Source organism: Janthinobacterium sp. SUN118 (assembly GCF_030397695.1).
GTDB lineage: Bacteria > Pseudomonadota > Gammaproteobacteria > Burkholderiales > Burkholderiaceae_D > Janthinobacterium.
On the sequence record NZ_JAPUBV010000005.1, the window covers coordinates 115344 to 172601 of the forward strand.

Genomic DNA, 57258 nt, shown 5'->3' on the forward strand with positions numbered 1-57258 from the left:
CGAACTGCGTCACGACCTGGCCGACGGCGTCGCTGCAGGCGGCGAAATCGGTGACGTCGACGGGCAGCGCCTGGAAATGATAGTGCTGCGCATGCTGCCCCGCCAGCCAGTCCTTCACGCGCGGGTTGTCCGGCGTATGCGCGGCCACGACGGCAAAACCCGCATCATGCAGGCGCCGGCACAGGGCCGTGCCCAGGCCACCCATGCCCCCCGTGACCAGCGCTACCTTTTGTTCCTTCATTGCTGTCTCTCCCCGCTTGTTATGGTTGTTCTGCGTGGGGTCAAGTGTAGGTGGCCCTTTTGAAAGCGGCATTGCGCCAGATCAAAGGCTCAGCCTGCATATTGCAGCGTTCGTCTGCGCTGTCTCCATACGCAGGAAATTGCCAAAATCATACTACACCGTGAGGTGATGGCACCTCGACAGGCGGGTCTTGCAGACCTTGCTTGACGGCAGGAATCACAGGGAGAACACGATGGAAATCCAGGACGACACTGAAGCATTGAGGGACTTGTTCAACGACATCAATCCCGGCATGAGCGACGTGGAATCGGTGCATCAGGCAGAACTCGATCCGCAGCATGCGCTGGCCCTGATGGCCAACCCCAAGGCGGCGCTGAAGGCCATGGGCATCCCCGTCAGCGATGCCTCGCAAGTGCAGGTGACCATGAAGAACCGCGCCAGCCGCGCCATGCTCGAGGTGGCGCAAAAAGCGGCGCAACTGCGGCGCATCATCGTCATCGTGATTCATTACCGCAACTGCGATGCCGACATCATCATCATCGCCATGAGCTGAGCGCCACCGGCCGGCCGCAGTCGTGCGCGGCCGGTGCCCCGGACTGTGCCAGAATGGGTATCACTCCACAGCGAGAGGCTACGTCATGACCTACAAAACCGTGCTGCTGCACATCGACGACAGTGCCGGGCGCGGCGCCCGCATCGAAGCGGCCGCCAGCATTGCCCAGGCTTGCGGCGGCCACCTGACGGGCGTGGCCCTGACGGGCGTGTCGCGCCTGCTGTACCAGAACCAGCCCGACCTCGACGCCGACCCGAACCTGGCGCTGCACTTGAATTTCCTGCGCGAACGGGCCACGCGCGCCCTCGATGGTTTCGAGCAACAGGTGCGCACGGCCGGCGTCGCCTCGTTCGAACAGCGCGTGGTCGACGACGAGGCGGCAGGCGGCATCAGCCTGCTGGCCCGCTATGCGGACCTGGTGGTGATCAGCCAATACAATGCCAAGGATAAATCGCCATCCGTGATGCGCGACTTTCCCGCCTACGTGCTGCTGCACTCGGGGCGGCCCGTGCTGATCGTGCCGTACGCGCCGCCGCTGCCCCTGCTGGCGCCGCCGGCGGCCGCGCGCAATGTGCTCATTTCCTGGAATGCCAGCAAAGAAGCGAGCCGTGCCGTGAGCGCCGCCCTGCCCCTGCTGCAGCGCGCCGGCCAGGTCCACGTGGCCATCTTCGACGCCCAGGTGCATGCGGCCGAGCACGGCGAACGGCCGGGTGCGGAACTGACGCAGTACCTGGCGCGCCATGGCGTGGAAGCGCGCGTGCACCTGCTCGACGGCGGCGGCGTGCGGCGCGGCGATATCGGCGAAGCCCTGCTGTCGCAGGCGGCCGACCTGTCGGCCGATTTGCTGGTGATGGGGGCGTACGGGCATTCGCGCCTGCGCGAAACCATCCTGGGCGGCGTCACGCGCACGATATTGCACAGCATGACCATCCCCGTGCTGATGGCGCACTAGGGTCCGTTGCGAGGCAGGCGGCTAGCCGCCTTGCCAGGGCAGGCTGCGGATCTTCGCCACCTGGCGCTGCGCCAGCCACTGCCACAGCTGCAGCGCGTCGCCCTGCGGCAGGGCCGACATGTGGCGCGGACTGGCCAGGGCGATTTCGCAGTCGCGGTCCGACCATTCCTCGAAAGTGACTTCTCCTCCGCTAGCGACCTCGACTTGATACATCAAGCCATCATCGTAGCCAAAGCGCAACAAGACGGCGGCCGGGCTGCCGTCCGGCGTGGCGGCGCCGCCACGGTAGACCTCGGCCAGCGCATCGGCCAGCTGTGCCGGCGAGGGCGCGCAGATGTCGCGCCCATCGGCCCGTGTCAGAATGAACCATGCCTGTGTCATGACGCGCCCTCCTATCCATACTCGTTAGCATGCGAGGCAAGTATTACGGGCAGTCACCCTGGTCCACGCCACGTCAGGCGCACGGAAACTATCCCTGTCGGCATTGATTACCAATACTAACAAGAATAATACCTAAAATTCGTGCAGCGCGGCATTTATGCATTTTCCGCGGCAGACACGCCGATTCACGCCACCAGCACGGGAATGCTGAGTGGATCGAAGTCGTGCCAGTCGCCATTCGCGATCGTGCCTTCGGCCTCCTCGATATGCTCGGCGCCGAGCCGGTGCAGCGCCTCGAGCGCCCGCTCGCGTTCGTCCAGGCCGCCCAGCGCCACGGCGATCAGCATGCCCGGATGCCGGGGCTGGCGGCCATTCTCGCCATTGCCTTCCGGCTCGCCCGCCTCTTTCATCTTGTTAAAACTGTACAGCGAACCCACGTGGGCGCCCACCAGCGCGCCCACTACCGGACCCAGCGGTCCCGTCGCCAGCGTGGTGGCGGCGCCGATGCCGGCGCCCACGGCGGCCCCCACGGCCACGCCTTCCACCACGCCTGCGGGCGTCTCCCTGGCGCCCGGCGAGATGTCGCGGTCGCCGCCGAGCGCATGCAGATCATGCTGGCCCGGCTGGTTGACAAAGAAGGCGCTGATGCGGCTGTCGGAAAAGCCCGCCTGGTTCAGGGCGGCGCGCGCGGCGTCGATCTGCTCCTGCAACTGAAAATGACCTGCGATGATGCGTGACATGATACGGCCCTCCTGGTCGGCTGCGGGCGCACCACGCGCCACCTGCCTAGCGTGCGCCTGCCGGCCGCGCAATACCGTTCGCTTACGCACACAGCCGCTCAATCATCCCGACACGCCAAACGGCGTGCAGATATCGGACAGGAATTGCCGCGTACGCGCATGCTGCGGACGCGCAAAGAACTCCCCGGGCGCGCCCCGCTCCAGCACTTGCCCGTGATCCATGAACCAGACCCGGTCCGCCACGTCGCGCGCAAAACCCATCTCGTGCGTGACGCAGACCATGGTCATGCCATCGCGCGCCAGGTCGCGCATCACTTGCAGCACTTCGCCCACCATTTCCGGGTCCAGCGCGCTGGTCGGCTCGTCGAACAGCATCAGCGGCGGCTGCATGGCCAGCGCGCGGGCGATCGCCACCCGCTGCTGCTGGCCACCGGACAGGGCGGCCGGCATGGCCTGCGCCTTGTGCGCCAGGCCCACCCTGTCGAGCAGGCCCAGCGCCCGCTCCTCCGCGTCCTTGCGCGTCAGGCCACGCAGGCGCTGCGGCGCCAGCGCGCAGTTGTCCAGCACGGACAAGTGGGGGAACAGGTTGAATTGCTGGAAGACAAAACCGATCTGCGCCCGCAAGGCATTCACGTCCAGGCCAGGCGCATGGATATCCTGGCCGGCCAGCGTGATGCGACCCGAGGCGATGGCTTCGAGCCGGTTGATGGTGCGGATCAGCGTCGACTTGCCCGAGCCGGACGGGCCGCACACGACCAGCACCTCGCCCTTCGCCACGTGCTCGCTGATGCCGTTCAGAGCGTGATAACTGCCATAGTATTTGTTGACGTTGTCAAAGGTAATCATGCAGCCGCTTTCAAGACACGGGCCTGGCGCCGCTCGAGCCAGAAGGCGGCGCGCGACAGGCTGAAACACAAAACAAAGTACGTCATGCCCAGCAGGAAATACACTTGCACGGGCTTCGTCAGCACCAGGCCATTGACTTGCTAGGCGATGAACGACACCTCGGCCAGGCCGATGATGTAGCCGAGCGAGGTTTCCTTGATGGTCGAGACGAACTGGTTCACCAGCGACGGCAGCATGTGGCGCAGCGCCTGCGGCAGCACCACCGTGCGCATGCTGTCGACGTAGCCCAGGCCCAGCGAGCGCGCCGCTTCCACCTGGCCCGCGGGCACGGCTTGCACGCCGGCGCGCACGATTTCGGCCAGGTAGATGCCGTCGAAGATGACGAGGGCGGCCAGCATGGTGCCGAATTGCCCGCTTTCATGCCCCGTGATGCTGGGCAGGAAAAAGTACGCCCAGAAGATGACGAGCAGCAAGGGAATGCCGCGCACCACATGGATCAGCGCGGCCACGGGCCAGTGCAGCGCCCGCCACGGGCTGATGCGGGCCAGGCCCAGCAGCAAGCCCACGGGCAGGCTGAGCACCAGCGCCAGGCTGGCCAGCAGCACCGTCAGCGCCAGGCCGCCCAGCGGCCCCTCCGGATAGCGTCCGACGAGAAAATACAGCCAGTAATCATGCAGCAATTCCAGCATCAGGCCACCTTTTTCTGCAGCAGGGCCGCCACGCCGGCGAGCAGCAGCGAGACGGCCAGGTAGGCCGCGCTGGCAAAGACAAACGCTTCCACGCTGCGGAACGAGGCCGCTTCCACGCGCTGCGTCTGGTACATCAGTTCGGCCACCCCGATGACGGTGGCGATGCTGGTGTTTTGCCACAGGTTCAGGGTTTGCGACAGCAGCGGCGGCGCGGCCAGGCGCAGCGCCTGCGGCAGGATGCACAGGCGCATGGCGGCAAGGAAACTGAAACCCAGCGCCCGGCCCGCCTCGAATTGCTGGACGGGGATGGCGCGCAAGCCGCTGCGCAAGTCTTCCGCCATGTAGGCGGCCGTGTACAGGGTCAGCGCCGTGATGGCGCTGACGGCTTCGATGTTGCCGGCATACAAGCGTTCCTTCCATGCCTCGGGCAACAGCTCGGGCGCGCCGAAATACCAGAACAGCAGGTGTGCGAGCAGCGGCACATTACGCATCAGCTCGACATACGCGGCGCCCACGGCGTTCAGCAGCCGCGACGGCGCCAGCCGCAGCACGGCCACGCCGCAGGCCAGCGGCAGGGCCAGCAGCAAGGTAATGCCCATCAGTTGCAAGGACAGCAGCAAGCCGGACACCAGCCAGTCGCGGTAGTCGCCGGACAGCAAAAAATTCAGATCAAATTGGAGCATGAGGGTGAAATATCATTGATGCCTGAGAAAACCGTAGCGAGCGGCAGTGATTGGTGGCCGGGAAGCGCCACCGTGCCGCGGCACGGGGCACGGCGCGCCGCATGGCGAGTGTGCTCAGGCGTCGATCTTGTCCGAGTCAATCTTGAATGTGCGTTTCTGGAACTTCACATTGCTCGTCGGCCCATACCATTTGAAAAACAGCTGCTCCGCCTCGCCCGACTTTTCCAGTCCGCGCAGCACCTTGTCGACGGCCGTCTTCAGGCCTGCCTCGCCCTTGCGTATGCCGAAGGCAAACACTTCCTGGCTGATGTTTTGCGGCAGCACCAGGTAATCCTTTTGCGCGGCGCCCAGCTTGGCGTAGTTGTTGAGCAGGGATACTTCATCGTCGACATAGCCGACGCCCTTGCCCTGCTGCAAACCCAGGTAAGCCTGGCCCGCCGTCTCGAACGTCACCATGTCCACGCCGGGTACGGCCTTGCGCAGATTCGGTTCCTGCGTGCCGCCCTTGACGGTCAGCACTTTCTTGCCGGCCAGGCCCGCGATGGTCGTGATATTGCTGCTCTTTTTCACCAGCACGCGCTGGCCCGTGTAAAACGTCGACAGCGAAAAATCGATCAGCGCCTCGCGCTCCTTGTTGTGCGTCAACGATGCCGTCAGGATATCGATGCGGCCCTGCTGCAGTTCGGGGATGCGGGCGGCCACGGCCAGTTGCTTGATCACCGGCTTGACGCCCAGGCTCTTGGCGATGGCGCGGCACAGATCCACTTCATAGCCGACCAGCTGGCGCGACTTGGCGTCGATGAAGCTGTTCGGCTCGTCCGTGCCCAGGGTGCCGCAGACCAGCTCGCCCTTCGCCTTGATGGTGGCCAGCTGGTCCGCTTGCGCCACCTGCGTAAAGGCGATGCTGGTGAATAACAGGGCGGCGAAGTGAAGACGGGTCTGCATGGAATTCCTCTGGTGGCGTAATGAATGCCGCCATTAGACCGCAGCGCCCTTATTTCCAAAAAGGAATCTTTTCACCCTTGCTTATGAGCAAATCATCTAAGCGCCATCCATCAGGGCGCGGCCGCGGGCGGCGCTTCCAGGCGGGCGATGGCGGCCGTGGCGCCGACGGCGCCCGGATAACGGGGATCGAGCCGCAATGCCTGGCGGTATGCGTGCAGCGCCTGCGCGCGCAGGCCTTGCTCGACATAAAACTCGCCCAGGCTGTCCTGCAGATTCGCGTCGCGCGGATGCAAGGTCGTCGCCGCCTGCAGCACGGCCATGCCCTGCGTGACGGCACCGCCGCTCTTCAGGCGGTAGGCTTCCAGGTTCAGCGCTGCGGGGCCGGCCGCGCCCAGCGGATCGCGGGCCAGCGCCTCGCGCAGCGCGGCAAGGGCCGGTTCCGTGTTGCCGCTACGCAGCAAGGTCAAGCCCAGCAGCGCGTGCGCGCGGTCGCTGAGCGGATACAGGGCCACGGCCAGGCGGCTGGCCGCCAGCGCCGCCTGCGCTTCGCCGCGCGCGGCCGATGTTTGCGCCAGGTCAAGCAGCTCGGGCACGAAGTCGGGATAGGCGCGCTGGCCGCGGAAGGCTGTCTGCAGCTTGCCGTCCAGTTCGGCGATGGAAGCGGGTGCTGCCGGCCAGGCAATGGCGGCAGTGCGGTCCCAGCTGCCGGCCAGGCTGGCGATGGATTGCTCGAAGGCGGGCGCGAAGCGGGGCATGGCGCCGGCAGGCGCGCCCTGCGACAGCACGATGTAGTCGCGGACAAACGCCAGCGCGCCGCCGTGGGCGTATTTGTCCAGGTCGGCACCGGACTGCCGCAACGCTTCAGCCATGGCGGCGCCGGCCGCCAGGAACACGCGTCCCCCAGCGGGATGGCGGGCCGCGTCGATGAAGGCGCGCGCCGCCTGGGCGTCCGGCGCCAGGGCCTGGCCGTTGATTTGCATGAATGCCTCGCGCGTGGCGGCCGCATCCGCGTAAGGCTGGCGCGTGCGCTCGGCATACGCCCGTCCCTCCTCGAACAGGCCCTGCGCCACCTGGTAATCGCGCTGCGCGCCGGCCTCGGCGATATACGTCTTCAGCTGCCACGGCTCGCCCGTGACCACCTCGAACAGGCGCTGCACGAACGCTTCCGGATTGATGCGCTCGAGATTGGCGGCGACGGCGATGGTCAGCTGGCGCGAAGGAAAGCTGAACAGGTAGGTGACGGTTTCCGGCTGCTGGCCGCCGTGCGCGATGGCGTAACGGCCGCCCGTGGGGAGCATTTCCCAGCCCATGCCATAGTGCGTCAAGCGGCCCGCGCGCGTGGCCATCGGCTGCAGCATGGTGGCCACGCTGGCCGCCGACAGGATCCTGCCTTCATGGATGCCCTTGCCGAAGGCCAGCATATCGGGCACGCTGGCGCGCGTGCCGCCGGCCGAAAAGCGGCTGCTGATGTCGACGAATTCCGAATTTTTCCACTCCTTGCCGGCCAGCCGGTAGCCGCGCACGCGGTGCGCGATCACGGCGTCGGGGTCGTCCATCACGGTGGCGTCCATGCCCAGCGGCCCCCACACGTGGCGCCGCATGTAGCCGCCATAGCTTTCGCCCGAGGCGCCCTCGATGACGGCGCCCAGCAGGTTGTAGCCATAGCTGGTGTAGCGGAAGCGCGTGCCCGGTTCGGCGATCAGGTCGAACTGTTCGAAGACGGCGATGGACTGGCGCGTATTCTTGTGCTCCTTGAAATGCTGCTCTACCCGGCTGTCGCGGTAGGCATCGATGCCGCCCAGGTGGCCCAGCAACTGGCGCACCGTCACGGGAAATGGCTTCACGGGGAAATACGGCACATAGGTTTGCACGGGCGCATCGAGGTCGACCTTGCCCTGTTCCACCAGCTGCAGGATGGCCACCGCCGTCATCGGCTTGGTGACGGACGCCAGGCGATAGCTGGACTGGGCCGTCGCCGGCACCCGGTTTTCCAGGTCGGCATAGCCATAGCCCTTCACCCATTCCACCTGGCCCTGGGTAAAACCGACGGTCACGCCGGGGATGCGCTCCACGTCCATGCGCTGGGCCACCCAGCCATCGAAGGCGGCCAGGCGCGCGGCCAGCGCGGGGGCGGGAGCGGGAGCGGGAGCGGGAGCGGGAGCGGAGGCGGCCTGGGCCACGCCGCACACCAGCGCCAGCGCGCCGGCGACACAGCTATATTTTTTGTTTTGCATAGTCATGCTTCCATGGTGAGGGCCGCGTCCATAGCGCGGCGCTGCTTCATGGTAAGTGCCTTTACGCACCGTTCACCCAGCTTTTGTCGGGCCGCGCACGAAATGCACGTGGCCCGCATGAACGGCACCGGATTATCAAAAAACGTCGCGAAATAGTTGCAAATAAGCAGCTACAATGCCCGCCATGCTCCCTTTCCTACACGCCCTGCTGCGCTGCTGCCTCGCCTGCTGTCTGGCCCTGCCCTCCTGTGCCCTGGCCACGGAGCTGCTATCGCTCGACGGGGGCTGGCGCGCCTGCGGCACCAGTCCGGCGGCGCCCGCCGCCTCGCTGCAGCAGCTGGTCAAGCCGGGGCTGCTGCTGTGCGCGGAACGCGAGCTGGTTCTGGCCGCCACGCCGCCAGCGACGCAGCTGCTGGTGCTGTCGGCGCTGGCCGCCAGCGAGCTCTGGCTCGATGATATCCGGATCGGCCGCAATGGCCAGCCCGCGCGGCAAGCCGCCGGGGAAAGCGCGGGCGACATCGATTTCGCCATTCCCCTGAGACCACAGCAGCTGGCCGTGGGCAAGCACCATCTGCGCCTGCTGCTGTCGACGCAACACGTGCCGGCGCGCCTGACGTCGCCCTTCTACGGGCTGTACCTGGTGGACCGGCAGGATTACCGCGCGGCCCAGACATGGTACAGGCTGCCGCCGCTGCTGCTGGCCGGCGCGCTGGGCGCCGCCGCCCTGCTCTTCCTCGCCTTGAGCGTGCTGTACCAGCAGCACCGGCACTGGGCCATGTTTGCCGCGCTGTGCCTGGTGGCGGCGCTGCTGCTGCTGGCGGAAATCTGGCGCAGCTTTGCCGGCTACGCCTATCCCCTGCACCTGCCGCGCCTGTATGCCGTCACCGGGCTGACCTGGCTGTTTTCCACCCTGCTGCCGCTGTATTTTCATGCGGCCTACCGCCTGCCGCACTGGCCGCTGGCCGCCGCCCTGCTGCTGGCGTGCGTCGCGCTGGCCGGCGCGCTGCCCGCCCATTTCGACAGCCGCTGCTGGCTGATGTTCCTCGTCGGCCTGGTCGCCAGCCTGGGATGTAACTTGGCCGCCCTGTGGCGCCGCCTGCCGGGCAGCCGCGGCGGCACGCTCATCGCGCTGGCCTCGTGCGGCCTGTTCGCCCTGACCGGCAGCCAATTCGCCGAAGGCGGCTTTGCCCTCGTCGTCTGCTTCCTGCTGCTTTCCCTGTGCGCCCAATTGCTGGCGCAGCTGCTGCGCGAACGCGACGCGGCCGCGCGCGCGCAGCAGCTGGAAAACCAGCTCTTGCGCAAGAGCATGCAGCCGCACTTCCTGATGAATTCCCTGAGCCTGATCAGCGAACTCAACGCGCAATCGCCGCAGGCGGCGGAAGCGTTCATCGAGGCGCTCGGTGCCGAGTTGCGCATGCTCAACGAGTACGCGCAACAGCCCAGCATCGCCCTGACGCAGGAACTGGCCCTGTGCCACAATTACCTGAACATCATGAGTACCCGCCTGCAGCAGCCGTGCAGCCTGCAGCTGGCAGGCGATCCGACTTCGATCACCGTGCCGCCCGCCACCTTGCTGACGGCGCTGGAAAATGCGTTCAGCCACAACCGCTACCGCCACGGCGCCATCTTCGTGCTGCACCTGGAAAACCGGGCGAAAGCGCACATCCTCACGCTGACCTTGCCTGCGGGCGAACCGCGCCAGCATGCGGGCGGCGGCATGGGTGAACAGTACATCCGCACCAGCCTGCATGCCGTGTTTGGCGACAGCGCCCGCTATGCCAGCGAACGGCAGCAACAGGGCTGGCGCCTCACGTTCACCGTGCCGGCGGCGCCATGAAGGTCTTGATACTGGAAGATGAACCGCTGATCGCGCAAGGCCTGGCGCGCGAGGTGCGCGCGCATTTCGGCACCCGCCTGGCGGCGCTGGCGCTGCATGACACGGTGGAGCAGGCGCTGGCCGCCCTGCGGCACGGCGATTATGAATTGCTCCTGCTGGACTTGCACCTGCACGGCGCCGACGGCTATGACTTGCTGCGCCTGGCCGGCAACGCCGCGTTCCAGACCATCGTCGTCTCGGCCCACGCGGAACGCTCGATCACGGCGTTCGACTTTGGCGTGCTCGACTTCGTCGCCAAGCCCTTCAGCCGCGAGCGCCTGCACAAGGCCTTGCAGCGCTACACGGAGCGCGCCGATCCGGCGGCGGCGCGCCCCGCCTCGCTGGCGGTCAAGAAACGGGGGGCGCTGGAGTGGATCGCCGTGGCCGAGATCGACCATGTGCAGGCCGATGGCCACTACAGCAACATCGTGCTGCGCAGCGGCGAACAGTGCTTCCACGATTTGGCTATCGACAAGCTGATGGCCCTGCTGCCGCCCCACTTCCTGCGCGTGCACCGCTCCTACATCGTCAACAGCCTGGGCTTCAAACGGCTGCACATCGGAGCCGGTGGCAAATATGCGCTCGACACGCAAACGAGCACGGGCATTCCCGTCTCGCGCAGCAGCTATCCCCTGCTGAAGCAGCGGCTGCTGGGCTGACGCTCCGCGTCGCCCCTACCAGTGCGGCGCGTAGTTGGGAAATGGCGAGGCCATGTGCTCGGGTTCCACCGGCGGCGCCATCCAGTCGCGCGGGTCGACCTTGTAGTACTGGAGAAATTGCGCGTACAGCTCTTCATGGTGCTCGGCCATCTGGTATGGCTTTTCAAAGAAGGTTTCCGTGGCCACGGCAAAGAATTCGGCCGGATTCGTGGCGCCGTAATGGTCCATCACGCTTTGCTGCTGGTACATGGCGTCGTGGCGCAGGTTGTCGAAGTCGCGCGACAGCACCGTGGCCCAGCTGCGGTAACTCGACACATTCGGCAGGTAGGGCGCGCCATTCGCGGCGCCCGATTCGCTGTCGAGCTGATGCGCAAACTCATGCAGCACGACATTATGGCCATCGGTCCAGTCGGCCGCGCCGCGCTGCACGTGATCCCAGGCCAGCACCACGCGGCCATCGCCCCACGATTCGCCCAGTAAACCATTGGCCGATGGCGTGACGACGCCACCCGGCCCCACCTCATTGCGCGTGACGATGAATTCGTTGGGATAGACGAGGATGGTGTCGAGTTCGGGGTAGACCTGGGTCTGGCGATTGAGCAGCAACAAGCAGGCCTGGCCGGCGATGGTGTAGCGCATCTCGTCCGTGATATCCAGGCCGCCGCAGCCGACGAATTTCTTCTGGTACAGGAACTGCACGACGAGACGGCGCAACTGCTCCTGCAGCGGCGCCGGCATGCGCGTATAGACGGGAATATTCTGTTCCAGCACGGCCAGGCCTTCCGGCGGCAAGGGCTTCGCCAGCGCCCGCTTCAAGCGCCAGCGGGGAAACCACAGCGAAAAGACAATGGCGGCCGTGACGAGGGTGATCCACAGCAGCGGGTTCATGCGGCGGCCCGTTGCAAGGGAAGGGGACAGGAAGACAGGGCGTAGGCAGACAAGGACAAGCTCCTTCGAATGAACCCCGCATCGGGACGGGCGGGCAGTCCAGCCCACATGGGGTTGAATAACATCTTTTCAATCCGCCAAGATCAACGGGCCGGCTCCAACGCCAAAAGCCGGGTTGCAACCCGGCTTTCATTCTTTCATTACAACGTTCCAACGCCTGACAAAACCGTAGCGAGCGGCGATGATTTGTGGCCAAGAAGCGCAACCGTACTCTAGTACGGTGAGCATCGCAGGCCGCAAAGCGCGCCGCGCAGTAGGTTTGGTCAGGCCTTATTCTGCAGCTTTCTGCTGCGGCGCACCAAACAGGGCCGCCACCAGCGGATCGCGCGTCACGGGACCACGGTTGACGCGGATCGCGTAATGCGTGTCATCGGCCAGGATGTGGAAGTGACGGCCGCTGCCTGCCATGCTTTGCTCGCGCAGGCCGGGACGGTCCTTGCGCGGTGGCGCGCCTTCGCGTTTTGGCTGGACGATGGCGGCCAGGAAGGCGCGCACGCGCTCAGGGTCCGGCGTCAACTGGTACACTGCCTTGCCCAGATAGGTGGCCGTGCCTTCGATGTAGCGTGCCAGCTCGATCACGCCCGCTTCGCGCAGGTCGCGGATGTATTTGCGGGCGCCCGATGGCGAAAACTTGAGGAACCAGGCGATTTCGTCAGCCAGCATCTCGTGCAGCGACAGTTCGCCGATCAGCTTTTGCATGTTTTCGATACGGCGCAGGGTGGCCGACGTCGAACGCACGCGCTCGATCGGTGCCATGGAAATGGGATTCATGCGCTCCGGGGGGATAGGGGCCGCGCGTTCGACCATTTGCGAGCCTTTTTCGGGGCTACGAAGTTCCTGGTGCGCTGCCTTTAATTCGCTCTTCACGTGAGACTGAGTCATTGCATGCATTTGAATACTCCTTTTAAACGATTGCCGGTAGCCCGGATTGTTAAATTCTTGGCAATTTTTATGCCAGAAAGCCACAAATCCTGGGCGTCTGACCACAGAATGCCAGCCTGATCTCCCTCGGTCTGTGCGTTAACGAACATTAGAAGCAAGAAAGTGAAAAATATTTCCTCAGTGAATTATTTCTCTTGCGCATCTTCAATCCCGCGCTCTCACCCGCCGCACCTGAATTCGGCGCAAAGGTGCGCTGAAGGTGAAGTGGCGAACAGAAGCGTCGGCACTCTTGCAATAAATTCAAGGCTCACGCATGGCGTCGCCATCTGGCTTGCCGCCTGCATCGCGATACTCTTGATACTTGCAAAGGAAACCATCATGAAAATAGCTGCTCTGCTGGCCGCCGCCGCCCTGCTCTCCCTGTCCGCCTGCAAGAAACCCGCCGAGGCGCCGCTGCCTGAAACGGCGCCCATGCCCAGTTCCGCGCCACAAGTGCTGCCGGCCCCGCTTCCTGCCACGCCGGAAGCGGGTCCTGGCAACGTCACGCCGCCCGCGCCCCTGACCGACCCCGCCACCGCACCGGCGTTGCCGCCAGCCACGGCGCCGAAATAAGGGCGCTGGCGCCAGGGCGCCGGCACGGCTAGCCGCCGACAGGCTGCCCGTGCCGCGCCCCCCCTACTCCACGGGGGAGTTACGCGTTGCCAGCTGGTTCTGCAACGCGTTTTTTTACGATTGGAGTCGGCCGCGCCATTTAGGTTCACCCGCATTTGCCCGCGTTTATCCCCTGCTTGCCGCCCCCCGTCCTCGCCCAGGCGCCCCGTCCCGCCCCGCCAGCCATGCGGAAATCCGCACGCCATTTCCCGCCACCGTGCGGAAAAGCGGAATCTGGATATTTCCTCATTTCAATAGATCCAAATTAAGCCTTTATAAACAATCACTTGCAATAAACGCCAAAATGCGCTCCACTGGCACGGAAGATGCTTCTATATTTTCATAACCGCCGCCAGAGCGGCAGCCTCATCGAATATAAAAACCATCTACCTTTTTTGGAGACAACAGCATGGCAAGCACCTTCCGCATCTCATCCTTCCTGAACACCAAGGCCCTGGCCGTCGCCGTCGCGCTGGCCGCGCAATTCCCGCTGGCCGTCCACGCGGCCGACGTCGTACGCCTGGGCAACCTGAAATTCGCCCATTACGGCGCCGTCGCCTATATGAAGGAAATCGCGCCGAAATACGACCTGAAAATCGAAGAGCGCATCTTCGCCAAGGGTCTCGATATCGTTCCCGCCATGATCGCCGGCGAAGTCGACGTCTCGGCCAGCGCGCTGGAAGCGGCCATCACGGGCCGCGCCACGGGCTTGCCCGTCTACCTGGTCGGCGGTTTCGCCAAGGGCGGCGTGCAGATCGTCGGCCGTCCCGACCTGAACATCAAGGGCATCGCCGACTTGAAAGGCAAGAAAGTCGGCGTCACGCGCGGCGGCCCGCAGGAAATCCTGCTGTTTGCCGAATTGTCGAAAGCCAAGCTGACCTGGTCCGACAAGCCGGGCAAGGACGTGCAGATCCTGTACATGGGCTATCCCGACCTGAACCAGGCCCTGCTGACCAAGGATATCGACGCCATGAGCCAGTCCGAGCCGTACTCGACGCAGGCCATCCACAAGAAATACGGTTCGGCCATCATGAAGCCGTATGACACCCCGCTGGGCGAGCCCGTGCGCGCCCTCGTGATGACGGAAAAAATGTACAAGGAAAAACCGGCCGTGGCGCAACGCTTCATGGATTGTTTCGTCGCCGCCACCCGTGCCTTCCTGGCCGACCCGAAACTGGCGGAAAAATACGTGCGCGAATCGATGTTCAAGAACCAGATCACGACCGAGGATTACCGCGACGCCATCGACAACGCCATCTTCACGGAAGACATCACGCAGAGCCACGTGCAGCTGACCACCGATTACATGGTGAAATTCGGCGTGGGCCGCATGGCCAAACCGCCTGCCGCCAAGGATTGGGTCAAGCTGGACCTGCTGGAAAAAGCCAAGAAATCCTACGCCCCACGCTGATCGGAAAGTCTCACCATGAATATGCAAATGATGAAACGCTTCGCGCACGGCGCCATCGTGCCCGTGGCCGTGCTGCTGCTGTGGCAGGCGCTGTCCACGTTCGGCTGGATCAATCCGCAAATCCTGCCCTCGCCCGTGGCCGTGCTCGTGAAGTGGTATGAATACCTGATCCCGATGGAAGCGTACACGCCGGAAGCGGGCAATTACCTGGTGTGGATGTTCTCCGGCGAACTGCCGCACGACGCCTGGGCCAGCCTGTCGCGCGTGCTGGGCGGCTTCGCCATCGGCGCCGGCCTGGCCTTGCCGCTGGGCTTGCTGATGGGCACCAACAAGACCATCTATAAACTGTTCGACCCGCTGGTGCAGGTGCTGCGCCCGATTCCGCCGATCGCCTACATCCCGCTGGCCATCCTGTGGTTCGGCCTGGGCAATCCGCCAGCGTTCTTCCTGATCAGCATTGGTTCCTTCTTCCCCGTGCTGATGAATACCATCGCCGGCGTGCGCCAGGTCGACGGCATCTACATCCGCGCCGCGCGCAACCTGGGCGCCAGCCAGATGACCATGTTCCGCCGCGTCATCCTGCCGGCCGCCACGCCCTACATCCTGGCCGGCGCGCGCATCGGCATGGGCACGGCCTTCATCGTCGTGATCGTGGCAGAAATGATCGCCGTCAACAGCGGCCTCGGTTTCCGCATCCTCGAAGCGCGCGAGTATTTCTGGTCTGACAAGATTATCGCCGGCATGTTTACCATCGGCCTGTTCGGCCTGGCCATCGATATCGCCATGAATGCCCTGAATAATCATTTGCTGCAGTGGCACCGCGGCCTGGAACACTGAGAGGAACGGCCATGACCACGATCAATATCAATGCAGTCAACAAGATCTTCACCACGGGCGGCAGCGACGTCATCGCGCTGAAAGACATCAATCTGGAAATCGCCAGCGGCGAGTTCATCTGCCTGCTGGGACCGTCCGGCTGCGGCAAGTCGACCCTGCTCAACGCCATCGCCGGCTTTTCGCAGCCGACCTGGGGCCAGATCCTGGCCGGCGGCAAGCTGATCACCGAGCCCGGCCCCGACCGCGGCATGGTATTCCAGGAATACGCGCTGTTCCCCTGGATGACCATCGAGAGCAATATCGCCTTCGGCCTGGAAATCGCCGGCAAGACGCCAGCCGAGATCAAGGAGCGGGTCGACATGCTGCTGAGCATGCTGGGATTGACGGAATTCCGTGCCCGCTATCCGAAAGACTTGTCGGGCGGCATGCGCCAGCGCGTGGCGATTGCCCGCGTGCTGGCCCTCGATTCGCCCATCATGCTGATGGATGAACCGTTTGGCGCGCTGGACGCCTTGACGCGGCGCAACCTGCAAGATGAATTGCTGAAAATCTGGAAAGTCTTCGGCACCACCATCGTGTTTGTCACGCACTCGATCGAGGAATCGATCTACCTGGCCGACCGCACCATCGTCATGACCTACCGTCCCGGCACCATCAAGCGCGACGTGGCCATCGAACTGCCGCGCCCGCGCGATCCGAGCGACCCGGAGTTCAACCGCCTGAAGCGCATGCTGGGCGAGATGGTGATGGAAGAGCAGCAGCGCCATCACAATGCGGAAACCATGGCCAGCACCGCCGATTAGTGGCTGCTTGCGTCTGATCAAACCTGCGGCGCACCGGTCCAGGCGGCCTGCGATGCTCACCGTACTTGATTGGTACGGTTGCGCTTCTCGGCCACCTCGCCCTTCCGCCCGCTACGGTTTGGTCGGACGCCGCAAGTTTGCATGTCGGTCATGCATCGGGATGCATCCATTCGGGCGAATCCCGCCGTACACTACAATACCGCCTTAGCCGCACCCCGCGCTTAACCCGACACACGGAGCACCATGGCATTCGGCAAATGGACCCTGAGACCAGCGCTCGGCCCCCTGCTGGCCGCAGGCTCGCTGGCCGTGCTGACGTGGGCGTCGTATGCCTGGGTCAAGCAGCGCCAGCTCGATGAATTGCACCGCACCCTCGATTCGCGCGCGGAACTGTATGCGGCGTCCATTGGCGGCGCCCTCAACAAATACGAATTCCTGCCCCTGGCCGTGGCGCAAAGCGATGCCGTGGGGCAACTGCTGGAGCAGCCCGACGCCGCCAGGGTGGCGCAGATCAATGCCTACCTGATCGACATGAACCGCCGCGCGGGTGCCTTTGCCGTCTACGTGCTCGACGACAAGGGTACGACCCTGGCATCGAGCAACTGGCAGGAAGCCAGCTCGTATGTGGGCGTCAACTACGGCTTCCGTCCCTATTTCAAGAACGCCATCGCCGGCGGCATCGGCCGCTTCTACGGCATCGGCGCCTCCACCTTCGAGGCCGGCTACTTCATTTCGCAGCCCGTGCAGCGCAACGGACGCATCCTCGGCATCGTCGCCGCCAAGGTCAACCTGGACTGGATCGAACAATCGTGGCGCACGCCGGGCGCGGGCGAGCAGATCTGGGTCAAGGATGCGAATGGCGTGATCATCCTGGCCACCACGCCCGCCTTCAAGTTCAAGACGCTGGCGCCGCTGGCGCCGGCCGCGAAGAACGATATCAGCGCACAGCGCCAATTCCTGCAGGAAAACCTGCCCATCCTGCCGCACCGCGTACAGCGCCAGTTTGCCGATGGCGCCAGCGTCATGACGCTCGAGCGGCCACAGGCGGGCGATACGCCGGCCCTGTCCGGCAGCGCCGACTACCTGGCCGTCAACCGCGCGCTCGGTCCGCTGCAATGGCAGATCACCGTGCTGGCCGAACTCGACCAGGTCAACGCCGCGGCCCGCAATGCGGCCATCGCCGCCGCGCTGGGCTGGGCCCTGCTGCTGCTGGCCCTGATGTATGCGCGCCAGCGCCGGCGCCGCATCGCCGAGCGCCTGAACGCGCAGCAGACGCTGGCGCGCGCCTATGAACAGCTGGAAATCAAGGTCGAACAGCGCACGGCCGACCTCGTGCACGCGAATGGCCGCCTGCAAGCGGAAGTGAGCGAGCGTGAACGGGCTGAGCAGACCCTGCGCTACGCCCAGGCGGAACTGGTGCAAAGCGGCAAGCTGGCCGCCATCGGGCAGATGGCGGCCGGCGTCACGCATGAGCTGAACCAGCCGCTGGCCGCCCTGCAAACGTTTTCCGACAATGCCAAGGTGTTTCTGGCGCGGGGCCGCATCGACGATGCGCTCGACAACCTGTCGACCATTTCCGACCTCGTCAAGCGCCTCGGCTACGTGACGTCGCAGCTGAAGGGCTTTGCCCGGCGCAGCGACGATGCGCGCAAGCCCGTCAGCGTGCGCCAGGCGTTTGCGCAAACCATGCTGCAAATCCGCACGCGCAAGAATTCGCAGCGCCTGACCCTGCATGAAAGCTGGCTTGAGGACGACATCACCGTGCTGTGCAACGCCATCGGCCTGGAACAGGTGTTCAGCAACCTGATCACCAACGCCATGGATGCCGTGCCGGAAAGCGCGCCCGTGCAGATCTGGTTCCAGGTGCGCCGCGAAGGCGCACTGGCCATCATCCATATCACCGATAATGGCCCCGGTATCCCGCTGGCGTCGCTGGACAAGATCTTCGACCCCTTCTATACCACCAAGGAACACGGCCTGGGACTGGGACTGTCGATCAGCGCCGGCATCCTGCGCGCGGCCGGCAGCGCGCTGGCCGTGCGCAACCGCAGCGCCGCGGAAGGGGGCGGCGCGCAATTTACCATCACCCTGAGCTGCGACCCGGGGGAGAACAAGATAGAGACGAAGGAAACAGGGAATGCACGAGAATAATTTTGAGGGCATGCAAGTGCTGCTGGTGGAAGACGATGCCGTCGTGCGCAAGGGCGCCCGGCAATCGCTGGAGCTGGCGGGGCTGCAAGTGACGGCCGTCGCCACGGCCGAGGAAGCGCTGCCCTACCTGGTGCCCGAATTTGCCGGCATTTTATTGAGCGATATCAAGCTGCCCGGCATGGATGGCCTGAAACTGCTCGATATCGCCGTGGCGCAGGATGCCAGCCTGCCCGTCATCCTCGTCACGGGCCACGGCGACGTGTCGATGGCCGTGGGCGCCATGCGCCGTGGCGCGTATGACTTCATCGAAAAACCGTTTTCCGCCGACCTGCTGGTGGAAGTGTGCCGCCGCGCGCTCGATAAACGCCACCTGGTGCTGGAAAACATGAACCTGCGCCGCCAGCTCGAGCAGCGCGTCGGCATCGAGGCGCGCATCGTGGGGCGCAGCGCAGCCATGGCCAAGGTGCGCCAGCTGGTGCTGAACCTGGCGCCGAAATCGGCCGACATCATCATCCTCGGCGAAACGGGCACGGGAAAAGAGCTGATCGCGCGCTGCCTGCACGACTTCAGCGAGCGGCGCGACCACCCGTTCGTGGCGATTAACTGCGGCGCCCTGCCCGAATCGATCTTCGAATCGGAACTGTTCGGCCACGAGGAAGGCGCGTTCACGGGCGCCCAGCGCCAGCGCATCGGCAAGATCGAATACGCGAACGGCGGCACCCTGTTCCTCGATGAAATCGAAAGCATGCCGCTGGCCCTGCAAGTGAAGCTGCTGCGCGTGCTGCAGGAGCGCCAGGTCGAGCGCCTCGGTTCCAACAAATTAATTTCCGTCAATTTCCGCGTGATCGCCGCCGCCAAGGAAGACTTGAATGTGCTGGCCGAGCAGGGCAAGTTCCGCCCCGACCTGTATTACCGCCTGAACGTGGCCAGCCTGGCCCTGCCCGCGCTGCGCAACCGGCGCGAGGATATCCCGCTGCTGTTCGAGTTCTTCGTGCTGCAGGCGGCGCTGCGCTATGGCCAGCCGGCAGCTCTCGTCAGCGGCGAGCTGATCGCGTCCCTGATGGCGCAGCGCTGGGCCGGCAATGTACGCGAGCTGCACAATGTGGCCGACCGTTTCGTGCTGGGCTTGCTCGACGATACCCTGAGTCCGGCCGGCTGCCGCGAAGCATCGCTGGCCGAACAGGTCGACACTTTCGAGATTTCCATCATCGAGGAAGCCTTGCGCCGCCACAATGGCAACGTCATCGACGCGGCCGCCAGCTTGAATATTCCGAAGAAAACCCTGTACGACAAGCTCAAGCGCTTCGATATCTCGACGGAGCAGTTCCGTTGAACTGAAGCAAATAGCCGACACCGCCATGAGGCGGCGTCCTACCCGTGCAGGCGGACAGATGTGTGAGAATGCAAGCTCATACTCTTATTTGCACAGGATACCGCCATGAAAACCGCCGCTCTCTTGCTGGCCGCCACCCTGATGACGGTCGGCGGCGCCTGGGTGCAAGCCCAGTCGACGACGAATCTGAACCAGACGGGCAACCACACCAACAACCGTAACGATCCGGGCCAGCAATCGGACGCATCCGACAAGCTCGACAACAAAGGCAAGCTGGTTCACGACGCCAAGCCCGGCAAAACGCGCACGGACAAGCGCAGCCGGCGCGGCAAGCCCGTGGCCACGCCAGACACTCCGGCAGCCAGCGGACCCGCCACCACGCCGCCAGCGACGCCGACAGTACCGGCCCGCTAAGCCCCGCCTCCAGCGCTGCGCCACATTGCTCCACGGCACGCTATCATCACGCCTTTTCAAGATAGCCAGGATGACAATGAAAGCAGCATGGTGTGGAATGGTGGCGGCCAGCGTATTCGCGGCCGCCAGCGTACAGGCGGCGCCCACGGTGGGCGAATGCATGGAACTGACGACGGGCGTCAAGTTCAGCAAGAACAATGGCGACGCGCAAGTCAACGTCGAAGAAATGTTCGAGGGCAAGAAACTCAAGGGCACGCAGCTGATCCTCGACGGCGGCGCCTTGCTGGCCACGTCCTACCAGGATATCCGCGATGGCCAGGTCTTCCTGACGGGTACGATCCATTACAACGAAGACGGCACCGTGCGCAGCAAGAACGTCTACGCGCCGCAGTCCGCCATCCCCGCCAACATGCGTCGCGGACAGGAAGTGCGCGTACAGTTCACGGACACGCAAACGAACACCCACTATCCGCTGGCCGGCCTGTCCGACAAGATCACGACCTCGACGCGCACGGATCAACGCGATTTCTCGATCACCTTCCTGGGCTGGGAACGCCTGGAACTGGGCGGGCGCCGCTTCCCCGACGCCTGCAAGTTCGAACTGCGCGACGTGGGCGGCAAGAGTAAGGGCAAGAGCGGCGAATACGTCTGGTATGCGCAGGGTTTCGGCGTCATCATGATGGACAAGCTGGACAAGGATGGCGACGTGCAGCCGGCCTACCGCATTGCATTGACGAACATCATCAGCGCGCCATAAGTATTTTTTGACAACACTTCGCCGGAATCGGCACATACACTTCTAGTCAGGAAAGCATGTGCCGATCGAACGTAGTGGTAGTCCATGCGGCCCGTCATGGCGGTCGCCGCCGCTACCACCCTGTTTCTGCTCGACGGCGCACAAGTACCGCACACGAATCCGCGCGCGCGCGGCCGGTCGTTCTGCATCTGGATGGGCTTGTTATGGGGTGCACCGCCAGTGGCGGACAATAAACTGGCCAACAGCACAAGCCACGGTGCCTAATTCAGCTGCGCCAGCGCATTGCCCCGCACCTGGAACGCGACCTTCACCACCGTCTTGCCGTCGCCGTCGACAAGGGCCAGCGCATGCTTGCCCGGCACGGGGCGCCAGCTGACGCTGTCAAGAGCCGCGCCCAAATCCTTGCCGTCAAGCACCCAGCGCATGCCCTGGCTGCCCTGCGCCTGGAAGAACACGCGCTGCAAGGCGGGCGGGATGTCGGGGTCGATGGCGAGGATGCTGTCCTCGGCCGGATACACGATGGCGGGCGGTCTCAGCGTGTCGCCCACGACGGCGATGACGGCGCTTTCCGTTCCCGCGATAAACCATTCGCGGCGCGGCGCTTCCAGCGCGGGCTGGTAGGACACCATCTGCTGCAGCACGCCTGGCGGCGCCTTCGGCGCATGGCTGGGCACGTTCTTGTGCAGATAATCCATGACGTCGCGCCACACGGGCGCGGCGCCCGTCACGCCGGACACGTCCCACATGGGCTTGCCATCAAAATTGCCCACCCAGACGCCCACCGTGTAGCGCTCCGAGTAACCCATGCACCAGTTGTCGCGCATGTCCTTGCTGGTGCCCGTCTTGACGGCGCTCCAGAAATTCGTCCCCAGCTCGTTGCGCAAGCCGAAGGTCATGCTGCGCGCGGCGCGGTCGGCGAGGATGTCGCTGACGATGAAGGCGGCGCCCGGCTCCATCACGCGGCGCCGGTCCCTGCCCGCCTGGCCCGGCTGCAGGCTGGCCGTGCTGTAGCTGCCGCCATTGGCCAGCGCGCGGTAGGCGTTGGCCAGTTCCAGCAAGGTCACCTCGGACGAGCCCAGCGCCAGCGAGGGACCATAGTATTCAGCCGGCTCCGTCAGGCTGGACAGGCCCACGTCCTTGAGGCGGTTGTAAAAGCCGTCCTGCCCCGTCAGCAGCACCGTGCGCACGGCGGGAATGTTCAGGGAACTGGCCAGGCTGGTGCGGGCGCTGACATGGCCCTTGAAATTGCGGTCGTAGTTTTGCGGCGCATACATGCCGGACGCCGTGGCGACGTCGAGCGGCGTGTCGTCCATGACGGACGCCGCCGTCATCAGGCGGCGTTCGATGGCCAGTTCATACAGGAACGGTTTCAGGGTGGAACCGGCCTGGCGCAGGGCCGTCACGCCATCGACGTGGCTGCCGCCCGCATTGCCCACATAGGCGAGGATCTCGCCGCTGCGGTTGTCCAGCACGACGATGGCGCCATCGTTGACATTGCGCTCGCGCAAAGATGCCAGCTGCTGGCGCAGATTATCCTGGGCAAAACGCTGCAGCGGACCGTCGAGCGTACTGCGCACGGAGACGCCCGACTGCTTGAGCAGCTGCTGCGCCACCTGCGGCGCCGGCGCCAGGTCGGCGTACAGGGCCGTGCGCTGCAAGGCCGTCTGCACGCGCTGGCCGATCAGCTGGCAGCTGCTGTCCATGCGCGCTTCCTTGGCCAGCGCGCAGGCACGGCGCGTGACGGTGGCCAGCGGCGCGTTCGGCGCGCGCACGAGGCTGGCCAGGATGATGCCATCCGTCTGGTTCAGGCCCGACGGCGCCTTGCCGAACAGGCTGTACGAAGCGGAGGCGATGCCCTGCAGCTCGCCGCGGAACGACACGAGGTTCAGATACGCCTCGAAAATCTGCGCCTTGCTCCAGCTATCCTCGATGGCTTGCGCCGCGCGCATCTGCTCCCATTTCTGGCGCAGGCTGCGCCCGCCCGCCTGCGCCTGCAGGTCCGCGTCAAGCTGGCCCGCCAGCTGCATGGTGATGGTCGAGGCGCCCCGGGGCTTTTTCGCAAACAGATTGTCCCAGGCGGCCGTGGCCAGCGCCGACAGATCCACGCCGCCATGGCGCATGAAGCGCTGGTCTTCCGCCAGCAGCACGGCCTGCTGCACGGCCGGAGAGATGTCGGCCAGCGGCACCCACGGCAGGCGGCGCGCCTTCATGTCCACGCGCAAGGATTGCAGCGGCGCGCCGCTGCGGTCGAGCAACTGCGCTTCCGAGCTGCGGTAGGCGGCCTGCACCTGGCCCGGCGTCAATACCGCTTGAGCGAGCACGGGGCCGGACAAAACGCAGCCCATGACAAGGATCAAACGCTTCACAGTCTTACCTTTCACTGCCCCACCTGCACATTCGCATTTGGCGACTCGCCAAACATCTCGGGCGAATACATGGCTTCGATGCGCGTGGCCGGCAGGCTGAAGTCGCCCGCATTGTTCAGGCGCACCGTGTATTCCACGCTCCAGTTGCCCTTCGGCACGAAGGCGTAGTACGCGCGGAAGGCGTCGAAAGCCCGTTCCTCGAACGTGGGCCAGACCCAGCCCGTGGATTTTTCGCCGGCCGTCAGCAGCTGCGAATCGCGGCCCAGGCCATTGCCCAGCACCGTGGCGCTGGCCGGGATCGGGTCGTCGACCACCACCCAGCTCATGTCCGCCTGCGCCGACAAGTCGAGGCGCACGCGGTAGACGTCGCCGCGCGACCATGCGCCCGCCGTCTTCTGTTCCACGGGCGTAATGGTTTTCCTGATCGTGTAGCCGCTGGAGACGGGCGCCTTGAGCGGGATGGCGGCCAGGCTTTGCACGGTGGCCCACGGTTTGCCCGTGCCGCTGTGCGCCAGGCCCAGGGTGTCCATGCCTTTCGGCCACGCCTGCAGCACGGGGCCCACTTTCGCCGCGCCATTCCACACGAGCGCTTGCGTATCGCCGCCCAGCTTCACGGCGCTGGCGCCCGTCACGGGCGTCGCTTCGAACTTGGCGGAGAACTTGGCGATGGCCAGCGTGCCCCAGGCATTCGCCACCGTCGTATCCCAGCGGCCCTTCTTCTGGCGGCCCATGCTACCGCGCACGAGGCGGCCGATGTCGTCCTTCCACGCCGGGTCGTCAAGCACGGCCAGCAGCAGGCGATTGGCGTTGACGTCGCCGGACACCATCAGCCACCACCAGTTATCCTTGCGTTCGGTGGAAAAGCCCATGGTCGTGCCCTGGAAGTTCAGGCGCGAGCGCAGGATCTGCTGCGCCTCGGCCAGTTGCGCATCGCGGCGCGCCAGGCCTGGCGTGCGTTGCAGCAGCAAGCTCCAGTCGATGACGGCGGACGTCGGCCACAGGTTCGGGTTGATGCTGATGCTTTCCAGCGCATCGGGCGGCACCTTGTTCGACCGCGACAGCGCTTCCAGCGCCGCCAGCTTGCGCACGGCCAAGTCGGTCGTGGCCAGCGCGGAACGGCGCACGATGCGGCCCTGCACGAAGGCCGTCAAGGCTTCTTCCATGCGGTTCTTCGTCTGCTCGGGAATCGCATAGCCGGCTTCCGCAGTTGCCGACAGCACATACGCCGTCAGGCTGTCGCTGCCCTGGTCCATGATGGGGAAGTATTTCAGCATGCCGTCGCCATCGAGGTAGGCGGGCAGACTGGCGGCCAGCCTGTTCCACGCCTCCTGGTCTTGCAGGGCGATGGCTTTCGACGTGTTTTGCTCGAAGCAGGTGTATGGATACGCGGCCATGTATTCGCGCACGCCGGGCAGCTCGCCGCCCAGCCTGGCCGCAAAGCTGGTCTGGATGCCGCCACGGCCCGGCAAGGCACCGGCCGGCATCTGCACGGACATATTGATGGGCTTCTCGATCTGCAGCAAGGTGGCCTGGTAGGTGCGCACGGGCGTGGCCTGGCCCACCTTTTGCGTGATTTTCAGCTTGTCCGTGTGGCTGCCCGCCTTGGCATTGATATCCCACACGACCGTTTGCGCGCCGAGCGGCACCTGGTAATCCCAGCCCGTCTCGCGCGCTTCGCCGGCCACCAGGGTCAGGTTCTGGCGCGGCAGCGCCTTGCCCGCCGCCGTGGCATTCAATTCCACGCTCAGCGAGGCAGCCGAGGTGTTGCGGACCGTAAAGCCGGCACGCAGCTGGTCGCCTTCGCGCACGAGGGTCGGCAAGCCCGACATCAGGATCAGGTCTTGCGAACTGCGGATGTCCGTGCTGCCCGTGCCAAACAATTCCTTGCCGGCGCTGGCGACGGCGACGATGCGGAACGCCGTCAGCGAGTCGTTCAGCGGTACTTGCACCGTGGCTTCGCCCTTGGCGTCGAGCTTGACGGTGCCCTTCCAGAACAGCAGGGTATCGAACAGTTCGCGGCTGGCGCCCTTGCCGCCGCCACCGCCGGCCGGAAATGCCTTGCGGCCGAAGTGGCGCTTGCCGATCACCTGCATCTGCGCCGTCGCCGTTTCCACCTGCAGGCTGCGCTGCGCCATCATGGTATCGAGCAATTTCCAGCTATCGTTGGGCATCAGTTCCAGCAAGCCCGTATCGACGGCCGCCAGCGCTACTTCGGCGCCGGCCGGCAACGGCTTGCCGTCGGCGCGGCGCACGCGCACGGACACTTCCGCCTTGTCGCGCGTCTGGTAGACCTCCTTGTCGGATACCACCATCACGTTCAGTTCATGCGCCTGCCACCCCACGTTGAGCGGCGCGATACCCATCTTGTAGGCCGGCTTGCCCAGGTCGACCAGGGCCGTCGGCTGCACGCCATCGACACGCCCGCGCACGACAAACACGGACACGTATACATTCGGCGCGTAATTGGGTTTGACCGGGATAGCCACCACCGGTTCCCGGCCATTGAGCTGGCGCACATAGGTGTCGAGGATGCCTTCGCGCTCGACCGTGATCAGGGCCGTGCCCGAGCGGAACGGCATGCGCACCTGCAAGCTCGCTTCCTGGCCAGGCTCATAGCGTTTCTTTTCAGGCAAGACGTCGATGCGGTCATTGTCGCTGGCGTTGAACCACCAGTCGCCGCTGCCGGCCACCCAGGTTTCGCGGTTGGCGACGGCCGTGTTGCCGGCGCCATCCTGCGTGCTGGCGCGCAGAATCAGGTTGCCGCTGGCGGGCGCCCTGACGTCGCAGATCAGCAGACCCTTGCCATCCGTCCTGCCATTGCAGGCCGGGCCCAGCTTGACCACTTCGCTGCTGTTTTCATACGCATAGAAGCCGCCGATCAAACGCCGGCGGTGCGAATAGCTGTTGCGCTGGAAGAAATCGACGGCGACGGCCGCATTCGCCACGGGCTTGCCCGCGGTCGACAGCACGGCCACCGTGAACTTGAATTTGTCCTTGCTCAAGGCCCACGCGTCGGGCTTGATGCCGATCACATAGTTTGACGGCCACAGCGGCACGCGCGTGGCGACGGACGCCGTCTCGCCATTCGCATCCTGGAAAGCCATTTCCGCCACCAGGTCGCGCGGCGTGGGCAGCTGCGGCAACTGGTCGATGACGATGCGCGCGCCACCCGCCTTGTCCAGGTTCAGGCTTTGCGTGCGCGCAGCCGCCGCACCGGCGCCGGCACGCCCGCCATTGCCTTCATCCTGCCATTCGCCTTCGTCGTCGTCATAACCGGTGCCCTGCTTGACGAGGCCTTCCTTCACGTCGCCATTGCTGAAGCTGTAGTCGGGATAATCGGCAAAGGAAACGCTCTTGTCCTGCAGTACCGTGCGCAGCTTGACGGGCGCGTTGGTGGCGGCGCCGCCGGCCAGATACGTGATTTGCGCATCGAGGGCCAGCTGCTTCGCCTGCACGGCCGGCGCCTTCGGCCCCTGCAGCACGGCTTTCATGGTCGGCACGCGGAATGCCTCGACGCGGAAACTGCCGGAGGGCCGGCCCGCCATCGTCACGCTGTATTCGCCCTGCTTGGCGTCGGCGGGAATCACCCAGTCGCTTTCCGCCGTGCCGCTGGCGGACCAGCGCAACGGCAGCTGGTAGTTCTGGTCGCTGCCCTGGTGCGTGATGACGACGGAGGTGGCGCTGCCGGGACCGTTGTTCTTGTCGACCAGGCCGATGCCCTGGCCCGTGTGCTTGCGGATGAAATGCTTCATGTGCACGGTTTCGCCGGCACGCAGCAGGGTGCGGTCGAATACGGTTGCCAGCAGGGTGTTGTCGGCGCGCGTATCGTCCGTCGGCAAATTGAAACGCCAGGCTTCGATGCCGCCCACCCAGTCCGACAGGGTAAACGTCATGTCGCCGCCGCTGCGCGCACTGATAAAGTAGCGGCCATTATTCTTGCAGCTGGAATTGGCCAGCTCGCCGGCTATCTGCGCCACGCCGTCCGCCCCCGTGGCGCCTTGCCACAGCAGCTTGCCGGCGCAGTCGCGCACGGCCACTTGCGCCTTGGCAACGGGGGCGCCCTTGTCGAGCGACGTCACCCACACCAGCGACGATTGCGCGCCATGCTTGAAGTGGGCCGCCAGATTCGTCACCAGCGCGGCCGTGCGGATATACGCGGTGGTCGGCTTGCCCAGCAGCACTTTGCCGAGGATGGGGCTGGCCAGCTCGACCACGTAAAAACCGGGCTTCTGCAAGGGGATGCCGATCACTTCAAACGTCTTCCTGCCATCGGGACGCGGCAGGCTGAGGGGTCGCGTGCCGGCCGCATCCGCCAGCACGGATTTGCTCATGTTGCCCGCATATTGCGCGTACGGCTGCCAGTATTCGCCCGCGTCGCCATTGCCGGCCAGGCGCTGCATCCACTCGATGATGAACTTGTCGTCATTGTCGGGCACGCGCAAGGTGGCGCCCGTGGCAGCCTGCGCCGATGCTGATTCCCTGGCGATTTCCTTGCCAGTGAGCACAGGCTCGATATTGCGCACCGTCACGGGCAGCAAGCCGTCGCCCTTGGCTTCGATGATGCCGAACGGGGCCGGGAATTTCAGCAGCGGCGGCTGTTCGCCCGTGCGCACCGTCATGGGAAAGCGCGCGCGGTTGAGCAAGGCGCGGCCGGCGTCATCCGTCAGCTTCGGCGGCAAGTTCAGGATGAAGCTCGCTTGCACGGGAAATGGCCCGTTGAAGGTGGCGCCGTTCAGGAATTCCGCCTTTTCTTCCTCTTTCGCGAGCGTCGGCGCATACGTCTTGCCGCCTCCCGTCAAGGTCATGGCGCGCACCAGCGACGCTTTCACGGGCGCGGAAAACTGCACGCGCATGGGCAGGAACGGGATGCACTGCTCCTTCGGGTTGCTGCGTTCGCAGCTGAACTTGGCCGTGAAGTCGGGCCGCGTGCGGAAGTTCAGGCTTTGCGCCTTCTCCGTGGCGATGCCGCTGGCGCTGGCGATGCCCTCGCCCCACACCAGCGACACCTTGGCGCTGGCGGGGAAGCTGCGCTTGCATTGCAGCACGGTGACGGGCAGCGGCGGCGCGCCCTTGCTGGCCACGGGCATGCCCACTTTCCACACCGTCCCCCGCTTCTTGAAATACACGGTCAGGTAGCGATCGAGGAAGCTTTTGCGCAGGGTCAATACCTGTTCCAGTTCCTTGCCCTTGAGCAGCCGCACGGGAATCTTTTCATTGATGCCATCGGCGCGGCAATATGCGTTCGCGGCGACGCTGGCCTCGTCCGGCGCGGCGTCCAGGCCCAGCACGAAGATCTGGTTTTCATCGATATACGGCTGGCCGTCATACGGTACGGCCTCGACGATGGCTGGCCCGCCCGTGGAAAAGCGGTAGGCCGCCGTTCCCTGCAAGGGCTTGCCCTGCAAATCCTGCAGACCTGGTTTCAAGGTAAACCGGCAAGCCACGCCGGCTGGCAAGTCGCGCTCGAAATCGTAATTCCAGTTGCGCTCGTCAGCCCAGCGTCCCGCGCCCGCCACGACGGCAGGCTCGGCCTTGCCGCAATCGATGGCGAACGGCGCGGGCAAGCCCATGTCGCCGAACGGCACCATCGGCGTGGCGAACTGGGCCCGCACCTGGCGCACGGCCTTGACCGTGCCGCTCGGTGAAAACAGCGTCACGCCGCCATCGGCCCAGGCCGGCATAGGCGTGCCCAGCGAGAGCAACAGACAGAGGGCGGCGATATTGCCAGGCAAGCGGAACGAAAGCGGGGGAATGGCCTTAGGCACGAGTGACTCCTTGATGAAAAGTGGCGGAGCTGGCTGCGGCACGCAAAAGTTGCCCAAGAGAAGCCCAGGAAAACAACAGAACGCGGCAGGAATACAACATCAATGTAATATTAGTTATCAAGCTCATCATTGTTGCTAATATACAGTGGCATGCTGGTAACAAGTCGTACGATTGCCTCTTGCGCCAAGGTCAGGGATTGACGATTTATTACGAAAATCCCCCGAGGCAAATTAGTTTTTTTCAACATCAGAGTATTTGTCGTGAATCTGCAACACCATTGATATACAACAATGCTTTGTGCGCCAACGCACCGACCGCTTGAACCTGGAACCGTATTCTCTAGTCCAACAGCAGTGCATTTATCGCAAGAAGGACGCACCTGGAATTGTTGTCCGTTAGCAATAGCATGTCTAGCATGATGTCGCATTGATGCCGTAGAGAAAATCTCTTATCAACGTTGGGAGTTACTTGTGAATAATCTAAAAAAAATCGCCGTTGCCGCCGCAGTACTGTGCTCCGCCCTCGGCGCACAGGCCCAGGAAATCAATCCCTCCTGGTATATTCAACCTAGTCTCAACGCACTCAAGCCAGATTCCGACTTCGCCACCGACAAAACAGGTTATGGCGCAGGCTTGCGCTTTGGTAAGCCTGTTTCCCAGGACTGGGATATCCAGCTGGGCACCACGTATGCCCGTTCCAAGGATGGCAGCCAGCGCTACCAGCAAAACACGCTGGGCGTAGACGGCCTGTACCTGTTCTCGCGCAAGGCCTTCCGCCCCTTCCTGCTGGTCGGTGCCGGTATGCAACGCGACAAGGACACCAGCCTCGCCTTCGGTGAACGCACCAAGAGCTCGCCGTACGCCAGCGTGGGCCTGGGCTTCCAGTCCAGCATCACCGAGCAGCTGTCGCTCCAGGCTGACGTGCGCAATGTGCACGGTTTCCTGCGCGGCAATACCTTCGACCCGAGCAGCAAGTCCAACAACTACTACGTCACCGTGGGCCTGAACTACGCGTTCGACAAACCGCCTGCACCGCCAGCACCGCCGCCACCGCCGCCAGTGCGTGAAGAGGTCGTCGTCGTCGTGCCGCCACCACCGCCGCCACCGCCGCCACGCTTTGAAAAAGTGACGATGTCGGCCACGGAACTGTTCGCGTTCGACAGCGCCAAGCTCGGCCCGACACAGACCAAGCTCGACGAAATCGCCCGCGTGCTCAACGCTGCACCGGACGTCAACAACGTCGTCATCAGTGGTTATGCCGACCGCATCGGTTCGCCCAAGTACAACCTGAAACTGTCGCAGCAACGTGCTGATGCAGTCAAAGAGTACCTGGTCGCCCACGGCGTGGCCGCCAACCGCCTGACGGCCGAAGGCAAGGGCTCGACCAATCCGGTCGTCACGTGCGATAACAAGAAACGTGCCGACCTGATCAAGTGCCTGGAACCTAACCGCCGCGTTGAAGTGGAACAAATCACCATCGAACGCCGCGTACAGTAAGCATTACCAGTGGCACGCCACTAGTTACTAGTTAAAAAAAGGGGCTGCGGCCCCTTTTTTTCATTGAAAGCCACCATGAATTTCACTACCCGCTATCCGAAACTGGCCAGCCTGGCGCCACTCAGCAAGCAGATGCGCAGCGTCATCGTCTGTTCCGTCACCGAATGGCTGGAACATCGCGCCTCGAGCAAGGGCGCCGCCCTCGCCTACTACACGCTGTTTTCCATCGCCCCCATCCTCGTGCTGGTGATCGCCATCGCCGGCTTCTTCTATGGCCCGGCCGCCGCGCGCGGCGAACTGATGGGACAATTGCAGGGCTTGCTGGGCACGCAGGGCGCCGAAGCCATCCAGCTGGTGCTGGCCGGCGCGAAGAACCATGAACAGGGCCGCATCGCCACCCTCATCGCCAGCGCCCTGCTGCTGTTTGGCGCCACCAGCGTGTTTGCCGAACTGAAGGCGAGCCTCGATGAAATCTGGCAAGTCCCCCCCCTGAAGGAAGCGGGCGCCTGGGACATGGTGCGCACGCGCCTGCTGTCGTTCGGCCTCGTGCTGGTGCTGGCCTTCCTGCTGATGGTATCGCTGGTGGTGAACGCCGCCATGGCCATCCTCGCCAATTTCTGGGAAGGCGTGTGGAAGGACACGGCCGTGCTGTTTACCATCCTGTCGAACCTGATCGGCTTTGCCGTCATCGCCAGCCTGTTTGCCGTCATCTACAAGATGCTGCCGCGCGTGCGCCTGTCCTGGCGCGACGTGCTGATCGGCGCCATCGGCACGGCTTTCATGTTTTCTTTGGGAAAATACGCGATCGGCGTGTATATCGGCAATAGCGGCGTGGCCAGCAGCTATGGCGCGGCCGGTTCGCTGGTGGCCCTGCTGCTGTGGGTATATTACTCGGCGCAAATCTTCTTCCTCGGCGCCGAATTCACGCGCCAGTTCGCCCTGCAGCTGGGCAGCATGAAGGACATGCCGAAGACGGCGGACGGCGATGTGCAAGTGAAGATATTGAAACGCCACCAGTCCTGAGTTCCTGCTCCGCATGCAACAACGGCGCCCGCGGGCGCCGTTTTCTTTGCGTTGCCGCAAGCTACTCGCCCAGCAGCTCGGCCACCACTTCCATGCCCTGCACGCGCTCGGCGACGACTTTCACGATGACGATGATGGGCACGCCCAGCAGCAAGCCCCAGACGCCCCACAGCCAGCCCCAGAACAGCAGGCTGATGAAGACGGCCGTGGGATTCATGCGCGCGATGCGGCCCGTCATCCAGGTGGTGACGAAGGTGCCGACGAGGGTGGCGATGGCCATGGAGGTGCCCGTCACCAGCAAGACCATTTCCAGCGATTCGAACTGCAGGAAAGCCACCAGTCCCGTGGCGATGGTGATCAGGAGCGGGCCGAAATACGGCATGATGTGCAGCAAGCCGGCCACGATGGCCCAGGCGCCCGCGTTTTCCAGGCCGATCATGCGCAGGGCGATCCACATCAGCAGCGCCAGCAAGCCGTTGGTGACCAGCAACATGAACATATAGTTCTGGATCGAGGTATTGATGTCTTCCAGGATATGCACGGTGACCTTCTTGCGGCTCAGCGACGGTCCCGTCAGCTTGACGAGCTTGCGCTTGAAGGTATCGCCCGACAGCAGCAGGAAGAAGACGAGGAAGATTACCATGGTGGCCTGGCTGAGGAAACCCACGAGGCCCAGCGAACCGGCCCAGACCCAGTCCATGATCTTGAAGTTCGGCGCCTCGGCTGCGGCCGCGCGGCGGTTGTTGCGGCGCGTCTCGGCGCCGGCGGCCACCTGTTCGATTTCATTGGCCACGGCCTGCATCTTCTGGAAGGTGCTGTTCTTGCCGCCCGTACTGGCGGCGATCAGGCGCGACAGCTTGTGCGTGGCGGCGGGCAACTCTTCGACGATGGACTCGAATTCGCCCTGCACCCGCTCGACGACGACGAGCGAGCCGAACAGGATCAGGGCCGTCACGGCCGTGGCGCCGATGGCGCGCGGCACGCGCAATTTTTCCAGCCAGGCGACGACGGGATTGAGGGTATAGGCAATGAAGATGCCAAAAATGACGGGAATGAGGAATTTCTGCGCCCATTGCAGCGCATAGATGAAGCTGACGGTGGCGATGATACCCAGCGCCAGGCCGCGCGCATTGACATGCAGCGGCAGGCGCAAGGTGGGATCCGCCTCCGCGGGCGCACTCGGTGAGGGCGCCACGGCGTCGCTCGATGCCAGCTCTACCGGCTCGGGCGGGATATCTGAAGGCTGGGTATGCATGAGAATCCCGCTACGGTCGGTGGAGGGCCACAGCGCCAGCCCATGGGCCGGACGCTGCGGCAGGTCGTGCCATTACTTGACGCGGATATCGTTTTTCACCGATTTCACGCCTTTGACGCCGCGGGCGACTTCGCCAGCCTTGGCGGCATCCGACGGCTGGGCCACGAAGCCGCTCAGCTGAACCACGCCCTTGAAGGTTTCAACGTTGATTTCTGTCGATTTCAGGGTCGGCTCATTGAAGATGCTGGCCTTGACTTTGGTGGTGATCGCAGCGTCGTCGATGTATTCGCCCGTGCCTTCTTTGGTCGGGGTGGAAGCGCAACCTGCCACAGCGAACAGGGAAGCGACGAAGAGGCCAGTAGCGATAGATTTAGTGAATTTCATGGTTTTTTCCTTAGGAGTGGTCAATCAACGTGCTCACAATGAGCTTCTTATACCAGTCTGGTGACGGCGCGCCGAGTCGGCGTTCAATAGCCAAACTGGTTTTTTGCAGCCTTGACACAGTCGTCTTTGGCTGCGCCGGCTAATGCATCGCATTTTTCTGCTGCGACCTTGTACTCGGCTTTTCTTTTTGCTTCACGCGCATCGCTGCGCGCTTCGATGACTTTCTTGTCCGCCTTGGCATCGGCCAGGGCCGCCACCTTGGTGGACTTGGCCAGCTTGACGCAGACATCCTTGTCGTTGCCCGTCAGCGCATTGCAGCGCGCCAGGTCGACGTCGTAGTTGGCATCGGCAATCTTGATGCGCGCCTTGGTGTAGGCACGCAGGGTATTCGTGTATTGCGCCTGAGCCACCGCTTCATCGTAGGCGCGTACGGCCTTCGCTTCGGCGATGCAGACATCCTTCGGGTTGCCCGTGATCTTGTCGCATTCGGCGTGCGCCTGCTTATAGTTCAGGGCTGCCTGTTCATTGGCCGCCTTGTAGGCCGCCTTCGCTTCCGGGGTGGCCGCCATGGCCTGGCCGCCCCATGCCACACAAGCCAGACCGATGACGATGGCGGCGTAGCGTTTATGGTTCTGCATCTTCTTGTTCATCTGCTGCTCCCTGGTGGTGACAAGCATGTCTGCTTGGCATGACTACCGTTTTACGTGGATAGTCGCCACTCTTCTGTACGCTGCCGTACACAAGCAATTTATTTTGAAACAAGCAGGCCAGTAAGGAGAAATAACAACGTTTCTGCGGAAATCGGGCGCCGGCGTGACCGTCCACACGCCAATAAGTGCGTGCGGCAGCGTACAGACCGGGCATGGGGCCGTGGCTAAGATGGCGCTACACCCTCACCACGTCAGGAGAATAAAATGAAAACCAACGCCACCTTGGCTGCACTGATGCTCGCCGCCACCGCTGTTCTCAGCGGTTGCGCCAACACCGGACCATCGCAGTCGCAGTATTACCCGGCCAATCAGCCTGAGTCCGCCAGTTACGGCACCGTCGATTCCATCCAGCTGGTGCAGGGCGGTGGACAAACCAGCGGCGCCGGCGCCGTGGTCGGCGGCATCGCCGGCGCCCTGCTGGGCAACACCATCGGTTCGGGCGGCGGCCGCACGGCGGCCACCGTGGCGGGCGCCGTTGCCGGCGGCGTCGTCGGCAACCAGGTGGAGGGACGCCGCCAGCAAGCGCAGAACTACCAGATCAGCGTGCGCCTGGACAACGGCGAATACCGCACGGTGGTGCAGGACAGCGCCCAGGACTTGCGCCCAGGCAGCCGCGTGCGCGTCGTCGACGGCCGCGTCTACCGCTATTGATCATTCGGCGCGGCGGGTACGCCAGCCCGCGCCCCAGCTGCACCACATGCAAGACTACAAGGAGATACCATGGGCACCATCATTCTGGTCATTTTGATCCTGGCCCTGGTCGGCGTCCTGCCCACCTGGCCGCACAGCCGCAACTGGGGCTACGGCCCCAGCGGAATCGCCGGCCTCGTCGTTGTGATACTGATCCTGCTGCTACTCACGGGCAGGCTGTAAAAAGAGGCGCTACGGCGCCTTTTTTATTTCAAGGAGGAAATATCATGACTATCCACACCACATTCCTGGCCGCCGTGCTGGCCTGCAGCCTGTCGCCATTCGCGCTGGCACAGACGGCCAGCCCGCAACCGGGCGACCCGGCCCGCTGGTACCAGGAAGACAGCACGGCCCAGGCCCAGCTGCGCACCTTGCGCAAGGAAATCGCCGCAGCCCTGGCCGAAGCCAAAAAAGCCTGTCGCCTGGAACCGTCCGCCACGCGCACCGCCTGCCTGAAGGACGCACAGGACACTTACCGGCAGGACATGGCCAACGCGGAAAAACTGCGCGTAGCGGCCCATCCGCAGTGAGGGGCTGTTGCGACACTGGACAAGATTGCAACGCCGGACAAAACCGTCGCGGGCGGCGGAAGGTAGAGGTGGCCAAGTAGCACCTCCGTACTCAGTGCGGGCGCCGAGCCGGTGAGCATCGCAGGCCGCCCATACCCACGCGCGGCAGGTGTGGACGGGCGTCGCTAGGCGACGTCGCGCTCGTAGGGCGGCAACTCGTGCACCACGAGCGGCGTGTCTTCCGTGACAAACGCCAGCCAGCCGGCCGCCTTGATCGCGCGCAAGGCATCCTGGTAGCCCTGTTCCCAGCGCCACTCGATGGAGCCCTTGGAAAAATTGATGTCCTTGGCCGCCATGTGCCAGTCGCGGCCCGCGTACGGCAGGCGCACGATGTGCATGGTGCTGTCGCAACCGAGCGCCACCAGCTCTTCCGCCTGCCGGTGGCTGTGCGCGTCGTCGGGCAGCCTGGCGTACAGTTCACGCAATTTATGCTGCAGGGTATGCGTGTTGACATAGTCTTCGATATGGCGCTTCGAGCGCGAGGCGAACGTGACGTCCTTTTGCCGCGTCTGCACTTCATCGAGCGTGGTCGGCTCCGGCCCTTCCGAGCTCCACAAATCGACCATGAAGACCAGCGTGTCGACGTGGGGAGTATCGTCGAGCACGGTTTCCAGCGGCGTATTCGAATACAGGCCGCCATCCCAGTACAGGTCGCCATCGACGCGCACGCCGGCAAAGCCGGGCGGCAAGGCGCCGCTGGCGCGGATGTGGTCGGCCGTCAGGCGCTGCTTCTGGCTGTCAAAGCTGGTCAGGCTGCCGCATTTCACGCGCAGGGCATTGACGGTCAGGCGCATGCCGCCGGGCTGGTTCAGGTAATCGAAGTCGACCAGGTCCTCGAGCGTCCCGGCCAGCTCGCTCGTGTCGTAGAAACTCGCTTCCTCCGGCTTGACGGCGATTCCGGCAGGAAACAGGCTGAACGCGCGTGGCTTGAAGAAGCCGGGCACGCCGCGCATGATGGTGTCGAGGGTGGCCAGCCAGATGTTCGAGCGGCGCTGCTGGTCGGACACGAGGTTCATGTCGATGCTGTCGCGGTGCGCGATGCGCTGCCAGAACTGTTTCAGGCGCACGAGGCGGTCTTCCTGCTTGTTGCCAGCCAGAATGGCCGCATTGATGGCGCCGATCGACGTGCCCACCACCCAGTCGGGCGCCAGCCCATGTTCGTGCAGCGCATGGTAGACGCCGGCCTGGTAGGCGCCCAGCGCGCCGCCGCCCTGCAGCACCAGCACGATGCGCAGGCGCGAAGGATTCAAGGAATTGACCGGTGTCTTCGAATGCATCATCAAGATAGCCCCTGTGTCCGCCGCGCGGAATGCGGCGTGAATCATTGTAAGGGATTGTGGCCCGCACTTGTGCGCGCGCTGGCGCCCGCGCGCGCAGGATGCCGGATGCGGGCGAAAAAAAACGCCGTCGATGACGGCGTTCCTGCGCAACCGGGGCTGGCGTTCAGCGCTTGCGGCGCAGCCAGCCCGTGGCTATGGCGGCCACGGCCACCAGTATCAGGGCCGGCTTGACCAGCTTCTTGCGGCCGATGAAGGACAGCGCCGTCAGTACATACGGCATCGCGCCTTGCAGGCGCATGCCGCCCGGCGCCAGCAGGGATTCGACGCGGTGGCCGGCAAAGCCGACAGCCGTCTCGACCACGCCCTGCAGCAGCGAATCGGGGCGCAGCGCGTAGCCCACATTGGCGCGCGCATGCACGATGCCCACGCGATACATCTCGCCCTGGGCAATGAGCAGGCGCTTGCGGGCGGCTTGCGCCGCCAGTTTGTCGTTATCCGACATGAATTCTCCTCGTAAGGCAGTGCGGAGCGGGCGGCGCCGGAACGCATCCGCGCGCTGCCCGCCAGCCGCCTACATCAGCATGTCGCGGTCAGCCTTCAATTCCGCCATGGTGGCCGGCATGGACAACTTTCCTTGACGCAGCATGGCGCGCGCATACATGACCAGACCGATGGCCAGCAGCACGAACACGACCGTCATGATCGCCAGGATCTTCCAGCCCAGGCTATCCCAGGCGAGGAAAACGACCAGCACGCTGCCGTAAGCGATGGCAAACAAGCCTGCCACCGTCGCCAGCGCGAAAATGACAATCAGCTGTAACACGTGATTGCGCACTTCCGACAGTTCGATGGTGGCCAGTTCCAGCCGCGACAACATCAGTCCGACGGCGTTTTTGGCCAGGCCGGCAACCGAGCCGATCAATCCCGGCCCCTGGTGAGACGTAGCAGACTTGTCCATATCGCTCCTGACAGTGGATTACTTGCGGCCCAGGATGAAGCCGACCAGCACGCCGACGCCAGCGGCGACGGCCACCGTGCGCCATGGGTTTTCCTTGACATAACCATCCGCCTGGGCAGCGATCTGCTTGGTGGCAACGATAGCCGATGCTTGCGCTTCATGCGCCTTGGCCAGCGCGGCATCCAGGGTCTTCATGCCCTTGACGCGGACTTCATCGGCTTTTTCGCCCGTCAGGGCGGCAGCGGCGCTGAACAGGGCTTGCGCATCCTTGACCAAGGTTTTGACATCGTTATTAACGGTGGTGATATTGTTTTCCAACATGGTTTAGCTCCTTAGCTGTGGATGAATGTGGTTACTATACCTACTTTACTCAAAAACACTATTCCATTAGATCGCGCATATCATCGGCGTGCTCTTCCTCGACAGCCATGATCTTGATCAACAAATGGCGTGTCGTCGGGTCGCTGTCGCCAATTTTCACGATCATCTGGCGGTATGACTCGATCGCCACTCGTTCCGCGATCAGGTTGGCACGCACCATGCTTTGCACGTCCTCGGAGTCATCATACTCGGCATGGCTACGCGCGAGCAATGTTGCCGGATTAAAATCTGGCTTGCCATTCAATTGCACGATGCGCTCGGCCAGCCAGTCCGCATGCTCCTGTTCCTGCTGCGCATGCTCGAGGAACTCGGCCTTGATGGTGCCATTGTCACGTCCGCTCACGGTGTAGTAATGGCGTTTATAGCGCGCAATACACACGAGTTCCGTGGCCAGCGCCCCATTCAACAGGGTAATCAATTCCTGCCGGTTGCCCTGATAACCGGCCGTCACGGCGCCGTCATCGAGGTTTTTGGCGGCGGCGCGGATGGCCGCCGTGTCGATGCCCGACGGAATCTCAACAGATGTTTGGGTCATGATGCTTCCTTTCAAGTCTTACGTGGGTATCCACCGGCCAGGAAGCGGCCGGTGCTGCCTTTCTATGCCGCGCCAGGCGGCGCAGCTCAACGGCGGGCGGGAATCGCCGTGTTATCTTCCGACAAGACGATTTCCACGCGGCGATTCAACTGGCGGTTGGCCGCGCTGTCATTGCCGGCTGCCGGATACGCGGCGCCATAGCCCTTGGTGGCGATGCGGTCGCGGCTGATGCCCTGCTCCAGCAGCGCATTGCGCACGGATTCGGCGCGGCGTTGCGACAATTCCAGGTTGTGCGCGGAGCCGCCCGTGCTATCCGTGAAGCCTTCGATCAGCACGGTGCGCTGCGGATTGTTTTTCAGCACGTCGGCCAGCTTGCGCGCCGTGTTCGCGCCATCAGCCGTCAAGTTCGCCTTGTCCGTGCCAAACAGCACGTCGCCCAGCGTTATCACCATGCCGCGTTCGGTTTTCTTGGCGGCCAGGTCGGCCAGCTGCACTTCCAGCGCGGCGGCGCGCGCCTGCGCATCGCGGGCCGACGCTTCCGCCGTCTGCGCCTGGGCCTTGGCCGCTTCCGCGTCCGCCTGCGCCGCCTGGGCCCGTGCCGTCGCCTGGTCAGCCTGCTGCGTGCGCGCATCGAGGCGCAGCTGGTCGCGCTGCTTGCCTGCATTGGCGATGTCCGCCTCGGCCGCCTTCTGCTTGGCTACCTCTTGTGCGGTCGCAATTTTTTGCTTGGCCAGGTAAGCCAGCTTGTCGACTTTCTCGCTATCGTCCTGGCGCGTGGCGGCCGCGTTGGCCGCATCGAGCGCGGCGCTCGCTTCGCGGAATTCGCGTGGCGCATAGGTCGACACCATCGGATTCGACTGCGCCGCCATGTAGTCGCCGCGCGTCTGGTCGAGCAGGCTGGTGGTGGTCGGCGCGGAGCTGCAGGCGGCAACGAGGGCGGCCATGGCCAGCAGGCCGGGGATGGTGGTGTAGGTAGCTTTTTTCATGATGGAATCCTGTTCTTATTGTTTCGGGGCTTGCTGGTTGGCACGGTCGAGCTCTTCGCGCATGACGCGGATGTTCTCGTTGATTTCATCGGCGGCCGTCGTGGCCTTGGCCGAATTGGCCTTGCTTTGCGCCAGCTTGGCATCCGCCTGCGCCTGGTCAGCCAGGTCGCGCGCCGTCTTGTAGTCGCGGTCTTTCAATGCCTGGTTGGCCATGCGCATCTTTTCGCGGGCCGAACGCATTTCATCGGGCGCCAGGTCGGCGGCGCCGGCGCTGGCGGCATTGTCGACGGCGGCGCGCGAAACGGCCACATCGGCCGTGGCCGGCGTTTTCAGGCTGGAGCAGCCCGTCATGAAGACGAGGGCGGCGGCGCAGGCGGCCAGTGCGGCCAAGGGGGTTTTCAAGGAATCTCGGTTTGTCATTTTTCTTCTCCTGGAGAATGTATAAGCGGTGGGTACCATGTGCATCTGAAATCAGGAACTGCGTTTGATGTATGACGTTATAGGCCCCGCCTCTGCGCATATCCGTTCGGTGCCGCACATAGGGTAGGAAATCGACAATACTCTCCGCGGCAACGTGCGCCAGCGCACGTGCCCGCCAGCAATACATGAAACGAACCCGGCTTTGGAGCGATTCCTGTAGCATCGCAAATACTTGTCCAGAAAGAATCGCCCGATGCCACGCACTATCTCGCTCTCCCGCCGCCAGAAAATCGCCCTCGCCAGCGCCGCCGTGCTTGTCGCCCTGCCCGTCGCTGCCGCCGTCACTCTCCTGAACATGGATTGGAACCGCGCCAAGCCGTGGCTCAATGCGCGCGCCAGCGAAGCGCTTGGTAGGCCGTTCGCCATCGCGGGCGACCTGTCGCTGACGTGGCGGCAGCCGGCCCGCAACGTGGCAGAACGCACGTGGCGCGATTCCCTGCCGTGGCCCCATCTGCAGGCACAGGATGTGCGCCTGGGTAACCCGAGCACCCTGGCGGACGCGGACGGCGGGGAGCCGCTGGCCAGCGTCGGCCAGCTGGCGTTCTCGCTCAATCCCCTGGCCCTGCTCGACAAGAAAATCGTCATTCCCGAATTACGCTTCGACACGCCGCAGGTGCGCTTGCTGCGCAGCAAGGACGGCAAGAACAACTGGACCTTCTACCCGCAGGACCAGCCGTCGCCATGGAAGCTCGACTTGCAAAGCGTGGTCTTCAGCAAGGGCACCGTGCTCCTGACGGATGGCGTCACGCACACGGCGATGCGCGCCGATGTCGATACGCTCGCGGACGACAAGCGCTATGGCATCGCCTGGAAGCTGTCGGGCACCTACCGTGGCGAAACCGTCCAGGGCGGCGGCAAGGCGGGCGGCGTGCTGTCGCTGCAACAGCAAGGCACGCCCTTCCCCATCCAGGCCGACATGCGCGCGGGCGGCAGCAGCGTGGCCATCGAAGGCACGCTGACGCGCCCGGCCAGCCTGGCCGCGCTCGACGTGCGCCTGAAATTGTCCGGCCCCAGCATGGCGCGTTTGTATCCATTGACGGGCGTGCTGCTGCCGGAGACGCCACGCTTCAGCACGGAGGGCCATCTGACGGGCACCCTGGCGCCGGGCGGCGGCGAATGGGTGTACGAGCAGTTCAGCGGCAAGGTCGGCTCGAGCGACATCAGCGGCAAGCTGGCGTTTTCCGCCAGCAAGCCGCGCAAGCGCCTGACGGGCGACGTCCACTCGCGCCTGCTGCAATTTTCCGACCTGGGACCGCTGGTGGGCGCCGATTCCAGCGCCAGCAAGAAGGAGCGCGGCGTGCCGTCGACGCAGCCGGCCGGCCGCGTGCTGCCGGTGGAAACCTTCAAGACGGAGCGCTGGACCAGCCTGGACGCGGACGTGCGCTACACGGCAGACAAGATCACGCGCGACGCCGAATTGCCGATCAGCAAACTCGACACGCATGTGGTGCTGACGGATGGCGTGCTGTCGCTGACGCCGCTCAACTTCAATGTGGCGGGCGGCACCCTGACGTCGCAGATCAAGCTCGACGGCAGCGGCAAGGTCATCGCCAATGGCATCGCCGCCGAGCTCAAGGCCAGCGCCCGCCATCTGCACATCAAGCAGCTGTTCCCCCGCCTGCCGGCGCTGCAGGCCAGCGTGGGCGAGATCAATGGCGACGCCTCGCTGTCGGCCACGGGCAATTCCGTCGCCACCTTGCTGGGCACGTCGAATGGCGAAGTGCGCGCGCTGATCAACCGGGGCAGCATCAGCAAGCTGCTGCTCGAGGAAATGGGCTTGAATATCGGCAGCATCGTGCTCACCAAGCTGGCCGGCGACAAGCAGGTCAAGCTCAATTGCATGGCCGCCGATTTTGTCGTCAACAAGGGGCTGATGCGCACGCGCCAGTTCATCGTCGACACCGATGACGCCATCCTGCATGTCGACGGCACGGTGAACCTGGCCGATGAACGGCTGGACCTGACCTTGCAGCCGGACAGCAAGGGGCTGCGCATCTTTTCACTGCGCTCGCCCCTGTATGTGCACGGCACCTTCAGCAAGCCGGACGTGAGCGTCGACAAGGGCGTGCTGGCCCTGCGCGCGGGCGGCGCGCTGGCCTTGGCCGTGGTGGCGCCCGTGGCGGCCCTGCTGCCGCTCGTCAATGCCGGCCCCGGCGAGGACAGCGAATGCGCGGCGCTGCTGGCGCAGGCGCGCGTCAAGCCGGTGGCGCCGAAGCCGGGCAAGAGCGTGCGCAAAGGCCGCCAATAAGCTGCGCCTGGGTGCATTTACAATTGTTACACACCTATGTGCGTTGCCGAACAGACCCTATCTTGTCGCAATCCTATCCTGTGATCGTGCCTGAAACACCCAAGACGTGGCGTCACGAACTACCTTCCGGCCCCTACCTTGCCGGCGCCACGAGGTCCGAATTCACAGGAGATTTATCATGCAAACCATCAAAAAACTCGCCGCCACCACTTCCGTCGCTGCTCTGCTGCTGAGCCTTACCGCCTGCGCCAACATGTCGGGCCAGGATAAAAACACGGCCATCGGCGCCGGTGTCGGCGCCGTCGCCGGTTCCGTGCTGACGGGCGGCAGCGCCGTCGGCGCCGTCGGCGGCGCCGCCGTCGGTGGCGTGATCGGCAATCAGGTCAAGCCGAAGTAATCGGCAGGCAAAAAGCGGGGTGGGTGCGCAGGCGCCCGCCCCGCTTTTTTGCGTCCATGTCCTGTCGGGAAAGTTTCGAATGACTTGCCGAAGGCAGCGATTAAACGAAGACGTTGGCCATGCCGATGGCGCCCGTATCCTTGACCAGCTCATAGCAGCGGCAAGACACGGCTTCCAGGCCGGCCGAATCGAGGATCTCGATATTGCCGCGGCTGTAGGTGATCAGTTTTTGCTGTTGCAGCGCACTGGCCGCCTTGGTCACGCCGACGCGCCGCACGCCCAGGGTATGGGCGAGGAATTCATGCGTCAGGTGGAATTTTTCGGATTGCAGGCGGTCGCGCGTGATCAGCAGCGAACGCGCCAGGCGCGCCTCGAGCACGTGGAAACGGCTGCACACGGCGATCTGGATGGCCTGCGCCAGCAAGGTGTCGGTGTAGCGGTACAGCAGGCGCTGCAGGGAGTCGAGCTGGGCGAATTCGGCGCAAAAGTCGCTGCGCGCGATGCGGCTGGCCGTGCCGGAACGTTGCACCACGGCACGCACTTGCGCCAGGTCATGCCCCAGCGCGACGGATGCGCCCAGCACGCCTTCGCGGCCGACGGAACCCACTTCCAGGGTCATGCGGCCTTCCGCCACGGCCAGCAGCGAAATCAGGCAATCGCCGGGAAAATAAATGTAGCCGATGGGCTGGCCCGGTTCGTACAGCACGTCGCCCACGTCGACCGTGACGGTGTCGAACAGCGCCGTCAGGTGCCGAAGGTCGGACTCGGGCAGGCTGGCCAGCAAGCGGTTGCTTGCGGCGGGCGTGCTCAAGCCGGAACGGCCTGTGTCGCGGGACAGGTTCATGCTGGCGGTCATGGGTGGCATTGCCTTTTCCTGGGTGTCGTTACAACTCGACATAATTTTTACCTAGCCTACGGTGCGCCACCGGTCCTGTATGTACGGTGACGCACGGAAGCGAAGGAGACAGCGCCGCACACTGGCCTGACTGGCCTGCGGCAGCGCATGCGGACGGCCTGCATCACTGATTTGCATCACTTATTTATATGCAGCACCCATTATTAAAAACCAAGGAGCACTCCATGACTACCACCACCAAATCCCTCCATCCGCTGGTGCTTGCCGCCGCCGTCGCGGTCCTGCTGTTCTGCGGCGTCGGTACGGCCGCCCTGATGGGCTGGCTGCCCTCGTCGCAGGGCGATGCCCAGCCCCTGAGCGGCAATGCCTCGGCGGAACAGCTGGCCAGCCTGCAGGCGACCCAGCCGGCAGCGGGCATGCAGCCGCTGGCCGCCCTGCCGGCGCAGCAACAGCAGCCACAGCCGCAAATGCAGCAGCAGCAGCAGCAGCAGCAGCAGCCCGTGCGCCAGCCGCAGCCACAGCCACAATATGTGGCGGCGGCGCCGGCGCCGCAGGTGTGCGGCAATTGCGGCGTGATCGAAGCCATCCATGAAGTCAATACGCGCGCCGAAGGCAGCGGCGTGGGCGCGGCCGGCGGCGCCGTCGTCGGCGGCTTGCTGGGCAACCAGGTTGGCGGCGGCCACGGCAGGCAGCTGGCCACCGTGCTGGGCGCCGTGGGCGGCGCCGTCGCCGGCAACCAGATCGAAGGCAGCGTGCGCGCCACGCGCAGCTACAACATCGTCGTACGCCTCGACAACGGCAAGACGCGCACCGTGCACCAGAGCGCCGCGCCGAACTGGCGCCAGGGCGACCGCGTGCGCGTCGTCAACGGCGGCTTGCGCGCCATCGGCTAAGTTCGCCACGGCGACAGCGCGGCGCCGCCACGCAACTGAATGTTGCCAATTCAACACACGCCCGGCCTGTCCGGGCGTTTTCTTTTTGATAATGTTCGTTGGCGTACAGATGAGCTACCCGTGGCGCGAGATGATGCATTCAGGAAAGTTCAACGGATGTCCCATCACCACAGGAGTAGCTATGGATAGCGACAAGACAGGCGGCAACAGGATCTGGCTGGGCTTTATCGGTGGCGGCATGCTGGCCACCGCGCTCGGCTTCTGCGCGCTCGACCTGGCGCCCGCGTCCGCCAGCGCGCCCGTGTTCGGCGTCATGCTGCTGCTTACCGGCGGCCTGCTCAGCTGCCTGGCCGGCGCCGTCGGCATGGCCGGCATGCTGGCCTGGATACCGGGCATGGCCAGCGAGCCGGAACGGGCCGCGCATCGCGCGCCGGCCGGACAGCGGACTAAATAGGTGTTGTGTACGGCAGCGTACAGATCATTTCAGAAATAAACTAGACAATAAGTCATGGCATCAACGTTGCGCGATCAACATGGCAACGTGAATGGCAAACATATGATGGCAACGCCCGCAGCTACCGGCTTGCAAGCCGGAATCAGGCCGGCGCCGCCATCCACACACTACTCTCGGAGGACGCATCATGCTCTATACAATCGCAGTAGTACTCATCATTCTCTGGCTGCTGGGCCTGGTTACTTCCTATACCATCGGCGGCTTCATCCACATCCTGCTGGTCGTGGCCGTGATCATGGTCCTGTTGCGCCTGATCAGCGGACGCGGACTATAGACATGCCGGCTGATGCAGGCTGACGGTGGCGGCGCGCGTGCAAACGGGCGCCGCCCTTTTGCGTACCGCTTGTGCCTGCCTTGCGCGCGATTTTCCGCGCGCTGGCAAACCGGCCCATTTTGCAGTAACGTGTGCAGGTAGTTTGCAGATAGTTCCTGGGTATGTCCCAATAACAAAACAAGGAGAAAATCCATGAAAGCATACAAAAACGGCCCTGGCGCCAAATCCCTGATCGGCATGCTGGTCCTCGCGCTGGCCGCCACGGGCTGTGCTGATATGTCCTCCACACAACGTGGCACGGCCACCGGCGCCGGCGTTGGCGCCGGCCTGGGCGCGCTGATCGGCGGCACCACGGGCGGTGGCGGCGGCGGACGTACGGCCGGCGGCGCCCTGCTCGGTGCCGCAGCCGGTGCCGTGGTCGGCAATATCTGGTCGAACCGCATGGAAAACCAGAAGCGCGCGATGGAGCAAGCCACGCAAGGCACGGGCGTGCAAGTGACGCAGACGGCCGATAACCGCCTGAAAATGGAAATCCCCAGCGATATCTCGTTCGACACCAACCGCGCCGACATCAAGGGCAACTTCCGCCCGATTCTCGACCGCTTTGCCGCGACCCTGAATGAAAACCCGAACACCACGGTCAGCATCATCGGCCACACGGACAGCACGGGCAGCGATTCGATCAACGAACCGCTGTCGGTGGAACGCGCCGCCCACACGCGCGACTACCTGTCCATGCGCGGCGTCTCGCCGACCCGCATCGTCACCGAAGGCCGCGGCGCGCGCGAGCCGATCGCCTCGAACGCCGATGCGTCGGGCCGGGCGCGCAATCGCCGCGTCGAGATCTACGTCGCCGAAATGGCTCCACGGGGGTAACACCTGACCAAACCTGCTGCGCGGCGCGCTTTGCGGCCGGCGATGCTCACCGTACTGAAGTACGGTTGCGCTTCTCGGCCACAAATCATCGCCGCTCGCGAGGTTTTGTCTGGTGTCGTGACGTTAATGCCAGTCAAATAAAAAAACCGCCAGCAAGTTTCCTTGCTGGCGGTTTTTTACATCAAGCGCTGACGATTTACTTCGACGTCGTCGCCTTGGCGCCGCTCTCGCCCTCTTTCGCCACCTTGGCGAAGTCGCCGGCCGTCACGATCGAGACGGCGGCGGGTTTCAGGTGCTCGCGCAAGCCCTGGTTCACTTGCGCCAGGGTCAGGGCGGCCACCTTGGCTTCCAGGTCCTTGTCGTAGGCCATGGTGCGGTCCTGCGCCAGGTAGCCGGCCAGTTCGCGCGCCAGGCCGGCATCCTGCGTGCGGCCCACTTCTTCCGATTGCAGCCAGCCCTTCTTCGCTTCGGCCAGTTCCTCTTGCGTGAAGCCGTCGGCCAGCACCTTGGCGATTTCTTCGCGCAGGGCCGCTTCCACCTTGCCCGTGTTTTGCGGCGCGCTGATGGCGTAGGCCATCCAGTAGCCGGCCGGCTCGCGCGACGGCACGGCCACTTGCGAACCGACGCCGTACGACAGGCCTTCCTTCTGGCGGATGCGGTCGGCCAGGCGGCTGCGCAAGGCGCCGCCGCCGAGCATGTGGTTGGCTATCAGCAAGGCCGGATAGCTGGCGGCGTCATCCTTGAGGGGAATCGGCTGGATGGCGAACAGCACGCTGTTGGCCTTGTCCGGGGTTTCCAGCGTCACTTTCTCGCCGCTGACGGCTTTGACGGCGTCGGGAATGCGCACATACGGCTGTTGCGCCTTCCAGTTGCCGTACAGGCTGGCCACTTGCGCCTTCAGCGCGGCCGCATCGAAATCGCCCACGGCGGCAAACGTGGCGTTGGCGGCGCCATAATAAGCCGCATGGAAAGCCTTCACATCGGCAACCTTGATGGCCTTCCATTGCGCCAGTTCGGCCGGCAAGGTGGCCACGTGGCGCACATGGCCTTCCGGCGTGGCGTCGAGCAGGCGGCGGAAGGCGTTCACGGCCAGCGGTTGCGGCTCGGGCAATTCCTGCTCGGCGCGGCCGACGCGCTCGCGCTGCAACTCGAGGAATTCCGTTTCGCTCAGGGCCGGCTGTTGCAGCACTTGCGCCAGCAGGTCCATGGCGGCCGGCAAGTTCTCGCGCTTGCCCGTGAGCATTGCCGTCACGCCCTCGGCGCCGCCCGCGATCGCCACCTGCATGCCCAGCTGGTCGAACTTGTCCTTCACTTCCTGGCGCGACAGCTTGTCCGTGCCGCGCGACAGCAGGTTCGCCGTGTAGCTGCCGACGGCCGCCTTGCCGCGCAGGCTGTCCTCGCTGCCGATCTGCAGTTTCAACACGACGCTGACCGTGCTGCCCTTGGTTTTCTTCGGCAGCAAGGCGCCCTTCAAGCCGTTCGGCAAGGTGAAGCGCGTCGTGCGCGCCTCGATATTATCGGGGCTGGGGTCGAACGCCTCGCCCTGCGCCACGACGGCGCGGCCCGTGTAGCCGGCCAGCTGCGGCGCCACGTCGGCATAGGCCGGCACCACCGTGCGGTCCGGCGCGTCGGTGGGGATGAAGCGTCCCAGCGTACGGTTCGACGTCTTCAGGTATTTCTCGGCCGCCGCCTGCACCTGCGCCGCCGTCAGCTTGTCGAGCTGATCGCGCTGCAGGAAGAACAGGCGCCAGTCGCCGGCCGCCAGCGATTCCGTCAGGGCGATCGTCAGGCTCGCCGTGTTCGAGGTCGCCAGTTCGATCTGCTTGTTCAGCTGCTGCTTGACGCGCGCCACTTCCGCTTCCCTGACGGGCTGCGACTTCAAGTCTTCCAGCACTTTCAGCATGGCGTCTTGCGCCGCATCGAGGTTGCCATCGACGGGCACGAGCGCGCCAAACAGGTTGTAGCCCGGCTCCAGGTTGCTCACGGAGTTGTATTCGATCTTGCTGGCCAGCTTGGTTTCCACCAGCGCCTTGTGCAGGCGGCCGGCCGGCGCGTCCGTCAGCACGTGGCCCAGCACTTCGATGGCGACGGCGTCCGGATTGCCGGACGGCGCCACGTGGTAGCCGGCGCCGACGAATTGCGTGCCGCCGCTGCGGCGCACCGTCACGGCGCGCTCGCCATCCTGCACGGGTTCGGCCGTGTAGGTCGGTTCGATCACGCGCGTCGGTTTCGGGATCTTGCCGAACAGTTCATTGATCTGCTTCAAGACCTTCGCTTCATCGAAGCGGCCCGCCACCATCAGCACGGCGTTATCTGGCTGGTAATATTTATGATAGAACGCGCGCAGGCGGGGAATGTTGACCTGCTCGATATCGGAACGGGCGCCGATGGTCGACTTGCCATAGTTGTGCCAATCGTAGGCGATGGCCTGGATGCGTTCGCTGGTGACGCCGATCGGGTCGCTCTCGCCCATCTCGAACTCGTTGCGCACCACCGTCATCTCGCCCTTCTGCGTCTTCGGATTCCACAGGTCGTTCTGGTCGATGGCCGCGTTGACCATGCGATCCGCTTCCATGGCCAGCATCTGGCGCAGGTTGTCGTCATTGGCAGGGAAGGTGGCGTAGTAATTGGTGCGGTCATACCAGGTGGTGCCGTTGAACTGGGCGCCCGTCGAGTTCAGGATCTCGACCGGGGTCTTGCTGCCCTTCTTCACGCCGAAGTTGGCGCTGGGCTTGAACAGCAAGTGCTCGAGCAAATGGGCCATGCCCGTTTCGCCATAGTTTTCATGGCGCGAACCGACCAGATAGACGATATTCGTCGTCAGCGTGGGTTTGCTGGCATCGGGAAACAGCAGCACGCGCAAGCCATTGGCCAGCCGGTATTCGGTGATGCCTTCGACGGACGTGACTTTGACGGCGGCGCGGGCGGAGGCAGGCTGGGCGGTTTTCTGGGTCGGCGCGGCTTGCACCGGGGTGGCGGCAAAGGCCAGCGAAGGCGACAGGATGCCGGCGGCAAGCAGGAGGGCGGGAATGGGTTTCAAGGCGGAGTCCTGGTAACACTACGTTATAGACGCGCGCAAGCTGGAAGTGCCAGCGCGATGCAATACGAACGCAAGAATGCTCACGGGGCCCGCGCTGCGTCTTCGCCGCCACGTGAAATAATTGCTCTCATAATTTACGACATGCTTGTCACTTGCGCAAGCCCCTGTCATCAAGCTGCCATACGGGCGTGTTATACTCGACCGTTCCAGAACTATCTGCCTGTATATGAGACGAGCTCTCGTCCTGCTCTGCCTTTTTGTTTTCATCGCTTTACCCCAGGCGTTTGCCAGCATGGCTTACGCCAGCCCTTCCCCATTCCAGCATGCAATCGCGGCCGGCGCTACCGCCACGCCCGCCTTCGGCATCGATTGTCCGGACGCCAGCGTCCATGCGGGACTGCCCGCCGACAGCTGCGATACCGAAGAATGCGACAACGACCCCATCACGCTGTACCCGAGCTCGCGCCAGGCCGTGCCGTTTTACGCCATCATTTGGCAAGCGGGACCGGGCGCACTTGCCGAAGCGGACGTGCGGCTGGCCACCCGGCCGCCGCGCGTCCGCCACTGAATACATGCATGCAGCACCCACGCGCCCGGGGCAATTAGCCACCGGGCACGCTTTACACTGATCGACTTTACAAGGTTACACACATGGAATGGTTATTTGACCCGACAATCTGGGTCGGCCTGCTGACGCTGGTCGTACTGGAAATCGTACTGGGTATCGACAACCTGATTTTCATCGCCATCCTGGCCGAGAAACTGCCACCGCACCAGCGCGACAAGGCGCGCGTGCTGGGCCTGACCCTGGCCCTCGTCATGCGCCTGGGCCTGCTCTCGCTGATTTCCTGGCTGGTTACGCTGACCACGCCGCTGTTTTTTGTCTGGCAATTCTCGTTCTCGGGGCGCGACCTGATCCTGCTCGTGGGCGGCCTGTTCCTGCTGTTCAAGGCCACCACCGAGCTGCATGAACGGCTCGAGGGCGTCACGCACGCACAGACGGGTCCCAAGGTGTATGCCGGTTTCGGCCTGGTGGTGGCGCAGATCGTCGTGCTCGACGCCGTCTTCTCGCTCGACGCCGTAATCACGGCCGTCGGCATGGTGGAAAACCTGTACGTGATGATGGCCGCCGTCGTCATTTCCATCGTCGTCATGATGCTGGCCTCGAAGGTGCTGACGCGTTTCGTCAACGCCCACCCGACCGTCGTCGTGCTGTGCCTGAGCTTCTTGCTGATGATCGGCCTGTCGCTGGTGGCCGAAGGCCTGGGCTTCCACATTCCGAAAGGCTATCTGTACGCCGCTATCGGTTTCTCGATTGTCATCGAGTTCTTCAATCAGCTGGCGCGCCGCAACTTCCTCAAGCTGCAATCGAACGCGCCGCTGCGCGACCGTACGGCGCAAGCCGTGCTGAGCCTGCTGGGCGGGCGCAAGGGCCGCGAAGCCGTCGAAGAGCACGAAGTCAAGGAACTGCCGGACGTCTCGGCCTTCGGCGTGGAAGAGCGCAACATGGTCAGCGGCGTGCTGACCCTGGCCGAACGCTCGATCCGCTCCGTGATGACGCCGCGCGGCGACGTGTCGTGGGTCAACCTGAACGACAGCAGCGACAAGATGCTGCGCCTGCTGCGCGACACGCCGCACAGCATGATTCCCGTCTGCAATGACGACCTCGACAATGTGGTCGGCATCGCGCGCAGCAAGGACCTCATCGAGGACCTCGTCTCGCGCGGCAAGATCGATCCGGCGAATATGCGCGAAGCCATCGTCGTGCCGGAAGCGGCCGGCGTGCTGAAGGCCATGGACACCCTGAAGCGCTCGCGCGGCCAGCTGGTGCTGGTGGTCGACGAGTTCGGCACCGTGCAAGGCGTGCTCACGCCGATCGACATCCTCGAAGCCATCGCCGGCGAATTCCCCGACGAGGACGAGCAGCCCGACGTGGAAGTGCTGAGCCCCGGCCACTGGCGCATCGACGGCGCGACGGACTTGCATTACCTGGAGCAGGTATTCGAGACGGAATCGCTGGTCAGCGAAGACGGCGAGTACAACTCGCTGGCCGGCTTCCTGCTGGCGCATTTCGAGAACATGCCGGCCGTGGGCGAAGTGCTGGAACTGGACGGCTTGCGCTATGAAATCGTCGAGGCGGACGAGCGCCGCATCGCCTGCGTGGACGTGCGCCGCATCGAGCCCGATCACAGTTTGTAACACAATGGCAAGCGTGCCGCGCTTGCCATGCCGTATGCTGGGGTCTGCCTATACGGAGACCCTGCAATGAAACTATCCCTGCTACGCCTGACCCTGCTCGCCTGCGCCGCCATCGGTGCCCAGGCCAGCGCACAGACCCCCACCATCAAGCCGGGGCTGTGGCAAGTCGACAGCAAGATGGCGTCCCCTGACGCCGCCACCGACAACGCCATGTCGTTGGTGCTGCAGCAACTGGGCAACCTCCCTCCCGATCAGCGCAAACAGCTCGAAAGCATGGCCGCCAGCCGCGGCATGGCCATGCCCACCGTCGCCGCCGATGGCGCCGTGCGCGTGACGGCGTGCGTGACGCCGGAGATGGCGGCGCGCAAGCAGATTCCCACGGGCCAGCCCGGCGACTGCAAGTCGAAGAATACCGACATCGCCGGCGGCATGCAGGTGGCATTCACTTGCGCGAACCCGAAATCGAGCGGCGAAGGCAAGGTACTGTTCAGCGGCGACCAGGCCTTCAGCATGCAGCTTGCCGTGACCACCAGCGCGCGCGGCGCGCCGGAACAGGTGAATGTGACGAGCAACGGCAAGTGGCTGGGCGCCAGCTGCCCGGCCCCATCGGCCAGCGCCGCTCAGAAGCCGTGATGAAAGCCCAGGTGAAGGCGCGCTGTCATCCTGCAGCGGCCGCCTGGCGGGCGCGGCCGCTCAGAAGCCGTGACGGAAGCCCAGATTAAAGGCTGCGTCGCCGCGTCCGCTGTCGCTGGCGTTGCCCACCGTGTAGCGGGCGCCGTTCTTGTTGTGGATCTTCGCGTAGGACGCGTAGAAATCGCTGCGTTTGGATAAGGAATACGTGAGGCCGACGGCCACCTGGCTGGCGTCGCGGTTGGCCAGGTCGCGGTCGTCCTTGTGCACCCAGGACGCCAGCAGCTTGAAGCCGCCCACGGGCACGGACACGCCGAGCAAGGTGTCGCGGCTGTCCGAGGACGACATCGACAGGGCCAGCGAGCTGTAGTCATTGCTGGGATCCCACGGCGAACTGCCATAGCCCTTGTTGATGCCGATGGCGGCAAAGGCCGTCGCCACTTTCAGGTCGATATTCGCCGCGATCAGCGTATTGCGGGCCGACATGTCGATGGCGGGCGAGGTGCCGGCCGCCAGGATGAAGTTTTTCTTGCGCTGGTGCGACACGCTGAGATTCACGGCGCCGTGCGAATAGCCGAGCGTGGCGCCATACGCGCGGTTGTTGGCGCTGCTGTACGGCGACTCGCCAAAGCTGTAGATGGCGCTGGCCGACACGCCGCGCAAGGCGGGCGTCACGTACTTGACGGTATTGTCGTAGCGTTTCACGCCGTAGCCGGCCAGATTGCTGGCGCTGCCGGCCATGCCGCCCTTGAACGGGTCGGCCACGTCGGTCAGGGCCTGGTATTGCAGGTTGTACTGGCGTCCCAGGGTCAGCGCGCCGAGGCGGCCATCGAGGCCCACATAGGCCTGGCGGCCGAACAAGCGGCCCTCTTCAGACTGCCCCGTATCGTTTTCAATGCCCGTTTCCAGCGTGTAGACGGCGGCCACATCGTTGCCCAGCGCTTCGCGGCCCTGCACGCCCAGGCGCGAGCCGGAAGCGACGCCGCCCGATACCTTGGTGCTGGCGCAATTGGCCTGGCAGCCGCGCTCGGCCACGATGCCCGCGTCGAGTACGCCGTACACGACAACATTACTGGATGCCGCACTGCCGGCGCCGTCGGCAGCCTGGGCCTGTCCGCAGAAAGGCCACGGTGCCAGCCCTATCACAGCAAGCGCAAAATACGAGGTCTTCATGATAAATATCTCGGTAACGTGAAATGAAACTTCCCGGTATTGATCAGGACATGCGCTGTGTGTCACGTCCTAGTGTTACCTTATCCACGCTTTTTGGCAAGCAATCTGTGCGTTGTACAACAGAAACCCCAGCTTAGCGCCGGGAAAGCCGTCGCGCACTGACAACACGCAAGAGTGACCATGATTCCCGTTTTTGTCGCAAAATAAGGACGCAAGCGGGCCCTGCTTTAAAGCAATGTTCGGTGGCGAACGTTGCGCGATTTGACGCAGGCAGTACACTATTGGTTTTACCGACAGCGGCTCGCCCGTTTTTTCTGCATGCTAGCTATCCTCGAACGCATTGATCCCAACTCCAGCAATATCGACTTGCTGGTGGAATTGTTTAACTCACTGCGTCCCAAGCGCCCCCACGACAGCGCTACCGCGATCGCCAACGTGCGCACCCTGCGCCAGCTACTCAAAGGCAACCCCGCCCAGGCCCGCGCCCTGCATGAATACGTGCTGCGCGTGCTGGCCGCGCGCCGCCACGCCAGCCTGTACACGGATATCGGCGTGCTGTCGAACAGCGGTTTCTTCACAGAATTGAAACGCCGCATCGCCTACCGCATGCTGCCGCCCGCCCTCGGCGACGAATACCTGAACGACGCGCTCGACCAGGTGCTGTACCTGAATACCGATTACCTGTGGATCAGCAACGTGCCGGCCACGGACTGGCTGGAACTGTTCGACGTACTCACCAGCGACGACATCGAACTGGCCGTCGGCGACGGCAATATCATGCTGCCCGGCATGCTCGACGCCATCCGCACCCTGTCCTATCGCGTCTGCGCCATGGGCCTGGAGCCGGAGCTGACGCGCTTCCACAGCGAAATCGAAGTCTTCCATTCGCCCTTCATGGTGCAGAACACGGAAGTGAACGCCTACCTCGATGCCTACACGAATCTGCTGCACGGCGAGATCGAACACATCGAGGACGCGCGCCACCTGCTGGTGATGCTCGACCAGTGCGACGCCGTCATCGCCAAGATCCGCAAGAAGGCCCTGTACCAGGGCACCAGCATTCCCCTCACGTATTTGCTGGTGGCGCTGGCGCAAAGCATCGAGCGCCTGCGCAAGCTGCTGTTCCTCGTCGACACGAGCGGCGAGCTGCCGGCGTCAAGCAGCGTGGACATCGACGCCATCACGGTGGACGCCACGCAAGACTTGCTGCACCCGCAGCCGGTCAGCCGCCGCCGCGCGGGCGCCGTCGGCCTGGCGCTGGAACTGATCCAGGCGCACAACAACAAGTACAAGGTCAGCGACCTGTTTTCCGACAATATCAACTTACTCGCGCGCAATGTGACGGAAAACGCCAGCCGCACGGGCGAGCACTACATCGCGGAAAACCGCCGCGAGATGGGCGCCATGTTCCTCTCCTCGGCGGGCGCCGGCATCATCATCGGCTTCATGGCCCTGTTCAAGATACTGATGTCCTACCTGCGCTCGGCGCCGCTGGTCGAAGCGTTCATGTTCAGCATGAATTACTCGATCGGCTTCATGTTCATCCATTTGCTGCACTTCACGGTGGCCACCAAGCAACCGGCCATGACGGCCTCGCGCATCGCGGCCGGCCTGCACAGCAAGGATGGGCGCAATATCGACCTCGACAGCATGGCGGAACTGATCAACAAGGTCTTCCGCACGCAAAACATGGCCGTGCTGGGCAACCTGGCGACGGCCATTCCCACTGCGTGGCTGATCGCGCTTGGCTACAAGGCAATTACCGGGCACAACCTGGTGACGCCGGAAAAGGCCATGCACCTGCTGCACGATATCGACCCCATCGGCAGCCCCGCCATCTTCTACGCCATGATCGCCGGCGTGTGCCTGTTCGTCGCCGGCCTGATTTCGGGCTACTACGACAACCAGGCGCTGTACACGCGCTGGGCGCAGCGCATCGCGCAATTGCGCGGCCTGGGCCGCGTCATCGGCCAGGAACGGCTGCAGCGCCTGGGCCTGTACCTGGAAAACAACCTGGGCGGCCTGATGGGTAACTTCTATTTCGGTATCCTGCTCGGCTCCATCGGCACCCTGGGTTTCCTCATCGGCCTGCCGATCGATATCCGCCACATCACCTTCTCGGCGGCCAACTTCGCCACGGCGCTGGTGGGACTCGACCACAACATGAGCTGGCAACTGGCCGTCAAGTCGCTGTCGGGCATCTTCGCCATCGGCACGGCCAACCTGCTGGTCAGCTTCGGCCTGGCCCTGTGGGTAGCCCTGCGTTCGCGCCAGGTACGTTTCAAGCACGGCATGCAATTGTTGAAGATCCTCGGCAAGCGCTTCCTGAAAGCGCCCATCGTCTTCTTCTTCGGCTCGAAAAACCCGCCCCCCCTGGCATTGGCCGATGACTCGGCAAACCTGTCACCCACGACCAAGGCTCAAAAATGACCGCAAGGCGCATGCAACCCTGCCTCACCGCCCTCCTGCTGTGCTGGACCCTGGCTGCATGCGCCTCGCTGCCCAATGTCAAGAATCTCAATACCACGCTGGAACCGGTGGCCAAGCCCAAGGTGATCACGGGCAAGGGCGCCGTGCTGAACGTCAACAGCCGCGCCGCCCTGCTCAACAAGCGCTGGGCCAGGTCCGGCATGGACTTGAAGACCCAGGCCGCGCTGGAAGAGGCGGCCACGGGCGTGCCTTTGATCAAGGGCAACAAGGTGACCCTGCTGTTTGACGGCCCGCAAACGATGGACGCCATGTTCAAGGCCATCAGCGAAGCGAAGGACAGCATCAACCTGGAAACGTATATCTTCGACCAGGATCCGCTGGGCCTGAAGTTTGCCGACATGCTGATCGAAAAGCAGCAAGCGGGCGTGACGGTCAACGTCATCTACGACAGTGTGGGCACGCTCGGCGTGCCGCAGGCGTTTTTCGACCGCATGCGCGCGGCCGGCATCCACCTGGTGGCCTTCAACCCCGTCAATCCGGCCAAGCTGAAGGGCGACGACTGGAAGATCAACAACCGCGACCACCGCAAGGTGCTGATCGTCGACGGCAAGACGGCGTTTACGGGCGGCATCAATATCAGCGATACCTATGCCAAGAGCTCGCTGTTCCGCTCGAAATCGAAAGCCACCGACAAGAAAGACGTGGGCTGGCGCGATACCCACGTGAAAGTGGAAGGCCCGGCCGTGGCCGCCTTCCAGTGGCTGTTCATCCGCACCTGGGCCCAGCAAGACCAGGCCGACTTGCCGGATGCCAATTACTTCCCCACCCTGTCCGAAGTGGGCGACAAGCTGGTGCGCGTCGTGGCCAGCGAGCCGGACGGCGGCTTTGAAATCTACAAGGCGTATATCCTGGCCATCCAGGAAGCGAAGAAATCCATCCACATCACGTCCGCCTATTTCGTGCCCGACCAGCAGACGGTCGACGCCCTGATCGCGGCCGCCAAACGGGGCGTGGACGTCACCGTGGTGCTGCCCGGCGTCTCCGACAGCGGCCTGGTGTTCCATGCGGGACACGCGCTGTACGACCAGCTGCTGGCCGGCGGCATCCGCATCTTTCATCTGAAACTGGCCGTGCTGCACGCCAAGACGGCCGTCATCGACGGCGCCTGGTCGACCGTGGGCTCGACCAACATCGACATGCGCAGCTTCCTGCATAACAGCGAACTGAACGTGATCGTGCTGGGCGACAGCTTCGGCCGCGAAATGGAAAACGCCTTCCAGGAAGACTTGCGCGATTCGGAAGAGATCACCAGGGCGAAATGGGAAACCCGGCCCATCTCCGACCGCATGAAGGAGTGGGCGGCCCGCTTCATGAACTACTGGCTATAACGGCGTAGCCATCAAAAAGTCCAGGGCGTTGTTGCATTGCCTAGCCGTACTATTCGCACTGACTTCGGCAACGCGCCTGGCCCTGGCCATTTTGCCGGCCACTCCTGATGCCGCTTGCCGCCTGCCCCATTAATTCTGACTACAGCGGCCGCAAGCTGGCCCACACGCCGCCCTCGCGCGCGAACGCCTCCGTGCTGACCTTTTCAAAGTCGGCCTGCTCTTCATTCCAGCTGTAGCGCTCGACGCGGATGCAGCTGTTTTCCACGCGCAGCACATTGAACGAATTGGATTCGCCGCGACCCCGCGTGGACGTGGCCGTGCCCGCCTGCACCATCAGCGCGGCGTAGCCGGCGATCTTGTAGCGCTCGGCCGTGTTGGCCGCCACGCTGGCATGCAAATGGCCTGCCAGCAATAAATCCACGCCGCATTCGGAAAACATCTGCAGCGCCTGCGGCGCGCGATCGACCAGGTCATC

Annotated in this window: 53 protein-coding genes and 1 pseudogene (2 of these 54 running past the window's edge); 28 read left to right on the forward strand and 26 right to left on the reverse strand. The window is 64.1% G+C overall.

The features are described 5' to 3' along the window. A protein-coding gene (gene phbB, locus O0880_RS24480; protein WP_289889199.1) for an acetoacetyl-CoA reductase crosses the window boundary here: on the reverse strand, positions 1-241 show its 5' end (the start). Its footprint begins 506 nt before the window's first position; the window shows 241 of its 747 coding nt (coding positions 1-241); it begins with the start codon at positions 239-241; its stop codon lies off the left edge, out of view. A 232-nt stretch (positions 242-473) separates the two neighbouring features. Here phbB and O0880_RS24485 point away from each other — a divergent pair, with 232 nt between their 5' ends. After that, positions 474-794, forward strand: a complete 321-nt coding sequence (locus tag O0880_RS24485) for a hypothetical protein (protein WP_071324588.1) — start codon at positions 474-476, stop codon at positions 792-794. An 85-nt stretch (positions 795-879) separates the two neighbouring features. Then, complete coding sequence (locus tag O0880_RS24490; protein WP_071324589.1) at positions 880-1746, forward strand: universal stress protein; 867 nt, start codon at positions 880-882, stop codon at positions 1744-1746. Between the two features lie 21 nt (positions 1747-1767). On the opposite strand, the gene O0880_RS24495 is transcribed toward O0880_RS24490, so the two are convergent. The 7 genes and pseudogenes from O0880_RS24495 to O0880_RS24525 form a co-directional block, all read right to left on the reverse strand. Further along, on the reverse strand, positions 1768-2127 hold the full coding sequence (locus tag O0880_RS24495; protein ID WP_071324590.1) for a hypothetical protein: 360 nt from the start codon (positions 2125-2127) through the stop codon (positions 1768-1770). Between the two features lie 185 nt (positions 2128-2312). Continuing rightward, positions 2313-2867, reverse strand: coding sequence for a glycine zipper domain-containing protein (locus O0880_RS24500; protein WP_289889200.1), 555 nt, complete (start codon positions 2865-2867; stop codon positions 2313-2315). 102 nt (positions 2868-2969) lie between these two features. Continuing rightward, on the reverse strand, positions 2970-3713 hold the full coding sequence (locus O0880_RS24505; RefSeq protein ID WP_289889201.1) for an amino acid ABC transporter ATP-binding protein: 744 nt from the start codon (positions 3711-3713) through the stop codon (positions 2970-2972). Further along, positions 3710-4402 (reverse strand): annotated as a pseudogene (locus tag O0880_RS24510) (amino acid ABC transporter permease). Before O0880_RS24510 ends, O0880_RS24505 begins: the two are co-directional and overlap by 4 nt. Next, positions 4402-5085: an amino acid ABC transporter permease gene (locus O0880_RS24515; RefSeq protein WP_289889202.1), complete on the reverse strand. Its 684-nt coding sequence runs from the start codon at positions 5083-5085 to the stop codon at positions 4402-4404. Before O0880_RS24515 ends, O0880_RS24510 begins: the two are co-directional and overlap by 1 nt. A gap of 114 nt (positions 5086-5199) precedes the next feature. Further along, the gene (locus tag O0880_RS24520) at positions 5200-6030 is read right to left on the reverse strand and encodes a transporter substrate-binding domain-containing protein (protein ID WP_289889203.1); all 831 of its coding nucleotides are present in this window, start codon (positions 6028-6030) and stop codon (positions 5200-5202) included. Between the two features lie 110 nt (positions 6031-6140). Next, entirely contained in the window at positions 6141-8264 is a 2124-nt protein-coding gene (locus tag O0880_RS24525; RefSeq protein ID WP_289889204.1) for a serine hydrolase, read from the reverse strand. 175 nt (positions 8265-8439) lie between these two features. Between O0880_RS24525 and O0880_RS24530 the strand changes: the two genes are divergently transcribed. Together O0880_RS24530 and O0880_RS24535 are read left to right on the forward strand one after the other, a co-directional pair. Further along, complete coding sequence (locus tag O0880_RS24530; protein ID WP_289889205.1) at positions 8440-10101, forward strand: sensor histidine kinase; 1662 nt, start codon at positions 8440-8442, stop codon at positions 10099-10101. Next, positions 10098-10799 (forward strand): LytTR family DNA-binding domain-containing protein, encoded by a 702-nt coding sequence (locus O0880_RS24535; RefSeq protein ID WP_289889206.1) that lies wholly within the window; start codon positions 10098-10100, stop codon positions 10797-10799. Before O0880_RS24530 ends, O0880_RS24535 begins: the two co-directional genes overlap by 4 nt. A gap of 15 nt (positions 10800-10814) precedes the next feature. Here the strand turns inward: O0880_RS24535 and O0880_RS24540 are convergent, their stop codons facing one another. Both O0880_RS24540 and O0880_RS24545 read right to left on the reverse strand, forming a co-directional pair. After that, on the reverse strand, positions 10815-11687 hold the full coding sequence (locus O0880_RS24540) for a M90 family metallopeptidase (RefSeq protein ID WP_289889207.1): 873 nt from the start codon (positions 11685-11687) through the stop codon (positions 10815-10817). A 330-nt stretch (positions 11688-12017) separates the two neighbouring features. Beyond that, on the reverse strand, positions 12018-12518 hold the full coding sequence (locus O0880_RS24545; RefSeq protein ID WP_010396453.1) for a winged helix-turn-helix domain-containing protein: 501 nt from the start codon (positions 12516-12518) through the stop codon (positions 12018-12020). Between the two features lie 489 nt (positions 12519-13007). Between O0880_RS24545 and O0880_RS24550 the strand changes: the two genes are divergently transcribed. From O0880_RS24550 to O0880_RS24585, 8 genes are all read left to right on the forward strand, one after another. Beyond that, on the forward strand, positions 13008-13241 hold the full coding sequence (locus tag O0880_RS24550; protein ID WP_071324600.1) for a hypothetical protein: 234 nt from the start codon (positions 13008-13010) through the stop codon (positions 13239-13241). A 448-nt stretch (positions 13242-13689) separates the two neighbouring features. After that, positions 13690-14691 carry an ABC transporter substrate-binding protein gene (locus O0880_RS24555; protein ID WP_071324601.1) on the forward strand — a complete coding sequence of 334 codons (1002 nt, stop codon included), beginning with the start codon at positions 13690-13692 and terminating at the stop codon, positions 14689-14691. Between the two features lie 15 nt (positions 14692-14706). Continuing rightward, positions 14707-15528, forward strand: coding sequence for an ABC transporter permease (locus tag O0880_RS24560; RefSeq protein ID WP_071324602.1), 822 nt, complete (start codon positions 14707-14709; stop codon positions 15526-15528). A gap of 11 nt (positions 15529-15539) precedes the next feature. Next, positions 15540-16331: an ABC transporter ATP-binding protein gene (locus tag O0880_RS24565; protein WP_289889208.1), complete on the forward strand. Its 792-nt coding sequence runs from the start codon at positions 15540-15542 to the stop codon at positions 16329-16331. A 243-nt stretch (positions 16332-16574) separates the two neighbouring features. Continuing rightward, entirely contained in the window at positions 16575-18482 is a 1908-nt protein-coding gene (locus tag O0880_RS24570; RefSeq protein ID WP_289889209.1) for an ATP-binding protein, read from the forward strand. Continuing rightward, positions 18469-19815 carry a sigma-54 dependent transcriptional regulator gene (locus O0880_RS24575; RefSeq protein ID WP_289889210.1) on the forward strand — a complete coding sequence of 449 codons (1347 nt, stop codon included), beginning with the start codon at positions 18469-18471 and terminating at the stop codon, positions 19813-19815. The genes O0880_RS24570 and O0880_RS24575 overlap by 14 nt, the downstream gene beginning before the upstream one ends. A gap of 105 nt (positions 19816-19920) precedes the next feature. Beyond that, positions 19921-20229 carry a hypothetical protein gene (locus tag O0880_RS24580; RefSeq protein WP_156894902.1) on the forward strand — a complete coding sequence of 103 codons (309 nt, stop codon included), beginning with the start codon at positions 19921-19923 and terminating at the stop codon, positions 20227-20229. A 76-nt stretch (positions 20230-20305) separates the two neighbouring features. Next, entirely contained in the window at positions 20306-20986 is a 681-nt protein-coding gene (locus O0880_RS24585; protein WP_156894903.1) for a hypothetical protein, read from the forward strand. A 260-nt stretch (positions 20987-21246) separates the two neighbouring features. Here O0880_RS24585 and pbpC read toward each other — a convergent pair whose 3' ends face one another. After that, positions 21247-23331, reverse strand: coding sequence for a penicillin-binding protein 1C (pbpC, locus tag O0880_RS24590; RefSeq protein WP_289889359.1), 2085 nt, complete (start codon positions 23329-23331; stop codon positions 21247-21249). Between the two features lie 32 nt (positions 23332-23363). Beyond that, positions 23364-29117, reverse strand: coding sequence for an MG2 domain-containing protein (locus O0880_RS24595; protein ID WP_289889211.1), 5754 nt, complete (start codon positions 29115-29117; stop codon positions 23364-23366). Positions 29118-29588: 471 nt separating this feature from the next. Between O0880_RS24595 and O0880_RS24600 the strand changes: the two genes are divergently transcribed. After that, positions 29589-30614, forward strand: a complete 1026-nt coding sequence (locus O0880_RS24600; RefSeq protein ID WP_289889212.1) for an OmpA family protein — start codon at positions 29589-29591, stop codon at positions 30612-30614. A gap of 75 nt (positions 30615-30689) precedes the next feature. Beyond that, entirely contained in the window at positions 30690-31637 is a 948-nt protein-coding gene (locus O0880_RS24605) for a YihY/virulence factor BrkB family protein (protein ID WP_071324609.1), read from the forward strand. 61 nt (positions 31638-31698) lie between these two features. Here the strand turns inward: O0880_RS24605 and O0880_RS24610 are convergent, their stop codons facing one another. The 3 genes from O0880_RS24610 to O0880_RS24620 form a co-directional block, all read right to left on the reverse strand. Then, a complete protein-coding gene (locus O0880_RS24610) occupies positions 31699-32790 on the reverse strand; it encodes an AI-2E family transporter (protein WP_071324610.1) in 1092 nt (363 codons plus the stop codon). A 174-nt stretch (positions 32791-32964) separates the two neighbouring features. After that, positions 32965-33276 (reverse strand): BON domain-containing protein, encoded by a 312-nt coding sequence (locus O0880_RS24615; protein WP_046682432.1) that lies wholly within the window; start codon positions 33274-33276, stop codon positions 32965-32967. A gap of 83 nt (positions 33277-33359) precedes the next feature. Then, a complete protein-coding gene (locus O0880_RS24620) occupies positions 33360-33953 on the reverse strand; it encodes a hypothetical protein (protein ID WP_289889213.1) in 594 nt (197 codons plus the stop codon). Between the two features lie 237 nt (positions 33954-34190). Between O0880_RS24620 and O0880_RS24625 the strand changes: the two genes are divergently transcribed. The 3 genes from O0880_RS24625 (at position 34191) to O0880_RS24635 (ending at position 35206) form a co-directional block, all read left to right on the forward strand. After that, the gene (locus O0880_RS24625; RefSeq protein ID WP_071324611.1) at positions 34191-34637 is read left to right on the forward strand and encodes a glycine zipper 2TM domain-containing protein; all 447 of its coding nucleotides are present in this window, start codon (positions 34191-34193) and stop codon (positions 34635-34637) included. 69 nt (positions 34638-34706) lie between these two features. Continuing rightward, on the forward strand, positions 34707-34859 hold the full coding sequence (locus tag O0880_RS24630) for a DUF3309 family protein (protein WP_071324612.1): 153 nt from the start codon (positions 34707-34709) through the stop codon (positions 34857-34859). A gap of 44 nt (positions 34860-34903) precedes the next feature. Further along, positions 34904-35206 carry a hypothetical protein gene (locus O0880_RS24635; RefSeq protein ID WP_289889214.1) on the forward strand — a complete coding sequence of 101 codons (303 nt, stop codon included), beginning with the start codon at positions 34904-34906 and terminating at the stop codon, positions 35204-35206. 164 nt (positions 35207-35370) lie between these two features. Here O0880_RS24635 and O0880_RS24640 read toward each other — a convergent pair whose 3' ends face one another. The 7 genes from O0880_RS24640 to O0880_RS24670 form a co-directional block, all read right to left on the reverse strand. After that, positions 35371-36525, reverse strand: a complete 1155-nt coding sequence (locus tag O0880_RS24640; RefSeq protein ID WP_232250938.1) for a patatin-like phospholipase family protein — start codon at positions 36523-36525, stop codon at positions 35371-35373. 163 nt (positions 36526-36688) lie between these two features. Next, positions 36689-37027, reverse strand: a complete 339-nt coding sequence (locus tag O0880_RS24645) for a hypothetical protein (RefSeq protein ID WP_071324615.1) — start codon at positions 37025-37027, stop codon at positions 36689-36691. A 69-nt stretch (positions 37028-37096) separates the two neighbouring features. Further along, a complete protein-coding gene (locus O0880_RS24650) occupies positions 37097-37483 on the reverse strand; it encodes a phage holin family protein (RefSeq protein WP_289889215.1) in 387 nt (128 codons plus the stop codon). Between the two features lie 18 nt (positions 37484-37501). Continuing rightward, positions 37502-37804, reverse strand: coding sequence for a DUF883 family protein (locus O0880_RS24655; protein WP_071324617.1), 303 nt, complete (start codon positions 37802-37804; stop codon positions 37502-37504). 58 nt (positions 37805-37862) lie between these two features. Continuing rightward, positions 37863-38399 (reverse strand): ferritin-like domain-containing protein, encoded by a 537-nt coding sequence (locus tag O0880_RS24660; protein WP_071324618.1) that lies wholly within the window; start codon positions 38397-38399, stop codon positions 37863-37865. Positions 38400-38485: 86 nt separating this feature from the next. Continuing rightward, complete coding sequence (locus O0880_RS24665) at positions 38486-39385, reverse strand: OmpA family protein (protein WP_071324619.1); 900 nt, start codon at positions 39383-39385, stop codon at positions 38486-38488. Positions 39386-39400: 15 nt separating this feature from the next. Further along, a complete protein-coding gene (locus tag O0880_RS24670; protein WP_071324620.1) occupies positions 39401-39805 on the reverse strand; it encodes a DUF4398 domain-containing protein in 405 nt (134 codons plus the stop codon). Between the two features lie 253 nt (positions 39806-40058). On the opposite strand from O0880_RS24670, the gene O0880_RS24675 reads away from it, so the two are divergent. Then, on the forward strand, positions 40059-42113 hold the full coding sequence (locus O0880_RS24675) for an AsmA family protein (RefSeq protein ID WP_289889216.1): 2055 nt from the start codon (positions 40059-40061) through the stop codon (positions 42111-42113). A gap of 178 nt (positions 42114-42291) precedes the next feature. Continuing rightward, positions 42292-42510: a glycine zipper 2TM domain-containing protein gene (locus tag O0880_RS24680; protein ID WP_071324622.1), complete on the forward strand. Its 219-nt coding sequence runs from the start codon at positions 42292-42294 to the stop codon at positions 42508-42510. A gap of 100 nt (positions 42511-42610) precedes the next feature. On the opposite strand, the gene O0880_RS24685 is transcribed toward O0880_RS24680, so the two are convergent. Then, positions 42611-43354: a Crp/Fnr family transcriptional regulator gene (locus O0880_RS24685; RefSeq protein ID WP_071326605.1), complete on the reverse strand. Its 744-nt coding sequence runs from the start codon at positions 43352-43354 to the stop codon at positions 42611-42613. 236 nt (positions 43355-43590) lie between these two features. On the opposite strand from O0880_RS24685, the gene O0880_RS24690 reads away from it, so the two are divergent. The 4 genes from O0880_RS24690 (at position 43591) to O0880_RS24705 (ending at position 45923) form a co-directional block, all read left to right on the forward strand. Further along, on the forward strand, positions 43591-44259 hold the full coding sequence (locus tag O0880_RS24690) for a glycine zipper 2TM domain-containing protein (protein WP_289889217.1): 669 nt from the start codon (positions 43591-43593) through the stop codon (positions 44257-44259). Positions 44260-44440: 181 nt separating this feature from the next. Continuing rightward, entirely contained in the window at positions 44441-44713 is a 273-nt protein-coding gene (locus O0880_RS24695) for a hypothetical protein (RefSeq protein ID WP_289889218.1), read from the forward strand. Positions 44714-44900: 187 nt separating this feature from the next. Then, positions 44901-45047: a lmo0937 family membrane protein gene (locus tag O0880_RS24700; RefSeq protein WP_010396376.1), complete on the forward strand. Its 147-nt coding sequence runs from the start codon at positions 44901-44903 to the stop codon at positions 45045-45047. Between the two features lie 192 nt (positions 45048-45239). Continuing rightward, positions 45240-45923: an OmpA family protein gene (locus tag O0880_RS24705; protein ID WP_071324625.1), complete on the forward strand. Its 684-nt coding sequence runs from the start codon at positions 45240-45242 to the stop codon at positions 45921-45923. Positions 45924-46119: 196 nt separating this feature from the next. On the opposite strand, the gene O0880_RS24710 is transcribed toward O0880_RS24705, so the two are convergent. Beyond that, on the reverse strand, positions 46120-48963 hold the full coding sequence (locus O0880_RS24710) for a pitrilysin family protein (protein WP_289889219.1): 2844 nt from the start codon (positions 48961-48963) through the stop codon (positions 46120-46122). Between the two features lie 292 nt (positions 48964-49255). Between O0880_RS24710 and O0880_RS24715 the strand changes: the two genes are divergently transcribed. From O0880_RS24715 to O0880_RS24725, 3 genes are all read left to right on the forward strand, one after another. Beyond that, entirely contained in the window at positions 49256-49531 is a 276-nt protein-coding gene (locus O0880_RS24715; protein WP_289889220.1) for a hypothetical protein, read from the forward strand. 83 nt (positions 49532-49614) lie between these two features. Continuing rightward, the gene (locus tag O0880_RS24720) at positions 49615-51162 is read left to right on the forward strand and encodes a TerC family protein (protein WP_289889221.1); all 1548 of its coding nucleotides are present in this window, start codon (positions 49615-49617) and stop codon (positions 51160-51162) included. A gap of 66 nt (positions 51163-51228) precedes the next feature. Then, positions 51229-51795, forward strand: coding sequence for a DUF3617 domain-containing protein (locus O0880_RS24725; protein ID WP_289889222.1), 567 nt, complete (start codon positions 51229-51231; stop codon positions 51793-51795). Positions 51796-51855: 60 nt separating this feature from the next. On the opposite strand, the gene O0880_RS24730 is transcribed toward O0880_RS24725, so the two are convergent. After that, positions 51856-52965, reverse strand: a complete 1110-nt coding sequence (locus O0880_RS24730; RefSeq protein WP_071324630.1) for a porin — start codon at positions 52963-52965, stop codon at positions 51856-51858. A gap of 318 nt (positions 52966-53283) precedes the next feature. Between O0880_RS24730 and O0880_RS24735 the strand changes: the two genes are divergently transcribed. Further along, positions 53284-55395: a site-specific recombinase gene (locus O0880_RS24735; protein WP_071326606.1), complete on the forward strand. Its 2112-nt coding sequence runs from the start codon at positions 53284-53286 to the stop codon at positions 55393-55395. Next, on the forward strand, positions 55392-56783 hold the full coding sequence (gene cls, locus O0880_RS24740; RefSeq protein ID WP_289889223.1) for a cardiolipin synthase: 1392 nt from the start codon (positions 55392-55394) through the stop codon (positions 56781-56783). Before O0880_RS24735 ends, cls begins: the two co-directional genes overlap by 4 nt. Before the next feature lie 139 nt (positions 56784-56922). On the opposite strand, the gene O0880_RS24745 is transcribed toward cls, so the two are convergent. Further along, positions 56923-57258: the 3' portion of a metallophosphoesterase gene (locus O0880_RS24745; RefSeq protein ID WP_071324632.1), read on the reverse strand. The gene runs 483 nt beyond the window's last position; the window shows 336 of its 819 coding nt (coding positions 484-819); the start codon falls outside the window, past its right edge; its stop codon occupies positions 56923-56925.

Bases quoted from the DNA above. Each gene is read 5' to 3' on its own strand.
- O0880_RS24485 (WP_071324588.1), top strand. From the start codon at position 474: ATGGAAATCCAGGACGACACTGAAGCATTGAGGGACTTGTTCAACGAC.
- O0880_RS24490 (WP_071324589.1), top strand. From the start codon at position 880: ATGACCTACAAAACCGTGCTGCTGCACATCGACGACAGTGCCGGGCGC.
- O0880_RS24495 (WP_071324590.1), bottom strand. From the start codon at position 2,127: ATGACACAGGCATGGTTCATTCTGACACGGGCCGATGGGCGCGACATC.
- O0880_RS24500 (WP_289889200.1), bottom strand. From the start codon at position 2,867: ATGTCACGCATCATCGCAGGTCATTTTCAGTTGCAGGAGCAGATCGAC.
- O0880_RS24505 (WP_289889201.1), bottom strand. From the start codon at position 3,713: ATGATTACCTTTGACAACGTCAACAAATACTATGGCAGTTATCACGCT.
- O0880_RS24515 (WP_289889202.1), bottom strand. From the start codon at position 5,085: ATGCTCCAATTTGATCTGAATTTTTTGCTGTCCGGCGACTACCGCGAC.
- O0880_RS24520 (WP_289889203.1), bottom strand. From the start codon at position 6,030: ATGCAGACCCGTCTTCACTTCGCCGCCCTGTTATTCACCAGCATCGCC.
- O0880_RS24525 (WP_289889204.1), bottom strand. From the start codon at position 8,264: ATGCAAAACAAAAAATATAGCTGTGTCGCCGGCGCGCTGGCGCTGGTG.
- O0880_RS24530 (WP_289889205.1), top strand. From the start codon at position 8,440: ATGCCCGCCATGCTCCCTTTCCTACACGCCCTGCTGCGCTGCTGCCTC.
- O0880_RS24535 (WP_289889206.1), top strand. From the start codon at position 10,098: ATGAAGGTCTTGATACTGGAAGATGAACCGCTGATCGCGCAAGGCCTG.
- O0880_RS24540 (WP_289889207.1), bottom strand. From the start codon at position 11,687: ATGAACCCGCTGCTGTGGATCACCCTCGTCACGGCCGCCATTGTCTTT.
- O0880_RS24545 (WP_010396453.1), bottom strand. From the start codon at position 12,518: ATGAATCCCATTTCCATGGCACCGATCGAGCGCGTGCGTTCGACGTCG.
- O0880_RS24550 (WP_071324600.1), top strand. From the start codon at position 13,008: ATGAAAATAGCTGCTCTGCTGGCCGCCGCCGCCCTGCTCTCCCTGTCC.
- O0880_RS24555 (WP_071324601.1), top strand. From the start codon at position 13,690: ATGGCAAGCACCTTCCGCATCTCATCCTTCCTGAACACCAAGGCCCTG.
- O0880_RS24560 (WP_071324602.1), top strand. From the start codon at position 14,707: ATGAATATGCAAATGATGAAACGCTTCGCGCACGGCGCCATCGTGCCC.
- O0880_RS24565 (WP_289889208.1), top strand. From the start codon at position 15,540: ATGACCACGATCAATATCAATGCAGTCAACAAGATCTTCACCACGGGC.
- O0880_RS24570 (WP_289889209.1), top strand. From the start codon at position 16,575: ATGGCATTCGGCAAATGGACCCTGAGACCAGCGCTCGGCCCCCTGCTG.
- O0880_RS24575 (WP_289889210.1), top strand. From the start codon at position 18,469: ATGCACGAGAATAATTTTGAGGGCATGCAAGTGCTGCTGGTGGAAGAC.
- O0880_RS24580 (WP_156894902.1), top strand. From the start codon at position 19,921: ATGAAAACCGCCGCTCTCTTGCTGGCCGCCACCCTGATGACGGTCGGC.
- O0880_RS24585 (WP_156894903.1), top strand. From the start codon at position 20,306: ATGAAAGCAGCATGGTGTGGAATGGTGGCGGCCAGCGTATTCGCGGCC.
- pbpC (WP_289889359.1), bottom strand. From the start codon at position 23,331: ATGGGCTGCGTTTTGTCCGGCCCCGTGCTCGCTCAAGCGGTATTGACG.
- O0880_RS24605 (WP_071324609.1), top strand. From the start codon at position 30,690: ATGAATTTCACTACCCGCTATCCGAAACTGGCCAGCCTGGCGCCACTC.
- O0880_RS24615 (WP_046682432.1), bottom strand. From the start codon at position 33,276: ATGAAATTCACTAAATCTATCGCTACTGGCCTCTTCGTCGCTTCCCTG.
- O0880_RS24620 (WP_289889213.1), bottom strand. From the start codon at position 33,953: ATGCTTGTCACCACCAGGGAGCAGCAGATGAACAAGAAGATGCAGAAC.
- O0880_RS24625 (WP_071324611.1), top strand. From the start codon at position 34,191: ATGAAAACCAACGCCACCTTGGCTGCACTGATGCTCGCCGCCACCGCT.
- O0880_RS24630 (WP_071324612.1), top strand. From the start codon at position 34,707: ATGGGCACCATCATTCTGGTCATTTTGATCCTGGCCCTGGTCGGCGTC.
- O0880_RS24635 (WP_289889214.1), top strand. From the start codon at position 34,904: ATGACTATCCACACCACATTCCTGGCCGCCGTGCTGGCCTGCAGCCTG.
- O0880_RS24640 (WP_232250938.1), bottom strand. From the start codon at position 36,525: ATGATGCATTCGAAGACACCGGTCAATTCCTTGAATCCTTCGCGCCTG.
- O0880_RS24645 (WP_071324615.1), bottom strand. From the start codon at position 37,027: ATGTCGGATAACGACAAACTGGCGGCGCAAGCCGCCCGCAAGCGCCTG.
- O0880_RS24650 (WP_289889215.1), bottom strand. From the start codon at position 37,483: ATGGACAAGTCTGCTACGTCTCACCAGGGGCCGGGATTGATCGGCTCG.
- O0880_RS24655 (WP_071324617.1), bottom strand. From the start codon at position 37,804: ATGTTGGAAAACAATATCACCACCGTTAATAACGATGTCAAAACCTTG.
- O0880_RS24660 (WP_071324618.1), bottom strand. From the start codon at position 38,399: ATGACCCAAACATCTGTTGAGATTCCGTCGGGCATCGACACGGCGGCC.
- O0880_RS24665 (WP_071324619.1), bottom strand. From the start codon at position 39,385: ATGAAAAAAGCTACCTACACCACCATCCCCGGCCTGCTGGCCATGGCC.
- O0880_RS24670 (WP_071324620.1), bottom strand. From the start codon at position 39,805: ATGACAAACCGAGATTCCTTGAAAACCCCCTTGGCCGCACTGGCCGCC.
- O0880_RS24675 (WP_289889216.1), top strand. From the start codon at position 40,059: ATGCCACGCACTATCTCGCTCTCCCGCCGCCAGAAAATCGCCCTCGCC.
- O0880_RS24680 (WP_071324622.1), top strand. From the start codon at position 42,292: ATGCAAACCATCAAAAAACTCGCCGCCACCACTTCCGTCGCTGCTCTG.
- O0880_RS24685 (WP_071326605.1), bottom strand. From the start codon at position 43,354: ATGAACCTGTCCCGCGACACAGGCCGTTCCGGCTTGAGCACGCCCGCC.
- O0880_RS24690 (WP_289889217.1), top strand. From the start codon at position 43,591: ATGACTACCACCACCAAATCCCTCCATCCGCTGGTGCTTGCCGCCGCC.
- O0880_RS24695 (WP_289889218.1), top strand. From the start codon at position 44,441: ATGGATAGCGACAAGACAGGCGGCAACAGGATCTGGCTGGGCTTTATC.
- O0880_RS24700 (WP_010396376.1), top strand. From the start codon at position 44,901: ATGCTCTATACAATCGCAGTAGTACTCATCATTCTCTGGCTGCTGGGC.
- O0880_RS24705 (WP_071324625.1), top strand. From the start codon at position 45,240: ATGAAAGCATACAAAAACGGCCCTGGCGCCAAATCCCTGATCGGCATG.
- O0880_RS24715 (WP_289889220.1), top strand. From the start codon at position 49,256: ATGGCTTACGCCAGCCCTTCCCCATTCCAGCATGCAATCGCGGCCGGC.
- O0880_RS24720 (WP_289889221.1), top strand. From the start codon at position 49,615: ATGGAATGGTTATTTGACCCGACAATCTGGGTCGGCCTGCTGACGCTG.
- O0880_RS24725 (WP_289889222.1), top strand. From the start codon at position 51,229: ATGAAACTATCCCTGCTACGCCTGACCCTGCTCGCCTGCGCCGCCATC.
- O0880_RS24730 (WP_071324630.1), bottom strand. From the start codon at position 52,965: ATGAAGACCTCGTATTTTGCGCTTGCTGTGATAGGGCTGGCACCGTGG.
- O0880_RS24735 (WP_071326606.1), top strand. From the start codon at position 53,284: ATGCTAGCTATCCTCGAACGCATTGATCCCAACTCCAGCAATATCGAC.
- cls (WP_289889223.1), top strand. From the start codon at position 55,392: ATGACCGCAAGGCGCATGCAACCCTGCCTCACCGCCCTCCTGCTGTGC.